This window comes from Acetivibrio mesophilus (assembly GCF_004102745.1).
Taxonomy (GTDB): Bacteria; Bacillota; Clostridia; order Acetivibrionales; family Acetivibrionaceae; genus Hungateiclostridium; species Hungateiclostridium mesophilum.
The window spans coordinates 288,357-346,027 of the sequence record NZ_RLII01000001.1 but is presented as its reverse complement, the minus strand read 5'-3'; the positions used below and the strand labels follow the sequence as shown (position 1 = coordinate 346,027).

Here is a 57,671-nt window from a genome sequence, read left to right as displayed (position 1 = left end):
TCTTTGCCGTCATAAGAAGCTGAAATAAATCCAAATTCTGCTGCGGAGAAATTAAGTTCAGTGACACTGATTGGTACGAATCGTGCTTTAATATTCACATCGCCTGTAATTTTCGAACATGAGAGCATTCTGCTGGCGTAGTCTACAACTATGTCAACAACGTCATTGTCAACGTCTTTGTCAATTATTTCGTCGTTAACCATCCAGCTGCGCAGCATATAATCATCGTCAGTCAAAGCCATTATAGACAATTCATCTTCTGAATATACACTTAATTGAACAGTTCTGCCTGCATCTATTTTTCCCTTAAAACTGCTTTCGTTTCCTTCTCCTAAATAACGGACGGTATATTCAAGAGAACCGTTATTACCTGCAGTGATGGTAGCAGTATGATAAACCGGGTCAGTAACAAAGACACCTTCAACCAAAATATCCCGGGTCAAATATGGTACCGTCAGAACTGAATCTGTTCCTGCTTCGCTGCCATTGATTGTCCAGTGGTCGAATATGTATCCGCGTGCCGGCTGTGCAGTAAATACCAGCTTTGTACCGCCGGATATATTTTCACCACCGGAAAAATCAGTAGCAATGCCGTTCGCAGTAGCTTTTACTTTGTTGCCCGCATCTTTGGGTGATATCTCTAAAGATACTTTGTAAGATCCACGTGTAACAGGAACTTCAACAGCGGTGTTTTCTTTCAAAACAAATGTATAGCTCCCAAGTCCAGTTCCGACACTTTCCCCGTTAACAAGCCATTCACCGGAAGCAGCACTGTAACCGGGCTTTGGAGCAACTGTGATTTCCGTGTCACCGCGAAGAGTTATACTTCCTTCAGCAGTTTTTGTCACATAGCTTCCAGTATCGTCCTGTGTTGTATAGTTCGCCACAAGCCCCTCCGAAAGATCAAGGGTGTAACTGTCTCTTTCGAATACACCAGTTAAAATAGTATCTTTTGAACCCATGGTAATAGTTGCTGAATATTTTCCTGTATCCGGGTCGATAGTTCCTTTAAAATTGGATTTTGTATTACCGGAGAGAATCCATTCTACAAAATGGTATCCCTGTGCAGGTTCGGCAAGGAACGTTAAGGACGCTCCGGGCTGCACAATACTGCCACTTTTAATACCGGAGTATTTCGGAATTACAGTTCCCCCAATACCGGAAGAAGTGTAATAGAGTCGGTTTTGCGCATAACCGAACTTGACTTTCACAACGGTATTGCTGGCAAAGGTTTTGAAAGTAAATAAATTGGAATCCGTCATGTAAGTAGTTGGTGGTACGTTTGGCGTTTCTACTGTCCAGCTTACTACACGATAACCGTTTTGCGGACTTGCCTTAAAAAGTAAATCCGTGCCTCCCGGAATCACTGATGCCTCATGCCATTGGTTGTTGACATTGGTAGTAGCCGCAGTAACAACAGCACCTTTATCCAATTTCAAGCTTGAGGGCATAACAAGTTCTACCGTTCCCACGATTTCGCCGTCCAGTTTTTCCGAGATAATGGTCAAATCATACCTGGTACTCATAATGTATAAATTAGTAGATTCACCAGTAACAGCATAATTTGGTGTATTCTCAGAAGTGACGCTAACCTGATATGTACCCGGCAAAGTATCATTGTTTATTGCTATCTCTTTGCCCAGATTATCACAATAGGTAAATTTCACATTCAGATTGTTTATGGTATCACCAAAAACCAAATTTCCTTCTTTGACCACCACATCGTCCAATTCGACCGGTGATGCATTTCTGTAAACTTTGTAGAACTCTCCTTTAAACCCGATAGTAATAGGACGAGGTTCAACCCGGAAATTGCATGATTCTACCATAACAGAGTTTATATAGACTTCCACCAAAATAGTTCCGGTTCTTGTCGACGCAAAACTCTTGTCGTCAAGTTTGAACGAAGGATCTTCCAGCCAAATCGGATCATTCTTCGGGTTCTTGTAGTAGAATTTGTATTCGGCACCATTCGTTGCAGGTTCCACAACAACTTGATTATCTCCAGCCGAGTAGACATGCAGTAATTCAAATTTGATGGGATCGCCATAATAATACGAATTTTTGTCGAGGTTCAAGAAATATCCGTCAGAATTTCCCACAACGTAATAAACCTTTTCTTCTACATCCAAAGCCTGGAATACACGGCTTCCGGAATAAAATGCGGAAATTCTATAGGCTCCTTTCAGCAAATTAGCACCATATTCATCCTCACCCGTACTTGCCAAATTCAATGTAGCCGTCGAAGTATAATTTTCCGTGTTGGGTTTTAAAACTGCAGTGAAAGTCTGATCATAACCCTTTCCTTCAATACGGAAAGTCACCGTACCGGTCGGCGCGTAAAAATGATTTTTGTGTTTTGATTTCAACGTAATAGAAACCGTTTTAGATTTATCATCAGCAGCAAAAGAAATCACCTGCGCCTGTCGCATTACATATTCAACTGTGAAGACATCCGAATACGTGGTGATGTAATAGGCAGCATTGTTTTCAGTATCATTGTAAACATAATTGACCCTGCAACGATATTCACCGGCATGGCCATAACCGGAATTGCTAAACCGATATTGTTCCGACGTTGCACCTTTGATGTCCGTCCATCCTTCTTCGCCTTTTTTCTGCCATTGGTACTTGGATGTCTTGTTAATGGGTTCGCTAACCGAAACAGAAACAGTGCTTGCCGTATCAGGATATACTTGGAGAGTATAATTTTCTTTTGTGCCAATCAAGTTGCCGTCGGTATCGTATTCCGGTACCAAGCTTCTCTGAACGCCGTTAAGCGTTATTGTCGGCTCATTCTTGCCAAGTTTGGTTCTGGCTTTCATGGGCTTACTCAATATACTGTAAGGTGGTACCACCGAGCGAATTGCCTGAATCTGATAGTAATATTCCGTATAGGGGGCAAGTTCTTCATCCAGATATTCATAATGATATACGGGTTTTCCGTTGTCGTCGTAAGTAACAGAAGTATATTTCGAAGCATCAATATAATCCTCTTCATAACTACCGCTGCCTTCCGGGAAATCGTAATAGCGGTAAATTTGGAAGCCTGCTATACTTTTTCCGGCAGGATAGCTCCAAGAAAGACCTATTGAGTCTGAAGTGGTTTTGGAATAATCCTGTGCAAAGTCATCAGGCAGTTCCGGTGGACGTCTTACGTCTGTGACCAGATAGCTGACTACAGGAACATCCACTCCGTTAATTTCAGTTGTGTAAGCTAAAAGTTTCCAGGCGAAGTAATAGCCGTAGGGCTCGGCTTCAGCCGGTAAATCGAAAATAGTTCCTGAATACGAGCTTCCCACAGAAGTGAATGTCGAGTGCGAGAAATCTCCTCCTACGCTGCCGACGATTCCCCCACTCGTCTCACCCAACTTGTGTTTACCGCCACCACCCAGCTTAAACTCAAGAGATACACTGTTGGTATAGGTTTCTTCATGTTCATCGGTAATGGAAATTTCCTGGGTCGTACTGCCGTTGCCATAATCCACGCCAGACCAGTCACCGGAATAAACAATGGAATTTTTGAAGCTGGTGGAGCTTTTCGGATAAGAGAACGGATCACCCGGTGTCGATGTCAACACGTCATCACCAATAACCGGTAAAGCAGGATAATCCTTTGTCAATTTTTTGTATTTATCTAATGCAATGGTTTTTATAGCAGGTTTATGAGGAAAGTTGACAGTTACGGTTTGCTTATCATATCTTTCAATCTTGCCGGCAGAATTTTTAACTGGATAATAAGCATTGTAATAATACACTTCTACAGGAATTGAGTATAACACCACTGTGTCTTGCCCTGCTAAAGTGGAATAAGTAACCGACTCCTCTTTGGTGGTTCTATTGACCCATTCATAAGAGAATCCATAGCTCAGGCTTACATCAAATTCAAACCATGCTACTTCACTACCCAATCTCCCCGAAACATATGCACCCAAAGTGAAAGACACCGCGTCACTTGAACCGCTTCCGCTGCCCTTGGAGCTGGAATAGGAAGTTTGTGAATCCATCATGCTACCGCTCAAATCATCCCGGTCCAAATCTTTGAAATAAGGTGTAGAAGCAAGCACCGCTAAAACCTTGGGGTCAGAATAAATAACCTCGTGCTGTCCGGTATAACTGAGATAAGTGGTGTCTTCGTCGGTATCGCAGAGAACAACACTGGCACATCTATTCAGAGGAAGACCTAATTGTTGTCCGTTATTTTCTCCTTTTGGATCGTAACGTATACCCGGCTTGTAAAAACAATTGTAGTCATAGGCAAAAAAGCAGCCATCTTGTATATTGTTGGAGTCGTATTTATCCGGATTAATGGAAAGAAAACGTACCATCACCGCTTCCGGCAGGTTTGCATCCGAGGAGTTGTTCGGTTTGCTTTTATTCATCAGATCGTTTACCCACTTAAAAGCAGTTTTGTAATTATTTTTAGGAAACATTGGGGCGTTCAACAGAACAGCTGCTGTTTCACTTCCTGTTCCTGTCATATCTCCTACCACAATGTCATACTCCATGTAAAAACGCGGTTTGTCGAAATCACGACTTTCCATATTATTGCCTTCGAGGTATATAGGGAAGTAAAACCCTTGGGAGTGATCGGCTCGATGACCGTCCATAGAGTAAACCAATTTCAATCCCTGTTCAGTGTATTGGAACAACAGACTGTCCAGATATATGTAAGGAACATCAACTGGACCTCCAAAATAGCCTACAGCCAAGTTGGCTTTCAATAGTGGAAGGCTGTAAAACAGTTCCTTTTTATTGTCTCGGTGGCTGGCTATGAAAGGATATATGTAATTACCTTTTTCATCTTTTTCAAAAAGATTAAAATTCTGTGATGTTAAAAGATCAAATTTGTTTGTTGCATTGCTAAAAGTATAAATAGCCAAATGACGGCTGTTGAAGTGGGTAAAATTCACATTGTCTTTTTGGTCTATATCGCTTTCCTGATTTCCGCCTATGACCAGTTCAGGAACGCCGTCGCCGGTCAAATCTTTCGCCGTAACGGATGCCCGCACAAGTTTTTCGGGAGTCTCTAATGTCACATTGGAATAAAACAGGTTCATCCTGTCACCGTAAAAAACTTTAAAGCTGCTGGTACTTTTGTCAATACCGCTGTCGACATAATTGTTGCGGTCATCCGTAATTTGATAAGGAGTAAGCAAACCGTAGCTTACAGCCAAGTCGTCGACTCCATCGCGGTTGAAATCGCCGGTTGCAAAGGAAACCATATTGAGGTTTTCACCCATTTTGTAGCTCCATGCCAAATCCCATCTTTCAGGTTTAAGGAAATAATTATCCGCATCGTCCGGTTTGTAGGTGTCATCGATTTGGAGGTCATAAACATCTATGCGATGATTTCCACTCTCGGGAACGTATACGGCCACTTCATCCACACCGTCTCCGTCGTAATCCCCAACTGCAATCTGAACATAGTTGTGCATCATGAGACCAAGTCCCTCATAATATGACTCATCTTGACCTAAAATCCCCAGTTTCCCAGGGGCAACGAGCTGTTTTGTTTTCCCCGGATTGCTGTCTTTCAGTTTCGAAAAATACAAATAGGCGCCGGCTTTATTGCCTACATCGTTTATCGCAACGGTTACAAAATTTGCCTTTTTAGCATCCTTGTTGTTATTGAAGTGTCCTGCCACCGTTTTGACAACACCTGATTTATATTCGTCCGGAATCTCAAGTATCTGATTATCTTCATCTTTATTTGCTCCAATAATCACATCAATAGGTCTTAATCCCAACGGTTTGTTGTGTCCGAACAAACTTCCATGTTCCGCATCCTGTACAATCACTTCGTATACAGGGTTTTGTATAAAGGTGTTTCGACCATATGGATTGTCCGTACTGTTGAGGTCCACATCAGCAGGGATATCCGATGTGTCTATACCCAAAGCGTCAAAAGCATCGGATTCGCTTAGATCGATGCCATCATCACCCGCATTGGCTTCCTCGGCTGCAAACGCCGTAATGGTGTTTAGCTGCAGCATGGATAGCAGCATAATAAATACCAATGCACTTGCTAAAATTCGTTTTACTCTTTTCATTGTACTCCTCCTGAATTTTTGATTTATAATTAACCCTTTATGGGAATTCCTTTCAAGAAAAATCTCTCTCCCTCAAAAAGGTATCAACGCATAGGTGGAGACTTGTTCTTTCCGTATTTAGCAGTAAAAATCATTTTTTTTGACGCCTTATGGATATAAAACATATACACACCTCTGATAGTTCTCATAATTTTATTGTAATTCTTCTTTCCTTACGTTTTACTTTTCCAGATAGCGGATACACAGCACTGTAATCACCACTGCCAGACTAAAAGCAATCACACCTACCAGTACATAGCCGCCCGCATCCTCTAAAAGCATGGTTGAACCGTAAAGCCCGGCAACACTGCCCTGTCTCTCGCCAATCAATGCGGCAGCTACCCCTCCAAGGCTAACCGTTGTTATGAGACACAGCATAGTCAGCACAGCAGCCATTCGCCTTTTATGTTTCCTGCGCAGCACCGCCACACGGCATTCCACCATTGCTTTCCGCACTTCAGCATTGCACACAATTAACCCTCCTTGATAATTGAGGAATAAAACTCCTTTTACTTACTTAAATACATAAAATACAAAAACTCCCCACCTAAAAACTAAATTTTTTAATTAATTTATTGGAAAAATAGGCAGCAAAAAAGAGCCGCCTTTTAGCAGCTCCAATGGTCGTTTATATTGCCTTATTTTGATGGTTTGAGTCTCAGCAACTTGGTGATTCCAATACCGGAGGAAACAGTTAAAACAGGAATGAGCAGACCCACTGTCTGCACAGCCCCCCCTATGCTCAGAAGCAGATTGTAGATGGCGTGAAAGGTAATGGCTATACACAAAAGCCCAAAGGTTCCCGCCACTTTCAACCACGGTCTTCTCCATACATACAGAAGCCCATATCCCACAATAGCTCCGCAGACAATATGCATCGCTCCCGCGCCAAATCCGCGCATGAGCAAAAACAGAAGCTGCGATGTGCCGTTTTCAACGAGGTAACAGGCATTTTCAAAGGTTGCAAAACCTGCCGCCACGAAAAAAATTGCACTTCGTGCCTCCCCCTGTTTCGGTTCAAATACCAGCAAGTAAAATAGCAGGGGCAAAAGTTTCATGGTTTCTTCAATCACCGGTGCAAGCTCGACAGTTGCCTGTGTCATGTCCGCTCCGTAACAACTCGCAAAAAAGGTATTAATGTAGGCCGACAAAAGACACATGCCCGTTCCCGCAATGAAAAAGATAAAAACAGGCCGATTGTTCTTATCCCCGCACAACACGGCAATCAGCAAAGGAGCGGCAATGCAAATAAACACATTTTCAATATAAATCATTCTGTCACCACCTTTTTCAGAGAAGGAAGGAAAGTAAAGAACGTTGAGGTCATTAGAAAGTCAAACCAATAATATGGGTTGGAAAGACTGTAGCTTCTCCAGTAGCAGGAAGTAACCCAAAGAGAATACTCCATCAGCATAAACGCTAACACCGACATGTGAAAATATTGGTGGTTGCGCATCCTATTGTTTTGACGGCGGGCCAACATCAGCTCACGCAGAGCAGAATACCCGCATGCCCCCATCAGCACAGCCCACAAGATATTCAGGAAATAGTCACCCCACCTAAAAAAAAAGAGGCACATGATTGTACTAAAGGCAGGGGCCACCCATGGCAAAAGAGGTCGGTATGTACTATCTCCCGGCAAGCGCAAGGTGTTTTGCAACACTATCAAGAATAACACACTTGCCATCCAGCTTAAATCTGATACAGGAGAAATCTTTGGAGTCCCAGAATAAAACGCAATGAACAGCACCCAGTAAATCAGTCCAAGAGCATATGCTCCATAAAAGCAGGTAAGCAAAAACCATACCTGCTCTTTACTCCGTATTGTCAGTACGGCGGAGTAAATGCAGCAGCCTATAAGGACCACCAGCTGTATGGCATTGTCAATGAGTTCTATCATTGTTACAATCCCCCTTGTCCCATTGTCTTCTCGGCTGCAAGAGAAAACAAAGTATAGTCAGACATACACCGAGTGCAAAAGCCAAAAGTCCAATCAATATATAACCAAGGACTCTGCCCTCAGAAAAAATACTTGCCATCATCCCGGTATTGTTATAGTCCTTTTCGGAAAGCCCTGCCATGATCCCGGGCATTGCAACTGCCGTACCCACTATGATAATCAAACAGGCAGCAACAGCCGACCAGCCTATATAACGGTACTTACGCTGTCTTTTTTGCCTTTCCAATTCTTCCACGCGCCTTTGCACAGCTACGAGCCGCTCATCTGTATTTCGCATCGGTAATTCCCTCCCGTTCCAATAGTGGTCGTAGCCTTTTTTTGCCACGTTCCAGCAAATGATCGATTTGTTTTATGCTCTTTCCCATGACCTGTGCCGCCTGTGCATAGCTCATATTCTCAAAATACAGCAAATACAACGCTTCGCAGTAATCGTGATTGAGCTGTTCCATACATTTTCGCAGGATGCGGCTTTGCTCCTCGGATTGTACCACTGTTTCCACAAGAATTTCGCTTTCCGGTTCATTTTCTAAGCCTTCAAGACTAAAGATGCAATGGCGACGGCGCTTTGTCACATGCCGCAGGGCAAGATTCCTAGCAGTTTTATACAGATAGGCCTTGAATCCGTTTTGGGTAAGTCGAGGCTTAGCAATAATCATGCGTGAAAACGCATCAATCATCAAATCCTCAGCCTCATGAATGTCGTGTATGTAACCGTTAATATAAAGTGTTAGAGCATCACCGTAGCGTTCCATGAGAATGCGCAAGGCATTCCCGTCACCACCCAGGTAGGCAGAAAAAAGCTCTTCGTTTGTTGCTTCTTTTGCTATAACAACCCCCCCTGTTCATCTGCACTTGCAACTGGCAAATCCCATTCTGTACACATAACGCCAAAGGCAGAAAAGATAGTTTTTATCCCTAGTCCTTGAGCAGCAATAGTTCCAAATCCTTATATACCTTGATATTGATTATACAAAAACATCCTCTAAATATGATATGATATTATAACATAATTTTATAATGAAGGTATACACTTTATTAAAGCTATATTCATATATAGGACAAAATTAACATGGAGATGTATGATTTATGATATGAGTGAATATGTTAACCAATTTCTCTTGGTTCACCACCACGCCCCATTGGAATCTTAGATATCGTGAATTCTGTGAATTCACCCTCACGGAGCATCATCTCCGAAAAGATTGTTCCCGGAAGAATTGCATTTGTTCTTATTCCCTTAGGTGCCAATTCCACACCGCATGTCTTAGTTTCTGCTTTTACAAAGGTTACATCATAGCCCTTCGCACGCAAATTCAAATATATAATAGCATTTTGCTTAAAAGATTATATAATAAACAAAGCAGATTATCGACTAATCCTTTTATAATAATCAATAATCATAGCCGCACCACCTTTATTCCCTGGTGCATCAAGCATTTTTCTTTGCATCCTTAAAACATTAGCTGATATTCCTTCATCGTTCATAACTGATAAAACAGTGGTTCTTAGTAATTCGCTATTAATCAAACGATAATCCAGTTTCTTTCCCAGCCCCAATTCTTCAATACGCCTTGCATTTGTAGGCTGATCCGACATAAACGGAATTACAACCATCGGCACCCCACACACAATAGCCTCGGAAATGCTGTTCATTCCTCCATGCGTGACAAAAACATCAGCCTGCTTCAATACCGCCAATTGAGGTGTCACATTGTAGATTTTATAGTTTTCTGGGATATGCTTAAGTTTATGGATCGGGAAGCTTTTCCCGACAGACATAATTACATCTACCTGCTTATTCCTAAAAGCTTCTATACATTTACCGAAAAAGGATGCTGCACCCTTTACAACCGTGCCAAGAGAAATATAAATTAACGGATAATTCGTCTTCTTAAAATCAATTTCTTCCTCTCTCCTGTCGTAAACAGATGCCCCGAGAAATTTGTACTGTTCTTCCGGGAAATCCTCAGCATAGGGCTGATACTCATTTAGGGTATACACAAGATTTAATGCAGGAGGATTTTGGACAATTTCATCAAGCCAACAATCCGTTTTCATCGGGATACCTTTTGCGATTTCTTTTGTCCAAAGCTTACCTATCCATTTATATTTGAATATTCCCAACGGTCCTCCAGCACGAATGTATTCCCGCATGAGATTTTCATTAGTGACAGGTGCAGTAAAAATTCTAACTACGGGTTTGCGATGCTTCTCTGCAAGATGTTTTCCCAGAAAGAAAAACTGTTCATAGATGATGAGGTCGTAATGCTCTGCCATTTTATCAGCAACAGCATACGCATTTTTTATCTGTTCTGAAAGCTTCCGATGATTTTCATAGCCCGCAAAATCTGCACCACTTTCATATACACGTTCCTTCCAGTCAAAGGGCATCAGATATGTTACCGCACACCCCTGTTTGATAAGTTCCTGAACAAGTCCAATCGTTGGCATAAAGTGACCATAATACGGCAAGTTGATAAAAAGAATCTTCACATATATCACTCCAAAATTTTTCTCAGCCCGTTGTCTATTCTACAACTTCAATCTAAGGTTATCAACTCCAACATGTCCGCCATATATTACCGCCTTAACAACTCCATCCTTAAATAAAGGTTTATCTAAAATCTTCCTGTTGCAATCTGAATACCTATGGATACAAAAACTACTAGAGTATCTACAATAAATCCAAGAATCATCGGCTTAACCCCAATATCTCTGATATCCTTGAAACTTGTTTTTAATCCAATAGCCGACAAAGCCATTATCATGCAAAACTTCGAAGTTTTTGAAAGCGCAGGTACTAGAATATTAGGTATAATACCTGTACTGCGGAGAGCTACAACACCAAGAAAGAATATAATAAAGTACGGGAAAATCTTCTTGATATTAAGAGATGTACGCCCATGCACTCCCTCTGATTTTACTTCCAACCTTTCTGTTATAATAGAGAATATTAATACATATGGGATTATAAACAGTGTTCTGGTGAGTTTTACTATAACTGCTGTATTTCCTGCCAATTCAGAGAAAGCATAGCCTGCGGCTACAACTGATGATGTATCATTAACAGCAGTACCTACCCACAAACCATAACCTGCATTAGACATACCAAGGGCAATACCAATCCATGGAATCAAAACTACCGTTAGAACATCAAATATGAATGTTGAGGAAATTGCATAGGCCACATCTTCATCTTTTGCTTTGATAACAGGTGCTACAGTAGCCACAGCAGAACCACCGCATATTGCTGTACTAACTGACAACAGATTAGTGAGTTTCCAGTTCATATTAAATATTCTACCTATCAAGTTTCCCGCTCCAAATGCAGTTGCCATAGTGAAGATCATCACAAAAAATGAGTATTTTCCCACATTTAAAACTTCTGAAAAATTCATATTAACTCCCATAAGTATGATACCAATACGAAGAACCATCTTTCCTGTATAACTTACCCCTACTTTGAATTTATCGTATCTATTCAATATTGGATTGAGTGCCATCCCAACTAAAAGAGCCATAACAGTGGCCCCTATAATATCCCCGGGAATTAGACTGCTTAAAAACATTGCAATAATTGCAACACAAGCACTAAGCATCACCCCAGGTACTATGTTTTTTAATTTCTTTAACATAATCCACCTCCAAATTTATTAAAGCCATGACTTGAATATATCACTTTATTTCTATAAAATAAAATTATAATATTTTATATTTATATAAATAAAATTTATATGGAGGTAATAAATGTTAGATCATAGATTACAGACATTCCTTACACTTTGTGAAACTTGCAATTATACAGCAACTGCCGAAAAATTAAACATGACCCAACCCGCCGTTTCACAGCATATCCAATTTTTAGAGAATTATTACCAAGTGACTTTGATTTCAGGAAAGGGAAAGAACTTTGCTCTTACAGAAGAAGGTAAAGCATTGCAGAAATATGCAAAAACACTTACGGCTAATTCAGAACGAATTTTACCCTTATTGCAGCGCATTAAAAACAGAGTTAAACCGTTAAACTTTGGAGCGACATTGACTATTGGAGAATATATGCTTCCGCCTATTTTATATCAAATATTTAAAGAAGACCCAGAAATTAATATTTCAATGTATGTAGAAAATACTCATATTCTTCAGAAGATGCTTTTGGATGGAAAAATAGACTTTGCCTTGCTGGAGGGGCATTTTGACCGAAAGTACTTTGAGTTTAAACTAATATCCAACGAAAAATATCTAGGCGTCTGTTCCCCTGATAACGAAATAGCATCTAAAACTAACGATCTTCAAGAATTGCTCGATCAAAACCTTATTCTGCGCGAACCGGGCAGTGGAACCCGGCATATACTAGAGCAAGCATTGTACAATCAAAATCTTAGTGTCAAAGATTTTAAAAGGACAATAGAGATCGGTAATATGAAAGCTATTAAAGAATTTTGCCATCAAAATATTGGTATCACTTTTATGTACCGCGAAGCCGTAAAAAAAGAAATATCTCAAGGATACCTCAAGGAAATCCCAATACGAGATTTAAATATTAGTCATCCTTTTAGTTTTGTTTATTTAAAAAACTCTCCTGACAAATCTCAAATAGAATATTGGTTTGAAAGAATAGTAAGCTTGAGGAATAGTTGACTCCTTCTATCTTTCTGTTGAAATCCCTTTTATGTCAGTTAGTTTTTTATTGTTGCCAAGGCTATAAAAGTTCCTTATTTAGCACCTTTCCCCAGTGTTCCCTTTCGACAAAAACGAATCATCTGTTATAGATAAATGTTGCCCTCCAGTCCGCGAAACTTCAAACCGCCCACAGAAAGCAGCCAGAACCAGTCATTCCCAAAAAGACCTCATCTATCACTATTTGCTGTTAGGCAGAATTCTGCAATGGCCTGGGCGGTATCCATCTGCTGCTGTTTAGAAGTAATATCCGCATTCCCATCGCCTTTTTGTGGTCCATAACATCCAAAACCTGCATGATTACCCCCCTGCAAAACTATCTCGGTAAAATTCACCGGCAAATTACTTTTATTTTTCTGATAGGATTCCTTGTTCATCACCCCGTCTTTACTCCCGTATATACTTAACACTCTGATGTTACTAGACGAAATATCTGCTGTTGAATACGATGCCAGCAGAACCAATCCTTCAATCTCGCCACTGTTTTTCGAAGCATAGCTTGCGGCCATGCTACCTCCAAGCGAGTGTCCACCTATATACCAATGAAGTATTTTAGTATTTTGGCTAATATACGTATTCGCTGCATTTATGTCAAATACGGCTAAATTGAATGGCATTTTGGGCAGAATACAAAGGATACCCTTTTGCGCAATTTCGATCATCAGTGGCTCGTAGGCTGTATATTCAACCTTGCCTCCCGGATAAAATATCAGTGCAGTATCGGCGTTGCCCGGATCAAACACGAGTGCACCGTTTATATTCGATATATCTATATCTCCATCAATTCTTGCCTTCTGAATTGCAATATCATCAGCATGATAATAGTCTGAGGTATAAAGCAAAAATGCGCAGATAATAATCAGCAAAAACAAAGCAAAACTTATTGTGATTTTCTTTCCAATCTTCATTTTCTTTATTGTATTCATAACCCTACTCCATATAGTATTTTTGAGTATTACAGAGAATCAATAAACACCGTTTCACATAATAGGCATTGATTTTCGCTCTTTATTAATGATCCTTTTTATAGCAACAGGCAACTATGCTAAAAATGTCATATTCGAGAAACGATTGAGGCCATTTCTCAAATTTCTGAAAAACGAAATCACTCAATCCACATTTTTTTATGTTCCTAATAAAATATAGATGCTGGCTCCAGAATTCAAAAAGGACTTTTTAGCAAAGTGTGTTCTTCGATTGCCACGTCTGAATTTATTATGCTTTACATGTGGTTGATGACGATTGCCTTTCAAGCTGCTATATTTGGAGCAAACTTAATTAGCAAATATCCGTAGATCGTAATTGCGGATTTTTCCATCAATATAAACTTTGCCTTGATTATTTTTCAGCTACAACAAGCATCTCAAAATCTTCTGTCGTAAGCTTATCTTCTCTTGAATAGGCCCCAATTTTAGCCCCGAATATTTCAATTCTTTTAAAGCCAAGAGATTTCAAAAGCCAGGTTATCTCGCTTGGCATATAATATCTTTCATTGCACTCAATCTTATGTTCATTTCCATCATCATCAGTAAAGGTGGTGACATTGTAATCCCTCATGGTCATGAAATCAAAGCCGCTACTTTTATATTGTGCACCTTCTTCATCCGTGTCTTTTTCATGAAAAGCATCAATGGAATGAAATATTGGAAACAAACCATTAAGAGTAGTAAATATGAATTTGGCAGAGCTCTTTAATGATTTGGTGACATTTTCCAATATCTCAAAATTCATCTCATCGGTTTCCATCAAAGGGAATCCGCCTTCACAAAGCATAATGGCTACATCAAACTGATTTTTGAAGGGTAGATTTCTAGCATCATGCTTTAAAAACTCAATTTCTAGGTTCAAATTCTCAGCTTTTTCCCGGGCTCTTTTTAGCTGAGATTCTGACAAATCAATTCCTGTGACACAATAACCTCTTTTTGTGAGTTCTATTGCATGTCTGCCGGTCCCGCAGCCAACATCAATAATCTTTAAAGATTTATCATAGTTAAGCTCTTTCTCGATAAAGTCACATTCACCATTAGTCCCCTGAGTAAAAGACTCTTTATCATACTGCTCTCCATAATTCTCAAATAATTTTTCGTACCACTGCTTCATTTTTCAACACCTCCGGTTATTTTTCTTAGCATTTCTCCAAATATTTTCTGCGTTTAATCCTCATTTTCTCCCATCACCTTTTTAGTTATGGGAAAAAGGAATCATAATGGCGTACCAAGGACTATACCAATCCAAAATATTGATTATTTTTTATGAAAACTGGGATTTCCTATCTGGTAAGAACATGCTTACAATATTTGTGCGCTCCACAATTTGGGCAAACAAGCTTACGTTTAGTAAATGTGTGCGGACCCATGACATAAGCTTTCATGTCAGGTACAAAACGCTCACCACATTCAGGGCATTCAAATGCACCGGCTTCACGGTCCAGTATACATGCGATAGCTATTCCGCCTGTTACTACGAAAATTCCTATCACTATCAGTAGCACACGTATCCAGTTTTCCATCTGAATCGTTCCCGCAATTACAAACATAGGTACTGCAGCAATAATAGTCAATCCAGCAACCATTGCAGATAATATTATTTTCTTTTTACTTTCCTGTGCTTCCCTAACTAAATTCACCATATTCTCCTCCGCTTTCTTCCGATACTCTTCTTCGGATACTCGTTCACCTGTTAAAAGCTCATTAAGTGAAATATCCAGTTGTCTGCACAACGGCAATAATAATGAAACTTCGGGGAATCCGTTTCCACGTTCCCATTTTGATATTGTTTTATCGCTAATTCCCAGCAGTTCAGCTAATTGCTTTTGGGTTAAATTTTTGCGTTTTCGCTCCTGCGCAATAAACCTCCCAATTTTAGTCTGGTCCATATAGCCTCCTCCTTCCCAAGTTCCATTATTATATATACGAGTAATTATTCACACCCACGGTCCGTAGAATATGGTGATTTTATGCGGATTCTACGCTTCGTAGAGTAAAAACAAGTTCATTTTTTTGTATAGATACCTTATAAAAAACCAATAGTATCATACCAAATAGCTTACCTCTATTACCTACTATTTCCATTATCATCAAAGTTCTTTTTTAATGCAGACTCTACCGGAAATATAGACCCAATCAACGTTAAGACTTGCACACCTTGAACTATCATTGTCACTATTCCAACAGCCTTTATATCGCCATGAATAAAGGGCAACATCGCTATTATTGTAGGAATAAGCAAAATGAATCCTATCTTAAACCAGAGCCTTCCACAACAATCATGTGCAAATTTCCAAGTATCCTCATTTTTCATTGATCTGCTGGTTCGATACCCATAGATTCCATTTATTTTTTTCGGTATATGCTTATACATCATATAACCCACTAGAATCATAATAACCGGAATCATTAGATTACATAGGAACATTATCGTCCAAAACCACATTGCAAGCAACCTCCTCAACTTATTGCTTTTATTACTCAATCCTACCGTTATTTCGGGTTATATTTATTAATGTGTCTTACTGTGTATACACCTATGCCCTCATCTTAACCCAACTGTTAATATTATTTACTCTCTACTTCGCATCATTTTCCCATCTCATAACAAGTTCAGTTTCATTTGTATTTATATCAATTTGTTCATTCTCAATAATGAACCCTTCTCTTAGATAAAAACTAACGGCTCTTTCATTTTTCTTATAAACCTGTAGAAAAAGCTCTTTATTTTTCTCCTTGATATAATCTAATAAAATCTTTCCTATTCCTTTTGATTGACTGTTTGTCTCAACAAATATTCCGGCTATATAGTTTCCACTTAATCCAACAAAGCCTTTTATAGATTTTTCCTCATAAACAAAAATTGTTGCCTTGGGCATCATTTGTTTAACTTTATCATAGTTACTTTTCCAATAATTTTCATCAATAAAACCATGGGCAGAGATATTGGTCTCTAGCCATAATCTCATAACACTATTTAAATCAGTATCCTTAAATCCTCTAATCATTTTTATCTCCCTTAAAATTCATAATTCCTTTATATACCTATACTAGTTTCATGGAACCTAATTTATAGCCTTAAAATTCGCTACCAGTTAAGCTTTTTACTATACATACCTTCTATCCAATACCCGGTAATTATTATCCATGTTTTTACTCTATTTAATATATTATCACATCTAATCTCCTAACTCCACTCCAACAATGTCATGTCAGAGGGATGAAACACATTCATTACGTTTTTTAAAAGGTCAACCCCAAGCTAGCCACTCTTTCTGATTTTTTCGTTTTGCATTGCACATTCAAATCCGAAATATTCGTTTATTACATCCTTTGAGCCTATTTTATAGACCAGTCCGCCTTTTATCCATACCACCTTATCTGCAAGAGCACCAGCGCAGCGATAATCATGAGTAACTGTAATCATCGCAATATTATCATTTTATGACATCAAAAATTCCCCCGTATGATATATGTATAAATATTATTTAACAAACATATGTTTCATCACCATTATAGGATGATGCAACATCAGCCTAGGCCCTGAATAGCGCATTACTTTAGTGATTCTATCCATCATGTCAGGTTTATAGCATTTAGAAGGACATTGGCTGCAAAAGGTCTTGGTCGCCATTCTAGGGCATTTGTCCGTCCTAAAGCAAGCGTACTTTATCAACTCTTCGCATTCTAAGCAGGGCTTTTTTGTACCATGATTGCCTCTACAATACAGGCAAATCATGGTGGTCACTACTTTTTTCTCATGCTCACGCTTTTTCTCTACATTCTTCATCAGCTAACACGTCCATTCTCTATAGCAAACACCTTCTGCGCTATTCGCATAGTTGATTTTCTATGGGAAACGAGAACTATAGTTTTGTCTTCCCTAGCTTCGTTTAAGGATTTTAAGATAATAGCTTCGTTCAAGCTATCAAGACAGCTTGTGGGCTCATCCAGTAAAATTAAAGGTGCGTTATGAATAAAGGCTCGAGCAAGGCCTATCCTCTGTCTTTCTCCACCAGAAAGCCTATCCCCCAGCTCACCGATTGTTGTATCATACTGCTTCGGCAAGCTCATAATAAAGTCATTTATTGAGGCTTTTTTGCAGGCTTCCATAACTTCTTCCAATGTCGCATCCAGTTTAGCTATCCTGATATTATTAAATATTGTATCATTGAATAATTGAGTGTCTTGGGTTACGAAACTTTCATTATCCCTAAGGGAATCAGTATTAATTTCACGAATATCCACATCGGACATAGAAACTCGGCCCTTTGAAACATCCCAGAAGCGCATCATGAGCTTCAATAATGTAGATTTACCCGAACCTGACTTGCCGCTTATACCGATAATTCTGTTTTTATCTATATCCAATGATAAATTTGAAAGTATCTCCTCTTGGTTATATGCAAAGGTAACATTTTGTACCGAAACATTTTCGAAGCTTACGTCCTTGCCGTCTTCCACTTCTTTTATAATTGGCTCTTCATCCAACAAATCCAATACCCGGTTTGCAGAAGCAAAGGTTTGAACTAGATCGTTTGCCAGTGCCGATAGTGCAATAACAGGACCAAAGGTGCTCATCATAGCAAGGGTCCCTAATACAACACCGTCAATGCCAATTACGCCTCTTTGATACAATGCAGCGGATAATGCCAGCATAATCAATCCGAACAATACAACAATGGTGTTTGTAATGGACAGCATTTTACCCTCTACATTTTTTAATTTCATTTGTGTATCCGACAATGAATCTGTCTGTTGGTTAATTTGCTCATATCGTTTTTCACCGTTGCCGTATTGAATCGTTTCCTTTAGCCCCCTAAGACTATCTAGGTAAAAACTATTCATGTTACCAAACTGCTTCCTATAATTTGCGCCATCTTTAGAACCTATCTTTGAAGATACTACCGGTATTACCAAACCTACAACCAAATACCCCACCAACGCCAACAATGCCATAAGAACGTGGAAGGTTGAAAGATATATAAGGATAATTAAGGATGTCAAAATAGCAATGGCTATCGGAGATATGGTATGGGCATAGAATACTTCCATTAATTCTATGTCTGTTGTAATAACCGCAATGAGATTGCCTTTATCCTTACTCTCCAACTTTGCAGGAGAGAGCTTTCTGAGTGCCTTAAATATCTTATCCCTAAACAGGGCTAAAAGCTTAAAGGCTATATAGTGATTGCAATATTGCTCTATGTAGCGCATCAAACCACGACCAATTGCACATACAATACCTAAGATGATGATTGTTTTCATGGATAAAATAGGCTGACCAATAGCCACCAAGATTGCATAACCGCCCATCATAGTGATAAATATTGCAAACAGAAATCCTATAACTCCTGTGGTAATAGCAGCAGTCAGCACAGGATATAGAGGCCTTACCAGCTTAAACAATCGCGACATTATAGACAAATTGCTTCTTTTCATCATTAACACCCTCCTTAATTGCATACTCTTCCAGCTCCCTTTGAGCATTATAGAGTCTTGCATATTTTCCTCCATTAGCCAATAGCTGACTGTGGGTTCCCGCCTCTTCTATCCTTCCTTCGCTGAGTACATAGATATTGTCCGATGGAACAACGTTGGCCAACCTATGGGAAATTAATATTACTGTTTTTGTGCGGGCCAGCTCTCTAACCACTGCCATTATGTCGTTTTCGCTCTCTACATCGATATTGGAGGTAGCTTCATCAAATATATAAATGGGAGTATCATGTAATAGTGCTCTAGCCAACGCAAGGCGCTGCCGCTGACCTCCGGAGATATTAGACATATTTTCATTTAACATTGTATCCAGTCCTTGCCCTTCGTTCTTTAAGAAGTCTTTTAAATTAACCTTCTCCAGGGCATTCCACATTTCTATGTCGGTGGCATCGCTTTTAACCAATAATAGATTCTCCCGTACTGTACCTCTGAATAGGTAGCTTCCGGCACCTACCAGAGTTATGGTATTCATCAATACCGATTCGTCAATTTGGGATAGCTCTACTCCACCAATCTTTACACTGCCTTTATACCCGGTATTCAACCCGGTTAAAACGGAGGCAATGGTACTCTTGCCGCAACCGCTCTCACCCACTATTGATGTGAAGCTGCCTTTTGGAAAACTAAACTTGACTTTATGTAGGATAACCTTATTCTCATCATAGGAGAATTCCAAGTCCTTACAAACAATATCAGTCCGTCCTTCAGGTATGGATAGCATCCGATTGCTTTTCTCTTCCAAGTCTAGGATTTTAAAAATCTTCTTGCTCGCCGCAATACCATTCATAGCCACGTGGAAATATGAACCCAATATCCGCAGTGGAATAAAGAAATCGGCAGCTAAGAGGGTAATTATAAAACACCCTGCAATGGAAATGGCCCCGGATTGTAATTCCAACCCCGCTATAATGATACCTATGGCGGCACCACCAAAAGCAATCAAATCCATCAATGTAAGGGATGTTAGCTGCATGGTCAGAGTTTTCATGGTTATGACTCTGAAATTCTCGGCATGAACGTTCATCTCATCGTTGATGTGATCATCGGACTTATATATTTTAAGGGTTGTGAGGCCTTGCAAATTTTCCAAAAAGTTATCTCCAAGATTGGTATATATACCCCAATACTTCGATAAAAGTCTCTTTGCAAAGGTCATGGTTCCTGCAATTGTAACAGGAATGAGCGGTACGCAGATTAACAATATAATAGCTGCTTTAAAACTGATAAAAGACAGAACTATAAATAATGTAATGGGTGCTAACAGGCTATAGAAAAGTTGAGGATAATACTTGCCGAAATAAGTTTCCAGTTGGTCAACACCTTCCATAGAAACTTGAACTACTTCGGAGGTGGCAACCTTTTGATTATAGGACGCACCAACGTTTAACAGCTTTTTATAAATCTTACCCCTCAACGTCTTTTTAACGTCACGCGCAGCCAAAAAGCTGGCACGAACAACAAGCCAGTTGGTGGCAAATCTTATACCTATTGATAATAACGCAACTATCAAAAGCAATATGTAATGGGATCTTTCCAACGTTCCCTCCACAGCAGCCTGTAAGAAGTGCCCTATGGTAAAAATCAATCCTATACTGCACAATAAAGTTATCCATTGAAACAGTACATTCAAGTACACATATTTTTTGGATTGTCTCAACATTGAAAGCAGTCTTTTTTCAATCATCATAATTAATCTTCTCCCCCAAATTATTAGTTAGTTGCGACTAACTCAAAGATAAATAAAAAAGAAGCATGGTTATCTTCTTTGAGTTAGTCTCAACTAACCATAATAATAATATAAAAAAAATCTAATGTCAAACTAAAAATATTCATTTATATTTTCTAAAGTTTGTGCTATATGCAACTAAATTTAACATAACTCGTAAGCTTGAGTTGGTTTATTTTTATGGCTATGTAATGTATTATATATTTAGGAGGTATGAAAAGTATGAATAATTCAAAAAATAATATTGCTATTAATCTCCGCCATTTAAGAAATCGTAATGGCTTATCGCAAGAAGAAGTGGCAGAAAAAATCGGAGTTAGCCGTCAATCAGTGGCAAAATGGGAAAATGGAGATTCTCTGCCCGACATCCTTAAATGTGAATCTCTGGCGGATTTATACGGTGTTTCTTTAAATGACCTGGTACGTCATAACCCTGAGGAAGAAGGTCTACCTATCCCACCAAAGGATAAACATATATTTGGTGTAGTTACTTTAGGCGAGAGAGGTCAGATTGTATTGCCTAAGAAAGCCAGGGATACTTTTAATCTTAAACCTGGAGACAGCTTGGTAGTTTTAGGCGATACAGCTCCCGGAAGTGGCGGAATTGCACTTATAGACAGCCAAGCTTTTCTACTAATGTCAGGGCAGGTTATAGATAATTTTCTCAAAGAATAAAGGAGGGTAAATAAATATGAATGCACTATCTGTGAAAGGACTTACTAAACGTTATCCAAACTTTTTATTGCAAGACATAAGCTTTGACCTTCCACAGGGCAAAATAATGGGCTTAATCGGAATAAATGGCGCTGGAAAGAGTACAACACTAAAATCCATCATAAATTTAGTTAATTCAGATAGTGGTAGAATTGAAATGCTAGATAAGGATTTTAGAGAAAATGAAGAAAGCTGTAAGCAAGATATGGGTGTGGTTTTAGGAGGAATTGATTTTTATAACCATAAAAAGCTAACTGATATTACAGCTGTTACAAAACGCTTTTATAAGAACTGGGATGATGAAGCATACCAAAGATATATTAAAGCGTTTTCTTTATCACCTCATAAAAAGGTCAAGGAGCTTTCCTCAGGAATGAAAGTTAAATATATGTTAGCTTTGGCATTATCTCATAAGGCTAAACTATTGATTCTAGATGAGCCCACCAGTGGCCTCGATCCTGTATCCCGGGACGATATATTAGAGCTGTTTCGCCAACTGGTAGACAGTAAAGGATTAAGTATTCTATTCTCTACTCATATTACCTCGGATTTAGAAAAATGTGCTGATTATATTACCTATATTAAAGATGGCAGACTCTTAAAAAGTGCTGAAAAATCAGCCTTTATTGAATCCTTCCAACACTTAAAAGAGCCCGGGGATAAATCTGAGTTGTCTTTGGAAGAGATTATGATTCGGACTGAAAGGAGAAGTTATGATGTTTAATCTTTTATATAAAGAACTGCGGCTGGCCGCACACCCTAATCTATATATATTCACATTGCTTGGTGTCTTAGTAATTGTTCCTGCATATCCTTACGGCATGGTGTTTTTATTCGGTTGTCTTGGCCCATATATCTCCTTCATGTATGGACGAGAAACCAATGATATTTACTATACTTCCTTGCTTCCTGTGAAAAAGAGGGATACGGTAAAAGCCAAATGCCTGCTTATGGTTTTGGCACAGATGACCCAATTATCCATTTCTTTGCCTTTTGCTGTACTAAGGCTTCGTACATTACCAAGCAGCAACCCAGCCGGTATCGAAGCAAATATAGCTTACTATGGTTTTGGATTTATAGTTTATGCAATATTTAATTTGATTTTCCTAACGCAATTTTTCAAAACTGCTCACAAAGTAGGTAAAGCCTTTGTTCTGGCAATTATCCCTGCATCTATTGGAGTGATTATCATGGAGGTACTTGTTCATATTCCAAAATTCCAATGGCTTGATAGCGTTGAACCAGCTATAATGTTGAAGCAACTTCCAATACTGATAGTTGGGATAATAGTCTATATACTTAGTATGTTGGTTGCGTACAGAGTATCAGCAAATAGATTTCAACAGGTTGATTTGTAATCCCTACTTAATTTTCCCTTCCTCGGTCTCAACTTTATTTATAAAGTCCATGTTGTAACGAACAGCACCGTGATCTTCAATTACTGTAGCTCTTGTGATACGAATTGCTAAAATAATGCAGTTTTCATCCTTTTCATTATTTGCGAAGTCATACCATTCAGCAAATGCTTTACGAAGTTTAGACCTTAACTGGGCATTTTTTGGGTCTAGAACCCATCCGAGATTTTCACCGATTCCGTTTCCAGAAAACCACCCGGTGCATAACGCAAATGCCACTTCTTGGTTTTGAGCTATCTGCTGCATTTTAGTCGATTTTGCCCATGTAGTAACATAAAACACACCATCCTCATAAAAAGCGTCTACTTCACGGACATAAGGTCGAGGTTTGCCGTCTTCGTTTGGTTCCATTGCAATAGTCGCAAGAGATATAACATTATCCTTTCCGTTTCCGCATCTTTCCTCAATTATTTTTAGCCCTTCTTCATACCTACTCATTTTTAATTCCTCCTCATATTAGTATAAGCCTAGCATTTCTAAACCTTATGTCATAGGAAGTGTTCTATTGAAGTAATTATTTTTATTACTTCTTCTCTATTTACTGCTATTATTCCTGCTATTTACCTAAGAGATGACTGGCTTTTTTCAAAACACATGAGGTTTCTCATTCAAACTACCGCATTTAGCAAAAAATACTCTAACGGCAACAAAGAACTGCCTATACTTAAAAATAAAGAAATACTGGATTTTTCAAATGCTATTATTCATCAGTATAATACTCCACAGTCGATTTAGACTTGTAAAATGCCTTTTTCCCCTCTTCTTCAAATATTCCTATCTTATCTGAATTTGGATACTTAATTATTTCGGGATAATGTGTTATATCAAACTCTATATATACAAGATTCTCATCACTCATAATATTTGTCAGCATATGTACTCCTTGTGGGGTTGGCGGACAAACTATCACATCACCTTCCTGTACTAAAATTTCAGAATCGCACGTTTTAAGCAATCCCTTCCCTTTTATAATGTAAAATGCTTCTTCATCTCTCAAATGATAATGAAAAGGATAGTTTGACTTATTAGGAGGAATTTCATAAAAAGCAATTTGAAATTTAGACTTTTCACTTGTTTTCGGTACTTCAAATTTACGATATTCATATGAGGGATGTTCATTTTTGTGTTGGACATCTAATTTGTCTTTATTGGTTACTACAATTTCATTCTCCATAATCTTACCCCCTCCATTTTTGATTGTATTTTTAAATGATATAATTACTCCCTGATAGTGATTAATATAAACTACAACCAAATTACCTTAATTGTCATCCAAATGATTAACAGACATATTGCAATTACAGGTATGGGATAAGAGCATTTTTCCCGTAGATATGTTTCAATCGTCAAAAAATCATTTGAATCTACTAATATAATAATTCCTTGCTTTTCGCCTTTGGGGCCCCCAGGCATTCCAATATTTAGCTTTACAATCTATCGCGAATCGACCCTCTATTTCCTCACGCGTACTACGGCAAGTGTCTGTGCTAAGCAACTCAACAATAATCTCACTGTATAGAGCTGCAATTGTTCGATATTTTGCTGCCGTGCGGTCTTTATCACATTTACATACGTCAAAGGAGACTTGATACTCTGGGAAAAGACGTCTTGCTGTATATATTTTTTCTAATTTTACAGAAGAATAATCAGCCATGAGTAATTTAAGGTCGCTTTTCAGTTCTGCGCCAATATCTTCGGCTTGACCAACCTCTAAATATTCGAATTGATCCGTTTCTGCAGCCTTCCCTTTCATTGCCCATACTCCAGGTTTCCCTAGATAATCCCCAATACAGTTTATTTCGCTTTCGCAGAAAAAACCGTTTTCATCTTTCTTTAATCTTGCAAGTTGGATGCACACTCCTTCTAACCACCTTCTTCAAGACACCCAAATTAGACCTGCTCAGGTAGCATTGTACGCGCGATACATATCATGATATAAACTCATATATTATACCTTCGCCTTAGGATTTTCGATTTATAAGAATTAATTATACCACAAAAATATCACATTTCTAATATTCTTGAATACAAAGAACACAGTTAATTCATAAATATTATCTCCAATCAATAATTCCGTAAAGAATTTAATAAAATATGCCCTTGCAACATATCTAGCACAAGGCAGGAAGTATTATGCAGCACTCTGAGCAAATTTTTTCAAGATAGTTTACATCCATTATAGCTTTGTATCTCTATATCCGTTCTCAGAAACATGTCGATGATAATCGTGGCAATATCGGTAAGCGGGAACCCTTGTTTTCACAAAGCAATATGATTTTACTTGTTGAAATTTCTTTAGGACATATTTTAACAAGCTTGTCTATGACTTCAAGAATTTCATCTACAGACTTGCCTTTTTCTTTCATGTACTGAAGAAGTTCAGCAAAATCTCTCTCTTTTCCTGTATAATAGTATTGGTATATATTTTTTATTTGCTTAGATACCTGGGCAAATGCAGTGCTATTTGGCAATGCTCCAGGTTTTTTCTTTAATGTCCTTATATAGTGATAGATATCAATGTTCCATTCATTAAAACCAAACCTTCTTTGATGTTCGGCTATTTTTTCTCCTCCCGACATTAAAATAATTTTGGCAGGATATATTTTTGCCATGACAATTTTGCCTACATACTGGTCTGGTACTGAATAATGGCAACTTTCAAACATAACAGTTGAATATTTGTCAACCCTTAAATTTTCAAGTTTTGAACATTCAAACATAGGTACGTCAGGTAATAAATATGGCCTTTCCTCCTCTAAAAGTTCCTTAGCTGTTTTGTTATTTTTCAACGGTTGTGGCTTATCATTAAGCCTGTTACATACATTCTCAAGGTAACAATTGGCATCTTCAAGACTATAAAAGTATCTTTTACTGCAAAAGCTTTTCTTCTTATGTATTCCACACTTCTTTCTACATGTCCCTTTTCATTACCACGGTATGCATTACAAAATCGAAATTTAAATCCATAGTATATGGAAAGCTGTAGAAGGGCATCGGTGGGCTGCCTCTCATTGTGTCCTACAAAACTCTTTACAGCTACCTTCATGTTATCATAGACCATTGTCATGTGATTGCCATGAATAGATTTGAAAAAGTATGCATGGGCCTCTTGAAAAAATTCACTTTTCTGTTTCGCAAAAAGTCTTGCATACCTGTAATTGCCGTAAGCAGTAGTAAACACTGCCATCGGATATTTTCGCTCTACTCCAGCGATACATAATTTTACTTCACCCCAATCGAATTCACATATATCGCCTGGAGTGTTATTGTCAATAAAAATTCCCCAAAAAGGGGAAAGATTTTTCCCCACTTTAAAAAAGATAAAAAAAACTCTATGTAACAGAGAAAAAACTTTTTCAAGAATCCAGTTTACAACGAGCCTCCCCCATATGATTACATGCCAGTGAGGCCAGCCCACCATACCCCGTAGGTATTCCTTTTAAGCAGGGCTGATGGGTATGATAAACTGGCCTGCCTTAGCAGGCTATCATATGGGACCCCTCTCATTATAAACCGCACTTAAAAAACTTTTTTCACGCTTTTAGTATACTGCATACCTAATTGTTTGGATAAAATAAATATGTTTTTGTCAAAGAACAGTAACTTGCTAATTTTATTCATTTTCTTGCACTTTGGAGGATATAGCTTTAAGACTTTCCTTGCTTTGCTTCATTCGATAGCTTTCACCTTTTATGACTACAAAGTGACAATGATGAATAAATCTATCTAATATCGCTGTTGCTAAAACTGGGTCGTAGAATATTCTACCCCACTCATCAAAAACTTTGTTTGAAGTTATTATTATAGAGCCTTTCTCATATCTTCTCGATACGATTTCATAAAAGTCATCTACACTGTTCTGATTAAGTTTTTTTAGTCCTAATTCGTCTAGTATCAGTAAATCTGGATTTGTGTAGTACTTCAGCCTTTGACTAAAAGAATTGTCGGCTCTCGATAAATATAAGTCTTCAAGCATATGGTTTATTGTTGTAAATAATACATTGTATCCTTGTGATATAGCTTTTACTCCAAGTGCTATACCTAAATGAGTTTTTCCAGTACCCGGCGGTCCTATGAAGGCTACATTTTCTTTCTTGCGGACAAATTCACAGGTTGCCAAATTGTATATAAATCTTTTGTTTATAGAGGGCTGTTGATTAAACTGATACTCCTCTAGTGTCTTTATTTGAGGAAATTTTGCCTTTTGCATCCTCTTTTTATTACCATTATCTTTACGGTTCGAAAATTCATCACTTAATAGCAACTCTAAGAATTCCATGTAAGACATCTGCTCTTTAATAGCTTGCTCATTTCTTGCCTCCACTGTTTTTATGAACCCTGATAGCTTTAGCTGCCTTAATCTTGAAAACATTAAATCATTCATTTTTTTTACCTCATTTCAATTTAGAAGTTTTGAATACTCTGATAATGGCCGTGATAAGAAGGTTTCTTCTGAGTTAATATATGTTTGGTTTGTTTCTATAGGCAGCGAATCAATTCCCTGTTCACAAATTCGTTTTACTGTTTTATATTTCAGTGCATTATACATATATGCCCTATGGCAGGCATTATCAATAGTAGCATTGTCATAATTTTTCTTTAAGGAAATTATTCCTGCAATAACTCGATAGTTATATTTTGGGTCTACCTGCTCTAAGAATTTCTCAAAAAATATAGCTGCATGTTTTCCAATCTCACTCATTTTTTCTCTATATCTTGACTTTATCTCATTAGCCGTGATATTTTTATAATCAGGATAATGATTTTTATCTGTGAAGAATTTGCCCTTTTCATTCTTTTCTACGGGATGAAGGGCTATTTCTTTATCCTTATATATTGCTTTAAGCAAATTATCTATGATAACAATATCAACCTTTTCACCAATGTATGCATACGGTACAGAATAGTAGTTACCCCCATATGAGATATGACAGTTTGGCATTACAGTTGCCGAAGTTATTTCAGATATGTTGTATTCTTCCGTAGGAAGAGGGAGAAGTTTTTCTTTTTCATACGAATTGAATTCTTCTGATGGAACTTTTTTTGTTGTACCGTGTATTCTAACATTAGCTATAGTCTCAAGCCACTCCATTAAAAACGCTTTGGCCTCATCAATATCTTTAAATTCTCGTGCTTTAAAGCAGTTATCCTTCACATATTTTATATTTGATTCTACCTTTCCCTTATCTGTAGGTGTTGCTACCCTACATGGTTCCGGAGAAAATCCATAATGAGAAGCAAATGCTGCATAATTCCTTTGAACAACAGGCTCATAAAAATCAGCTTCCAATACAGCTGCTTTAAGATTATCGATCTTTACATTCTGTGGTACTCCTCCAAAATATCTAAAAGCTTTTTTATGACAATCTATGAATGTTGAAATACTCTGATCAAATACAATTTGAACATACATATATCTGGAATAGCTGAGTTCCATTACAAAAACCCAAGCCTTTTTGTACTTGCCGTCCGGAAGTTTAATAGTGCCAATATATCCAAAGTCTACTTGAGCCTCTTCACCAGGAAGACTGTGTAGTACCATATATGCTTTAGGTGGAGATTTTTTAATTTTAGCAACATATTTTTTTACAGTGTCATAACTACCCTGAAATTCAAATTCTCGTACTAAATCCTGATATATTCTTATTGCTTTTAAGTCTTTAGTTACTTGTATCTGAATATATTCCTTATATGGATCAAGTATTGAGCAAGTTTCTTTTCTTTCAACAATTCCTTTCTCATTAAGTTCATTAAGAACCCGTCTTACAGTCTTTCTGTCAATTTCAAGTATTTTTGCAATTTGTGTCTTGTTATATCCTTTTTTTGATAAAGTTTGAATTGTTGTATGCATCGCTACCCCCAACATTATTATCGACTCCCACTTATATAATTAACATTATGTTAATCTACAAGTGGAAGTTTGTGAATAGGTGGGGCATTTTCTTTCCCGAAACCGGGTAATTTAATTTTACCACTGACACTGGAGAATAGTTTTCCCTAATAAAAGCTTCCTTAGATTGAAATGACATCTTAGATATGGTCTGACAAACTGTAGTGTAGCCAATATCGAACCCTTCATTTTTAAGAGCTTCAAAGATATCAATTTTCTTCATAACTTGTTTGGATTGACCTTTCAGTCTCTTGGACTGATTCTCATTAAGATAATATTTAATACGTTCCAAGACTTCATCAGTTACTTTGAGAGGTTTTCTTTTACTAGTATCATACTTTGGTGGCTGAACAATGGACTCAATAAGCTCAGTAGGTTGTACATCTCCGGAATGCATTAATTGCTGCCTTTGTTGCTCATACTGCCTTATGTACTTACGTACAGTTTTTCTGTCCACGCCAACTTCCTTTGCAATTGCTCTTATTGATATATCTTCTCTAAATCTCATTAAAATAATTTCTTGCTTCTGATGCAACTTAATCACCTTCATTCAACTCCTTATGCAAATAAGTGCTATTTACATAAGGTATTTTAGTTTTAGAATGGGGGAATTTTCAATTGAAATATTGGGTACTTTTAGAATAATACAAACATAATGCAGCATATCCAAAGGCCGAGGTGCAGCGTTGCATAATACATCAACTTCGAAACTCTTTTAAATATGTGTCATATAAGGATGTTAAAGCTTTTAGCAATGACTTTAAGGAAGTATACCGTGCTATTAACAAAGAAGTAGCACTAGAGAAGTTTTGTGAACTTAAGAACAAGTGGGGAAAGGAATATCCTTATGCGATAAGAAGCTGGGAAAATAACTGGGATGTGATAAGCCCATTCTACAAATTTTCAGAGGAAATAAGAAAAATAATTTATACCACCAATACCATTGAAGGACTGCATCGGCAGTTCCGTAAAGTTACAAAAACAATGTTCCCAAGCGATAGTTCACTTGAAAAGATGTTGTATTTAGCATCGATGAATGTGACAAAAAAGTGGACTCAACGCTATAAGAATTGGGATCAAGTACTCAGCCAATTAATGATCCAGTATCCAGGTAGATTGGAAAGCTATATATAGAAGCATTCACCCCCACCGCCCTCAAGGGCTCGTCCTCATTGCCGGACGGGCTAGACCCCACAAATTGAAAAGTGGGCAGAAAAATGGACGGAATATACCATTATAAACAATTATCGCCAGATTAAATCAAGTTTATGTATAAAACTTAACAAAACTGGCAGTAATATATAACACAAAGGTGGTTCGCAGTTATTTTCTGTAAACCTTAAAAACTTGAAATTACTTGCCTAGAAGGATTGCATAAAACTCCATACACGGAATTATTTATACTCCCCTTTTATCCAGTCACTTATATCAGGACTTCCGGTAATGTAAACTCTATCCCTTGCTCTAGTTATTGCAACATATAACAAAGATCTTTCTAATTTTATGAATTCCTCTCTTTGACGCCCAAATTCCATTTTTTCTATTTGTGACTTTAAAGGAATAAGACTTTTATTGACTCCGACAACAAAAATAACTTTAAACTCAAAACCTTTTATACTATGCATTGTCCCATAATATATATTATTCTTATGAATTGAATTTAAGTCTTCAAGATGTGTTGATTTGACTCCATGTTTATCCAATAATCGAATGATGGATTTTAAATAATCATTGGTTCTTGAAACCAACGCTATTTCATTATATTCTATTCCCGAATCAACAATTTTTCTTATTTCCTCTGCGACAAATTTAGCTTCATCTTCCTTTGTTGTATAAGCATTAATGAACGGTTTATCACCTCTAATAATTGCGTTTGCTCTTTTATTACTAATTAATGTCTCATCAAAATCTTTGAATTCAATATTACTGATTATTTGATCAGCTAATTGAGTAATTTCAAAGGTATTTCTATAATTGGTTAATAGCTGCCGTGTCCTATTTCCAAGTATATTGATACCGCATTTTGAAAAATTAACATCTGTTGGATATATTTTTTGCCGAATATCCCCAACAATAAAAATATCATTTTCTTTCTCTTTAATGATGCTTCTTATTAGTCTATATTCAGGCATTCCAAAGTCTTGTGCTTCATCAATAATAACAGCTCTATATTTATTTTCAAAATTTTTCTTTATTATATTGGTTAAATCTCTAAATACCATCCACCATTCTTGCTTGTCCATTTGATGCAATAATTCGAAGTATTCTGAAATAATTGACCAGACTTCTTTTCTCTGATTTCTTCCTAATTTTTTATATGCGCCATTTCTACTCACCTTTAAATAACTTTCAATATCAGTTATTTGGTTGTATTTTAGTACAATATCAATCTCGTGTATTATATCTTGTACTGTGTAGTTCCTATTATATCCTGCTTTGTCGATCGCATAACCTATCAAAGTCTTTCTATCCTCGTCATCTATAATATCAAAAGATACATTAATCCTTTTCATATATTTTGCAATCCATGAATAAAGATGAACAACCTCAATTCTTTTCAGTACTTCCAAATCACACATATTTTTTAGATTATACTCTACTGACTTAGCTAATTTTTTAGAAAACGTTGTGTAAAGTATTAAATCATCTTCAGAATTGTACACATGTTCTGCAAGATATTTCGCTCTATGCATTGCTACAACCGTTTTTCCTGTACCAGCAGCACCTTTAATTTGAAAGCTCCCACTATAGTTTCCTTCAACAATTTTTTGCTGCTTTGGATGTATAAAAACTCTCCAGAAATCAATAGGATTATCCAATATCGAACTAATTTCTTCTTCATTTGATAATACTTTTATATATGGCCTATTCACTTTCTTATTAATAACTTCAAATATAGAAGGTTTTTCCTTTGCATCTTCGATATCAAAACATTCCTTTATTTCATTAATAGGCAGACCTTCAACACAAAACTCAAGAATCTCAAAAATATCGTCCGAAACATATCCTCTTACATATTTAACCAGTTCTTCAGCCGAATGTACTACTTTTAAGACTGGAATTATCATCTTCGGTATTCCAATTGAAATTAACTCGTCTTCTGAATACCTATCAGTAATAGAAGTTTTATTTTGCTCAGTCGATTCTACACTTTCATTAAAACTACGCAAACGATCAACTATATCCATATCTACCACTTGTAATGCGGAAGAATAATGGTTAACATCAAAAACTTTGTTTTTAGCCCAATTCATTGCTTCATCATGATTATCAATATGTACAAATAAGTATAAATTCCCCTCTGGTGGATGTAACACAATCGCTCGGTATTTTTGGTCTATTCTAACAGTCCTTACTTTATCATCTCTCATAGCATTAATTTTTTCATAATTAATTGACTCTGCTTCAGGGTTTTCCCTAAATTTCTCAAAGAAGTTATGTGCCTTTTTTTGAACTGACTTCGGTAAGTTCCCTAGTGCCCGTAAATAAGAGCGTGTAATTGCAATATTTATATTCAAGTCAACTCACCCTCTTTCTTTCGTGAAATTCTATCTGCTATTTCATATGGAGATACGTCTTTTATATAATGTGTTTCCCAGCCATTAGCTTCAAAAAGCATCTTTTCTTCCTGTTGATAATCTTCGAATAATCCAATCCTTTCTTTTTGAAAAGCTAATTCGCATTGAGGCCTATCTAGATTATTTAATTCTAGCTCATAACCTTCGATTGGTTCCTCAATATTAAGTTTTTTGCAATATGTAAATATATCTTCTCTTTCAACTTCAATTGAAGCTGCTACTTCATTGAAGTATTCTTTTGAAAGTCCTTCTGCTTGTTCTAAAACTTTAAAAAACTTTAATGCTAAGCCTCTTTTTAAAATATCATGATAAACTTGATTAGAATAGTTTCTAAGACATCCGTAACAACTGGTTTCTTCGCCACACTCACAAAGACCACTAACTCTCTTTTTTGCTTCTATCAATACTTTATCCAAGTACTTTCCAATACGCTTAACATGACCTGCTCCACCTGGAACTTGGTCAAAGAGTATAAAAGCTGGCATTGTTGAAGACGATGTATAATTCAAACAACCATCAATCTCCCTGCGGTCAATTCCTAAATAACCCGCAGCACCTTCAATGACAGCATATAGAATAGACATATAATAGGATTCGTTCATACCACTTATTAAATCCGGTAATTTTATTTCAATAATATCAGTAGTAATTTCATGACCCAAATCAAATCTATTTAAATATTTGTTACCACATTTATTCCCATATTTGTCTTTATGAACATGTTCACCCTTTATTATAGTTGTAGTAGCGTAACCACACCATGAACATAATCTAAAGCCTATATTATTTTTCCCCTGATTAACTACAAAAAGATTTCCTCTTGGAGAATATGTGTAATTAATATCGTATCCTTTATATCTTACTTTATCTTCATAGTTTTTTTCATTTTTGTCATACTGGTGAAAAAATACTTTGCTACTATAAGTAGATTCTGGTTTGATCAAGGTTGGCTTTTCAGGTTTGTTATTATTTGTGGAAAATCCAAAAATAGGTTTAATAAATTTACGAAACTTAATCGGAGCTCCACATCCTTCTTTTTGACATATTCTTTTTTCATCATTAACATCAGTTGTTTTTAAATCGAAATCACATGGTTCCTTGTATATGCTATGACAATTTTCACATATGGCATATAAATATGTAGGCCACCCTTTAGTTCTTGATTTATTAATTGCATAAGATTCCCACATTGCGCCATTAGCAATAACCTTACTGCCTGGTGCAAACTCAGATATAGCTATCTTCAAATCTCTATTCAAATTAACATTTTTTGAAGCTTCACCAGTATGTAATGTATCAAGATCAACAGAATCAATAGGAAAACCATATCTTGGTAATACATTATTTGATGCAAGGAAGTCAATAACGTGCTTTTCCAAAAAAGTTTTAAGCATTCTTGAGATATTGTCCACACTATATCCTTTTTTATAGTTCTCACTCTTTATTCTTTCGATTTCCTCAACATCCTGAAGCCACTTGTTTTTAGAAATCAAAAAATTCCCATCTTGTTTTAAGAATCTTTCGTCAACCCACTCCCAATTATCTATGCCAAAAGTCTTTTGTAACTCTTTATTAAATATGTTCTTTAGCGATATTCTTATAGTTTCCGGTCTACTATCCAATAATTCTTTTAGCTTTTCATCTATTGGCATATATTCCTTTCTGTATGCAAACATTGACTGTACATCTTTAAAATAAGTATCGTTTTGCCTAAAAACCCATGAAAAAACAACTGAACACAAATGTCTAAAAGCTATTTTATCATTACTCCTTTCAATATAAGGAGCTTTTATGGAACCTTCAATAATTTTTGTGGGATATTGAAAATAATATAAGTCATGAGATCGTCTTTTTGCATAAGTAAGAATATAAGCAGTAGAAGCTGTCCTTCTTCCTGCACGTCCTGCACGCTGAACATAATTTGCTGTTTCAGGAGGTATATTTCTTAAAAACACAGCCTCTAAACTTCCAACATCAACCCCCATTTCAAAAGTAGTTGAACAACTTAGTATATTTATATTTCCTTTCTCAAACTCCGTTTGGATTTTAGATGCATGTTTTGAAATCAGCTGTGCAGTATGCTCTTTAATTCTCATTGGTATCCTTTTAATATTGTTATATATTTCTGTATAGTAATTATGCCTTGAATGCTCTGGATTAAAATCACTTAAATTACCGTCGCAACGGTAGGAAGGACATACACCACTTATATTAACTGATGCCTTTTTACCACATTTATTACACCTGTAAATTTTTTGCTCTCTCTTGAAAATCCATTTATCATGACTTAATTGATAGACATTTCCCTCCTTAGGAAAATAAAAAGATTTGTATATTCCTGAATTTACCATGCTGTTCGTAAAATTGTCATCATTGAATATCTTCTCTAAAAAGATATTTGCATTTTCTTTAGCTTCTTGAATATTACATCCACGCCTGATAAAAATTTTAGTTAAATAATCAACTCTCATATTATTATAGCCTTCTTTTGGCTTAATACTCATGATCCCAGATGAAGCATTAGCTTCAGCAAATCTAAAAAACATTCGCTTCGTCCTTTGTCCAAAAATAGCATGATTATCCCTTAAATCCTCTGGAAAATCTAAAGCTCTATAAGTTCTTAATCCATGAAAAATCTGTTTAACAATATTCCAAACTTCATTACTGTTAAGACCACAAAGAGATATTTTTTCAGGCCACCAAAATGGCTTATCCAATTCAAAGGAAATCATCCCTACACCTTCTAAACCTATATCTTTTTCAAAAGACATAAGCTCATACATTATATATGCAGCTACAGTTTGTTCAATATAGTCATCTGTCATATCAATAAGTAAATTTTTTTGCGATTCAATATCTTTGCATATTCTAGTATGCAATCTTCCGAAATTTACATTTGCATCTCGTAGTCCAATTATTGCATCATAAATGATTTTTCTCCATAGATAGTGATTATATCTAATATCCATATAAGTCGCAAAATAAGCTGCTTCTTTTCTGCTATCCGAAAAAGCCAGTAATTTACGATTATTAATTTCATCTATAACTTTTTCTTTTTTTACATTAAATAAATCAATATTACAGAATAGACTGTCTGCTTTCTCTTCACTTCTATTTTCTATTTTCTTTTCCTTTTCTTCAATAGGTATATTTTGATATAGTGTTCTTCCCAACATTTCTGTAGTAGGAGCATCAGCATTAATAAGCCTTTTTACTATTGCTCTTCCATAACTACCACAGCTCTGACAAGTATTAATTGCTCCTTTATGGTGAACTTTATATACTTTTATGCGCTTTGAGTCTTTACAACATGATTTATCAGCTCTACTATTATCAGCCTGAGCTCTTCCACATTTTATGCAAAGCAAATATTCCTCCGTATTGTAAATCTCGGGATCTTTTTCAGTGTTTTCTTCATCAATTACGGAATCTTCATCAATCTCTACAGCCTCATATGAATCAGTAAACATAAAATATTCAAGTGGCTCTATAGACCCATTTGAAAAACCCGAAGATTGGTTTATATACCCATCTTCTAATTTACCAATAATATATTCTTGCCCACATTTAATACAGTTTGCCAACTCAAATACTTTTACTTTTTCTTCTCCTATAACTTCTGTTTCCTTTCGATTAAGAAACACCTTTTTCTCTGGATAAAATCTAACAAAAGTCCCTTCTATAGCCTTAGCAAATGTATGGTACCTTGCTGGTAACAATACCTCTGAATTATCTTCTTTCTTCGCTTTTGAAGCCAACTCCACCATTGCAAGAAAAGATTTAACCTCTACCTCGTTACACCGTCCAAAAACTCTTTGAACAACCTCCTTTATAAGTAAAGTTTCGCTTTCTATTGTAACTTTTAACATATAAACGTAATAATCCTGCATCAGAAAATCAAAAATTACTTCTTCAGTATTATCTTTTATAACACTTTTAGGATACACTCTCCTCTTACTTACTTCTTCTGCAAATTGTATTCCTGAATACTCATTTGATAGCTTTAAGAATTCTTGATACCATTCTAAATTTGGTCTAACCAGCTTGTTTTCTTCACTTACTGTTGGCGTTTTTTCCCTTTCCGAAGTAATCAAACAATCTTCTGTAAAATCTTCATCAAACAAGTCTTTAGCATATTTAACCACTTCTTTTATTTCTTCTTTTCCCCCTCCTAATGTAGCACTCGTTGCAATAAATTTTAGTTGACCATGTTTTCCATCAACAACCCTATCTTTTAGTCGTGCAATAAGATATGAAATTTCGCTACCCAAAGCCCCCGAGTATACATGTGCTTCATCTAGAACAATATACTTCCAGTGATTTTTGTATACTCCGTCAAAGAACACGTTGTCCTCAGGTCTAAGTAACAAATACTCAAGCATAGCATAATTAGTTAAAAGAATATGCGGAGGTTTTTCACGCATTTCTTTCCTTGACAATATTTCATTTTTCAATATTTCTTGATTAGGATTCATTTCTCTGAATTTATCCCTTGCCTTATCCCTTTCTTCTTCTGTTTCTCCGATATATCTTCCAAAAGTTATATCGGGATAATCTTTGAGGAGGCTTCTTAAACGTTTCAGCTGATCATTTGCTAATGCGTTCATCGGATAAAGTATGAGTGCTCTAACACCGGGTGTTAATTCCCCTTTACTCCTCTGCTCTACTAAATAATTTAATATCGGGATTAAGAAACACTCTGTTTTTCCGCTTCCAGTACCAGTAGCAACAATCAAATTTTTATTATCAACAACAGCTTTTTTTATTGCTTCTTCCTGATGTAAATGAAGTGAATATCCACCAATGGCTGACGCCAAGTTTTTAAAGTCCCTGTGCAAGACTCCATTATTAATAAGTTCTTGTAAAGTAGAACCAGTTTTATATCTTGCAGTCGATTCTAAATAAGGGCCTTTCACTAAATCTTTCTTGTTTTGCTCAATTGCCTTGTCTGCTACTTCTCTAAGCTCCTTATCTTTAAAGAGGAACATTGATTTTAAATATTTAGTGTATTCTTCCCTGATGTTATTTGTTGTTTCTACCGGATTAATACCCACACTGACTCCTCCTTCATATAAAAATTAGTTTAAAATATGCCCTGTATCTATTAAACATATCCCTTCTTTTGCCAAAATAGCACTTTATCATTAATTCAAAATATTTACTATCTGAAATTGTATTGAGCTGACTTACCACGAGAAATGCTGCTTTAATTACTTCTTTATAACTGTAAGATATTTCTTTTTGCATAAGATAACTAAACTCCCTAAATATCTCTTGATTGATATTCATGGTATCGGACCAAGTCTCCGGTACTTTAGGATAAATAAAACTATTCTCATCAATAATACTATCCACTAAATCATCTATAGTATGGCCAAGAACCTTATATGAAGATATCTCACTTTCATATTCATAAATTCTAAACATTCTTGCTTTTGTATAATTACGTTTAAGCAAATAATTGTTTTTATGCTCTGTTAGCCACTCCCAAAAGTTTTTGATAATATTAACTTCTGTTTCTATAATGCTATATATGGATTTAAAGTCCCTAGCCATGCCTAATAACTCACTGTCAAAGCTGGCTTTACATGCTGTTATTAAGTTATTGGGCAATTCCCCTCTTCCATTTTCTACTAGACACAATGCATTAATCAGATCAACTTCAGACAATAATTCAATTACATTATCAGAAAGAGATTTTGCTCTTCTAATTGACAAAAATAAAGTAATCAAATATGAGATGTCTTCCGTGTTAAATTCTTCCTTATAAGAACATATCTCTTCTATAATTTGATTTAAATTATGGAATTGTAAAAGGCCTTTTATTATTTCTTTATTAATGCATATCAACTTGTCAATATTTTCTCTTTTCTCTAAATCAATAAAATATTTTATTTGCAGCATAGCACAAAATAATTCGTATAAGCAAATTGTTTTAAAATCAATTCTTTTTGTCAATTCTATTATTTCATCATCTTTTTCCTTAAGTACACACCATATTATTCTACAGAATATATGCTCTTGTTTGCTGCCTTTAGGCCCTAATTTATTGATAATACTATTATTAATTTGACTAATATCAAAAAACTTCTTTTCTGTAATGGCATTATCAAAGAAAGATACTTCTCTTTTATAATCTACAATTGGAACATAGGCGCCAAATTTACACTTTCTCAGATCTATGTTGATCTCAGTACTATCATCTTCCAAATCAAATTCAAGCGGCTTATCCGATGGTACAGTATAATTATAAAGTCTAATAATTCTATTTGTGTTTCTTTGGGATTCTTTCCAGCATAATAACATATGATTTTCATTTTCTGTTTTTTTAAAACCTAACATATCAATTTTCTGAGTTACCTTTATTAACTTCTGACTGTACAATATTTCGTCCGTGGAATTACTAATATTTAAAACTATCAACATATTATCAAAATTTATTAACCTATCAACATATGATTTTAGCCGCCATGTATACTCATCACCAAATTTAACTTTTCGAGTATCAGTAAAAGAATTGTCATCATTAATGTTGACAACACACAATTGATAAGCTAAATATTCATAGCGATAATCAAAATTTGAGATTTGAATTCTTATATCCTTACTGCAAAATACGGTCTTAGTTATATCTATTAATTTACCATCACTTTTTTGATTAATTACTTCCTCTAAACCCGTTATTTCAATTCTAATGGGCTTTACTATTTTGTTAATATGTACTTCCCAATTGAACAGTTTAAAAATAAATCTTGCTACAGCTGTACCAGTTGGTTCAATTATATATTTATCACAATCTTCATAAAGTTTTGTCTCATAATGATTAGCACTAATCTCAATTTCATTATTTTTTGATATCAAAATACGTCTATGCATATTGTCTTTTTGTGAATACGACATTTTATACTCGTTAGTTATGTTTAAATCTTTATATGTAAGAAATACTTCTCGATATATACTTTTGTCTTTATATTTAATAGATAAATTATATATACCTTTTTTCAACAAATGATCAAGATTTAAACTCAATGTATTATCATTTAACTTTTCTAAGTTGGTCTTAATTTCGTACTGTCTTTTGCAACCTAAATCGCTTAACCTTATTTCAAAGTATTTTTCCTGTATATAAGGGGCTCTAAACTGGATAACTCCAAAACTCTCATAAACATTTAAGCTTTCCTCTGCAAGAAAATTACCTTTTTCTTCAAAAAGAAGTTTATACGCCTTTCTTTGAATGACAGGTCTGTCCTCAATATCAATTATTGCTTGGGTGTCCAAATACATTTTGCTGTTTGGATAATCTTCCAATGATACCTCATAAAATAAATACTCTTTCCAGTCAGAAATCTCGAATTTTTCAATAATATTTTCTTCATAAGGAAATATTATGTTTTTCTTTAAAGCAACAATACATCCATCCCTTTTAACTGTATCTCTTTGAAGTAACAAGTTGTTTTTATCAAATAAAACATAATCTTTTTCATTCAAAAATGTCCACTTTCCCGAGACTTTATCATTAAATATATATTCTACCTCAATTTTCCTAAATTCAATTAATTCCATATCCTCGTCTAAAATTAAATAGGTTCCACCGCTTTGTCTTATAATTCTGGCTGGAATATACCTACTATCACCATTAATTATTACTTTCCAGCCGCAATTTTCATCAATATAAGTTCTGCTTTTTTGCTTAGGCAGTTTTAACATAATTTTATCATTTGCCATATCTATCTTAACTTTGGGACTGCCAATATAAAACTCTTCTTTTTTATTATCAATTTGCTTTTTATCATTTTGATACCACTCTCTAAACGTATCAAAAAAGCGATTTGGCAATTCAATTTGCGAATCAGGCTCTCCAGCATTATCTAATCCCGACTTCATTAACTCAACAATCTTATCATAAGAATCCTCAATAATATCATCTTCTTTGATAAAGAAACATCCTGGTTTATCTAATCTATACTCATTAAATTCTAAAAATTCGGTAACATTATAAAGATCGTTGCCTCTATATCCTCTAAAGCAAAAACTATATAATGCTGAAAATATTCTTTTTAAAGATACTTCCGGAAGATAGATTTGAGAGAATATCTCTGATAGATTTGACTTTTGCATATATTGTCGTTTATTCGTATCTATATCATATCGCTCTTTTACAATTTTCAAAGCATTCATAACAGGATTAACATCTCTTTGATAATTATAGTTTTTTTCGCCTCCAAAAAACTCAGGCCAAAAACCATTGCTATCATCATCATTGTACCTATATACAGCTGTATATATTAACAACATTGTAGTTGCTAAAGGATATGTTTTTGTAACTTTACTAGCATTTTGATTACTCAAAAGAGTTATGTATTCAGCATGTATCTTTGAATACGTTTCAGCACTCATATTAAGCCATTTAAATGCCTCTTCTAAACATAAATAGATTCTTTTGTTTAAACTCATTTGTAAACACATGCGTTTTTCTATTCTTTCTAATGATTCATAAACACTGCAACACTCCCAATTCACTTTTAACAGCCCCTTTACACCTAATGTCTTTGTATCCAACTCGCAGAACATTCTAGCATGTAAGTGCAGCTTTCCATTCATTATCTATTATACTACTTTTATTTACCATAATACAATACAACAAGTATACTGTTTTATTATTTATATAGTCCTTTCGTATTTACTTATTAGTGAGTGCACAGTTCCTAATGCCTTGTGCTTCATAAACACCAATAATAGCAAGACTCAATGGGTTATCTTCCCTAAAACCAGAGCATTGTCAAAGTTTTCCAAAACTTCATAAGCTATTTTTCTAATTTCATAACGGGGGAATTCCATATTGACTCCCGTGTTGATAGTATCGTCCTCTTCAATTGTCAGTATTTGTGTATGCCTTTGCAATATTACGCTTTGCCTTCGAACCCGTAGAATCTATTGTTCATATTGCAGGTCTAATGTAGTAAAACTTCTCATAACTATGCTCTACAATATCAGCCATTCAAATTATTCTGCAAAATTTTCATGTTTTCTATTTGATTCTTTTCTTTCATATCTATTCTTTTACATCCTTTTAACAAAAGCTCCCCACCACTGGAAATTCATCCAACGATGGGGAGTCTTTTTAATTGAAATCATTTTTTATTTTCTCTTCACCGGAATCCAGATTGCACTCTGATAGTCCGAATCCTTCGTATTACCTACTGAAGAATACCACTCAATGTTGAACTTTCCGGCAAGCTCATACTCAATGTTTCCCGGAAGCCACTCTTTCCAAATCTGAGTGTTTACAGTCTGCATAGCTTCAGGCATGGCTCCAACACATTTAAACTTCGCCCATGTGGTTTCAGGAATCTCGAAGACCTTCATACCCACTGGAACAACTCCTCCCATGTACCTTCCGGCAATCATATAGCAGAATTTTCCACTTTCGCCAACATCGTCAATGCACACTCCGAATTCTCCGATTCTGTTATCAAATACAGCCTGCTCAATCTCATTTGCCGGAGCATTTCCTGCAAGCAGGTTTGATACGTACTTTTTGAACACCTCATCCCAGTACTTAGGTATCTCCAAGTAGCATGTATCAACCGAAAACTCCCTTGAAAAGCCAATAACCTTAAATGCCGCCATTTTATCAACTGTGTAGTCCATACTGCTCCCTCCTTGAATTACAATACTAATTCTCAGCGGAAGAAAGGTTTTAACTAAAGTTCTGTCTTTGCGAACTTCAGAAGGTGATGCATCATGGAAACGGGTAAATGCTTTTGTAAAGCTCTCCGGTGTTTCATAGCCATACTTAAGTGCGATATCAATCACCTTATGGTCTGTGTGGACCAGCTCCGTTGCCGCTAAATATAGACGACGGTTCCTGATGTATTCTCCAATGGAGTAACCTGTCATGATTTGAAACCCGCGCTGAAGGTACATGGGCGATATATGGACATGCTCTGCTACCTCTTCAGGGCCCTTGATAGTAAGCAGTTCATCTTCCATATACCTGATAGCTTCCTTTATCGTTGTTATCCATTCCATCTGCATCATTCCTTTCTCACTCACCGATACTTTAATTCTATCAAGAGTGCTTTATGATTTCCTGTCATTCAGAATAACGATTTGTCATATTACTCTTTCTTATTCGGCCTTCATCCCCTTTGCAGTTTTTGCTCCATGTCCCACCTCTTTTTCTATAACCGCTTCCAAAACACCTGCATACAACGAAAGCAAACTCACGCTTATCAGAACTCCGCCAATAATATCAGTAAACCAATGAACACCTGAAATCAGCCTTCCAAAAACGGTAACCAGAATAAGCACTATACACAGCACCTGCAAGATAAGTCTCAATGGACGATTATTAATATATCGTTTCAAAAGCATCATTGCACTTCCCATAATAACACATACCATCATTGTATGAGATGATGGGAAAGAGGCCTCCGGATGCTCACAGCCCGGCATAATGATAGGCCTGTAATTTACAATCGCAATTTCAAATAATATATACAGCCCTATAACAATAATGTATAGTACGCCAAGGGCAAGAATACTTCTATCCACTTTCAGCAGACTTCTTCTATTTATCATTTGCCCAAAACCAATAAATGCAAATAGAAATGCCATAAGAATTGCAACAACACCAAGCCAATCAGTAATGTTATACCATAGCATGTCTACTTCAAAAAACTCAAAAATTGCTTTATTAATATGAGATAGCCCTATATCAGTACCTTCAGGGCCGATAGATGCAACATCTACAGCTCGGATAAGGATTACCAGCAGTATGGATAATAATCCCGTCACCCCTGCAACTTGAAATTTAGTTTTGTTTTTCATGAGAATCATCCTTTCAGAATTAAAGTTGCCTGCAAGCATCTTTTATTCTAAAAACATGTGAATGATACCTCAAGAAACGGCCTATAACAAGGGTGATACGGTTCGTATCATTTGCTTTTAACCAGCAAAAATCCTTTAATTATCAATATACTCAGATAAAGAACTCCTGCATATGGTTGCCTTGCCAACACGAATAGACTATTTCCAATAATTAGCAAAATCACTCCACTAGCCAATCTGTGTCTGCTCCAGACCGGTTTATCAAAGTTGCTGATTATGATTGCAGAAAAACCATTTAATACCGTAATTGACACCACTATGACAAACGAAACCTTAAGCCATTTACTGATATTCGTTAATGACATAAGACTAACCGATATAATCTCATTTGCTTCCTGCTGTCCGAAAACAGGAATAAAGAATAGCAGCACCATTAGGCAATCTAAAACTCCACAGATAAGCTCCGTATGCCTTTTATTCGTTTCCTTAATATCTTCTTCCGCAAGAGAAACCATCTCTTCGCCACATATCAACTCATCAATTGTTACATTAAAATGCTTTGAAATCGCCTTTAGTGAATCAATATTAGGATAGCCTCTTCCGGATTCCCACTTGGAAATTGCTGCACGAGAAACATAAAGCTGCTCTGCCAATTCTTCCTGCGTCATATTACGACTTATCCTGAGTTTTTGCAATTTTTCGTTGAACTCCATTAGAATGCCTCCTCTTTCCCTATTATCCAATCCACCAACCTAACGACTTCTATCATTTAGTATTTAAGTTGCTCATCTATGTTAAGTCATCAAAACACTCTTACTAAAACTTAATTACCTTTGGCTCCTCGGTGAATGAAAAGAAAGTAGCTGTCGCATCCTCAAAGTAGAGAACCTCTGTATTGTCGTCCTCTGCCGAATACATAGCTTGAAGCTCCGGATAGTTATCGAGCATATGCTTTTTTGCCTCTACTCTGTCATCTCTGATAAGCTTGCCTGCTACTCTAAGCCACTTCCCATCGGCAAAGGCGCAGAGCTCTGCTTTTGGATTTGCCTGAAGCTGCTTTGATACCTCTTTTACCTTACCTGTCTGGATATAAAGCTTGCCTTCAAAAATATCCACTGTTCCAAATGGCCTAACTCTAGGCTGGTCTCCTTCTACTGTAGCCAAATAATATGTTCCACAATTCTTTAAAAACTCATAAACTTCTTGCATTTTTTTCTCCTCCTTTTTATCTAATAAAACGTGCTTACATTTATAAACTTATAGATAACAATATATATTCCGTCATTTGAAGCTATACAAACTCACTTCTAAAACTAATTCTAATAATACTTTATTTTTATGTCAAATATTATTACTCATATTTATCAACAAATGTATTTTGATTTCGCCATTTACTGTATATGCATCTTTCCGCTAACTACATCGTCTTTTACTCATTCAGACAAAATCTATCAAATTATTTCTATTGACAAATAAACCGGTTTAAGTTATTATAATATATATAGCGAAGGCGCTGTTGGTATAGCCAACAACGCCTTAATTTATTTTAAGCGAAACTGTCCATAGTCAAAGCTTAATGCGCACAAAGGCGTGTGTTTTATTGATACCTCAATAAAATACACGCCTTCAATTTTTTCTCAAGGAGGAATGTTCTATGAATGTAACAATGATAGTTGATACCCTTTGGGTAGTACTCGCAGCAGTACTTGTTTTCTTTATGAACCTCGGTTTCGCAGCAGTCGAATCAGGTATGGCCAGATCAAAAAATACAGTTAACATCCTGTCAAAGAACTTTATTGTTTTTGCAGTATCCTCAATTGGCTTCATGCTACTTGGTTGGGGACTGATGTTCGGCGGAGACAACCCGATTATCGGTACGCAGAATCTGTTTATCTTGGGCAATTCTAATCTCGACTTCTACGCAGATACGCTGACGTCGGACGTACCGTTCTGGGGAAAATTCTTTTTCCAGCTGGTCTTCTGCGGTACTGCGGCAACCATTGTATCCGGTGCGGTAGCAGAGCGTGTAAAGTATATATCCTTTATAGTGTTTTCTTTCGTACTGACCATTTTTATTTACCCTGTCGTAGGTCACTGGATATGGGGTGGCGGCTGGTTAGCTAATCTTGGTTTCCTGGACTTTGCGGGCGATACCGTCGTCCACTCTGTCGGTGGTTGGGCAGCTCTGTCTGGAGCTATTATACTCGGACCCCGTTACGGAAAATATGATAAAAACGGAAAACCAAAGGCAATCCCAGGCCATAGCTTGGCTCTGGCAGTTATCGGTCTTTTCATCCTGTGGCTTGGATGGTTCGGCTTCAATCCCGGCTCCACTATGAGCTTTCAAAATCCGGCGGATGTCGTGCATATCTTGGTAACCACCAATACAGCCGCCGTTGCAGCTGTACTTACTGCCACCGCAACGTCGTGGATCTACATTGGAAAACCGGATCTCGGTATGACCATCAACGGCTGTCTAGCCGGGCTTGTCGGTATAACCGGTAGTTGTGCTTATGTAAGTGTTACAAGTTCGTTAATCATAGGTGCAATCGCAGGTGTTATCGTTGTATTCGCCGTACTCTTCTTTGACCGGATAAAGGTTGATGACCCTGTCGGCGCCACCTCCGTACATTTAGTCTGCGGTATTTTCGGTACTCTATGCATAGGACTTTTTGCCCAGGAAGGCGTAACCAGTCTTTCAACTGTCAACGGATTATTCTTCGGCGGCGGTCTTTCATTGCTCGGTTCAGAGGTTATCGGCATTATTGCCGTTGGGGTATTCGTATTCGCCTCGTCCGCTCTTGTGTGGTTCATTCTTAAGAAGACAATGGGTATCCGCGTCACGCTTGAAGAGGAAGTCCAAGGTCTTGATATCGGTGAACATGGAAACTCCGCTTATCCCGATTTTGCTATTGTAGCTCCTATTACTGCTTCAGATAACGGCAACGGAGATAAGGTAACGGCAATAAGCCCTGTTGAAACATCGAAGCCTTCTTCTACCACGGTATCTCCGGATGCTGCAATCCCAGTAGTCAACCGGGCTCACCCTGGAGCAAAGATGACAAAAGTCACCGTTGTCACGAACCAGGATAAATATACACAGCTTCAGACTGCCCTTGATAGAATCGGCATTACAGGTCTGACGGTAACAAATGTCCTCGGTTATGGCATGCAGAAAGGGCATATGGAGTATTACCGCGGTTTGCCGGTGAAAACCAGACTCCTTCCTAAGGTTCAAGTAGATATAGTTGTGTGCAAAATACCCGTAGACACAGTAGTCGACACAGTAAGGAAGTCGCTGTACACTGGCAACATGGGCGACGGAAAGATCTTCATTTACGATGTTGAAAATGTTATAAAAATTCGAACCGGCGAAGAAGGATATGATGCGCTGCAGGACGAGGAATAAGAATAGAAAGTAATACAAATCTATTCTTTAGGAGGGAACATATTAGGCTCGAAGCCTATATGTTCCCTCCTCGTTCCAATACTATAATCTGATCAGCGTTTCGTACGGTAGAAAGTCTGTGAGAAATTACAAAGGTAGTTCGGTTTTTCATTAGACTGTCCATACCACGTTCAATAATCTAGTTAATATGAATAACCCCTATATATGAAAGCAATAAATAGTGCTTTTCTGTCCGAAGCAGGAATAGGTAGTCCCCAGGCTCCTTAGGTAGAATTACGCAATTCTCGTCATCTATCAAAAGCTGCTGAAATTCGTTGCCGGAAATTTCCCTTCCAACAGACTGGGATGTCAGTTTCAAAACACGACAATCATAAAGCTCTGTTTCTGTTGAACATACTACTTCTACATTTTCTCCTGCCGCAAAAGATGCAGTCCAAGGGTAACTGTTTGAAAGATAGAAGTCCTTAATATCATTCGGTAATTCAGAAGAATGTATTACTTTCGCAACCATTCGAGATGGTCTTAAAAATACAGCATTTACATTCCCATTCCCATCAGTTCTGCCCTTAAGCTCTACTCCTTCCGAATCAATTTGATCCCAATAAAAAGGCGATATCATAGGTGAGTATGTGAAAGCAAAGGAGTTGTATATGCTCTTATTTGTGTTTTTAAAATACGCAGGTATATAGCTCATATTCCTATCTATCGATTTTTGAGATAGGGATACCTTATGTCCGTCAGAAAAAACTGCAATTACATCCTCCGGCATATCCGGGTTCTTTGCAATTAGCATGTAGCCGTTAGCATTATTGATAGTCCCTATATCTTTCTCATCTAAATTAAAATAGGCATATGCACTTTTCCTGACTTCGACCGTTTCGACTTTATTTCCAAATATAGCTTCAACCCTATTAACCGATAAAGATTTATTGTTGTCTTGCTCTACCTCTTTTCCGGCGAGGCCGAAGAATATTTTATAGCCGCCTAGTTCGGTAAAATTCATTGTCCAACAATTGCTATGCCGGGTTAATTGTGAAACACTACCATCTGGGCTTACAAAATACAGGTTGGGATAATGCTCCCCGTCCGTCATCCTATCTGCCAGAACTAGCATATAATCATTATCAAAGGGTGTTTGTTCATATATAACAATTGGCTCATCAGTCTGGGCATAAAAGTCTCTAAGAGCTTTGAGGGCTGCAGTTTCCTCCCCTAAGCTTACGCGAGCACTCTCATTTGAATTGGGGGAAGGAAGTTTATCTTCCGGGCTTGAACCCTGGCTTGTGCCATCCTTATTTATAATTTCCGCTAAAAAATCGTTTTTCTGTTCTGATTTATCATTTTCTTTAGCCTTCGGATTTAGCATCAATCCAATCCCGACTGCTGTCGCAATAATGATTGAAGCAGCAACTACCCAAAACGCGGGCTTTTTATTATTTAATACGTTTTTAATTCTCCGTTTTACATTACCCTCACCAAAGGCAAGAGGACTTCCATTTAAAATATGCCGTCCGGCAGCAAGTGACAATAATGAATTGGCATACGGCTTCCTAATATCTTTATCCATTTCCTTCAGTACTCTTTCGTCACAGGAAAGCTCCATATCCATACTCATTAGCATGAATGCAACCCACACAAGAGGATTAAACCAATGTATGCACAATATTATGAAAGCCATTATTTTAATCATATGATCTTTTCGCTGAATATGGATCTGTTCATGCCTCAAAATATAGCTTCTTTCGTCAGCATTCAGTCCTAAAGGTAGATATATTTTAGGTCTGATTAATCCGAGCACGAACGGTGTTTTCAAATTATTGACTTCAAAGATATTCTTCTCAATCAATTTTACATTTCTAAGCCGCCTTTTTAAGATTAAAACAGATATTAGGCTATAAACAAGCAATACTACTATGCCTAAAGCCCAAAGATACACTCCTAATTCCACACAAATTTGCAAAGGATTTACACCAACCTCAACTGTCGGTGCTGGAAGCGGTTGACTTACAAAGGAATCAACTGTTTCTACCCCACTATCAATCTGCGGACTCTGCGGAATTTGCTGATAGATAATATTATGGGGAATTGGAGCAGAATTTGCATTCCGTGGCATAAGACTAAATATGCTTTCAAAGGAAAATGGAATTAAAAGGCGAAAAGCAACCACACCCCATAAGGCATAGGAAATGAATTTTGGAGCTTTTTTAAGCGGCAGCCTGATAAGTAATACAAAAAGGATTACATAGCTTGCCGTAAGGCTCATATTTAAAACGGTAAGAAATAATTCACTCATTACTGTACCTCCCGAGTCTATACTATATCGACCTCATATTATTAGTCTATATTCTATAGACCCAGTTGTCAATGATAATTTTTAAGATGGATATGGTCAGCATCTATACTCCTTCTCCATTAAACTCCGGTATAAAGCTTTCTAAAGCTGTCTCCCCCTCTTGTATAAATCCGTTCTCCAATCCGATTTCTATTGCATAACCAATAAGCTCTTCATATTCTTCTTCAGTTATCTTTCTGTTAAGCTCCGGGTATGCCCTATTCTTTGTTATTGGAGTGTATTGATTCATTATACTAATGAATATCCTATCTCCATAGGTCTCATATAAATATTTTATTATTGCTTTAGAATCCTCAAGATAACCCGGTAATGTCAGATGCCTTACTATCACACCCCTTTGCATTATGCCCCGGTCATCAAAGTTTGCTTCTTTTACCTGCCTAACCATTTCTTCTATTGCGCCTGCTGCAACCAAAAAATAATCCTTGCAATTAGAGTACTTCTCTGCCGGCTCGGCCGACATATATTTTAAATCCGTCAAATATATATCAATATATCCTTCAAGCAGTTTTAAGGCTTCTACTTTCTCATATCCACTGCAATTATATACAATAGGAAGAGTGAGTCCTTTTTGGCGTGAAATGTTCAAAGCCTCAATAATATGTAGAACATAGTGACTGGGAGTAACCAGATTGATATTATTAGCTCCCTTTGCCTCAAGCTCCAGGAAAATTTCTGCAAGTCTTTCTATTGTAATTATCTTTCCTGCCAGACTTTTTGCTATATTACTATTCTGACAATATACACAGCCTAACGCACAGCCGGAGAAAAACACAGTACCGGAGCCTTCTTCACCTGATATGCACGGCTCCTCCCACATATGTAGTGCCGCTCTTGCCACCACCAACTCATCGGTAACTTTGCAATATCCTTTTTTACCGGCAGTTCTGTCCACATGACATTCCCTAGGGCAAAGAATGCAATCTTTTAAAATCATTGAATCCATTTATAATCCTCACTTCATAGACTCATTAGTATAACTATGTAGCTGTCTTTACTTTACTTTTATTATAACACCTCGGTTCAACGAAGAGGTAGATATGTTCACACTTCCGTTCCTTATAAATGTAATCCATGACCGGTTGGATAGAATCCTTTTGCTACTAGTAGTATTTAATAGCCTATTTCATCATCTTCATCAATTCATACATATCTTTTTTTATTAATGGTGACATACTGTCTTTATACTTTGATAAATCTATTCTTTCGACTTCGGCCTTAATTGTATCACAAAGCTCCGGTCTGTATAAAACAACCTCACGTAATGCTCCAAGGCACTGTCTTACAACCGTCGGTTTTTCATCATTAAGCAGTGTGAGCATTGAACTCATCGCGCCTGCAAGCTTTCCGTTTTCATCCCATCTTGCCTGTGAACAAGCTAAAAGAAATCCACGCGTTCTGACATATGAGCTTTTAGACGTAAGTAAACCAATAAACTCATCAAAATAAACATAATACTCATCTGATGCTGCTGACTTTGCACAGATTTCCTTTGTAAGAGCAAAAGCCTTTTTATCATCCCTATCCTGTAACAATGCAATAATATCGCTCATTAATCCACCACCTTTTGAAATGTTAAAGTACGTCCCTTCTCTGTAATAGAGTACACTGCTTTATCAGCAAATTTATCCCCTTTTACAATATCACAATGAAGATAGCCTTCTTTATGGAGCTGAATGACTTTCCTATTAAAACTTATAGAACCAATTCCAATCACCATGGTAAATCATCCTTTTACTCATGCCTCCATCTACAGTAATTGTTTCACCTGTTATAAAATCCTGCTGGCACAAGAATAGAACCATATCAGATATATCCTTTGGTGTTCCTACTTTCCCTGCCGGAATTGCAGCGCAATCTTCTCGACTAAATTCCTGTTGTTCATTTACATTGATCCAGCCGGGTGCAATGCAATTAACAAGCACATCTGGCCCCAGCGATATTGCGAGGGCATGTGTCAAAGCAACAATTCCACCTTTCGTACTGGCATACGCTTCTGAATCAGGCTCCGATTGAAATGCTCTTGTTGATGCAATATTGATAATCCTACCTTTATTTTTTATTAATTCATCCTTGCACAAACGACTTAATTCATAAGGAGCTTTTAATCCGATAGATAAGGTATAATCAAACTCCTCATAAGATAAAGAAGATAAAATTCCTTTATTGCCACGACAAGCATTATTTACCAGAACATCTATTCGCTGTAACTTTTCCATTGCAAATTCAACGAACCTTTTCAACGTTAATTGATGGGCCACATTCCCATGAAAATAAAACAGATTCGGATACTCTTTTGCAAAATCAATAGATTTCTTTTCATCTATATCAATAAAACATACCTTATCACCGGCTTGAATGAAATCGATGCAGATCTGTTTTCCTATACCATGTGCGCCTCCAGTAACAAGAATTCCTCTATCCATAATATCCTCCCTTTAATCTACAACATAATATAATAATAACATTATATAGGTTGCTTATGCCCAAGTTTTATTTTTCACATTCAAAAAAATCATAATACGAGAAGCCAAGAAGCCTATTCGCGCCATCAAACCCCTTTGGAGCAAGTTCAATTGCAACTATGCATTCATCGGCTTTTATTTGTCTCACTATATAATTGCTCATTTCCCAAACTCTCCATTCTTCTTCATTTTCTTGCTCCATTTTGCAATTTCCTTTCCCCATTGCTGTTTCTTACGTAAATACCCCTCTTTGTCGTCAGAAAATTTTGCTTCCCGCTTAAGTTTCAAATAACTATCCCAGCGCTCGTATGTTAGCTCGCCACTCTCAATCGCTGCTATGACTGCACAGCCCGGCTCGGTCTGATGACGGCAATCTTTAAACTTACACTGGCCAAAATAGCTCTCAACATCGCTGAACGTTTCACCAAGTCCAATGCTTACATCCCACATGCCAAGTTCTCGCATACCAGGTGTGTCGATAATCATAGCTCCATTTGGCAGCATAATAAGTTGGCGATGAGTAGTTGTGTGGCGTCCTTTCGAATCATCTTCACGAATACCGCTTACCGCCATTTTTTCCTCTCCTGCAAATGCATTGACAAGGCTTGATTTACCAACGCCAGATGAACCAAGAAAGACAATTGTTTTACGTGGCTTCAGGTAATCCTTCAGCGTATCCAGCCCAAAATCAGTTATTGTGCTTACCGCATGTACTTCAATCCCTGCTGCAACCTTTTGCAACTCCAACATGTGTTCAGAATAATCCTCTACCAAGTCGGCTTTTGTCAGTATGACCATCGGCACAGCCCCAGACTGCCATGCCAGAGTAACGTAACGTTCCATACGCTTAAGATTGAAGTCATGGTTAAGCGACTGCATAATAAATACATAGTCAAAGTTTGCAGCAACTGCTTGCTCTCCCCTCCCGGGTGTGGGATCACGCCTAGAAAAGAATGATTTTCTTTTAAGAGTTTTTACAATCTGGCTGTCACCACTCGGGTTGTAATCTATGAGTACAAAATCACCTACAGTTGGGAAATCTTCCAACCCATCAAAGTAATATATGCTTGTTTTTAGTCTGCCAAATGTGTATCCATATTCACAAATAAGCTCATACCTTTCCTTGTGTACTGCCGTAATGCGGGCAGGAGTACCACTAACACCTTCCGGCACCATTGTTGGAATAAATCCGTAATCTATTAAATTCAACTTTATCCCCTCCAGTATTGATGTATTTTTAAGAGCGTAAGATACATATAAAAAAGGCATAAAAATACCGCAGAAAGTAGCCCTTGCATGATACTATAAACTGCGGTTTGTAAATAAAGTATGCAAAAAGCACACCTATTCGATGTGCTGTAATATTTACAGTAGTATTGACGAAAGGTTACTTTTATAAAGGCATAGCAAAAATAAGGTGTCATACACCAATCCATAGCGCAAAAAATAAAATCACAAGTTTTTTGCCACGCCGATATTTAGTTTTAAGACATAATCACCTCATATAAGACTATCATAAAACTTCCCCTTTCTTTCCTGCTTTTAGCAGTTATTGATAAATATATAATACCATATCCAAACCCGAGTTTTCAACATGTTATCATACAATATCCAATTTTCCTATTATACAACTACTTTTTCAACACAAAAATTTTAGTAAATGTCCAAACTAACCACTCTCATCCCTCAGAAATCGTTTTCCTGCCAGAGAGAAAGCTATTGAAACTGAAGAAAACATCTATTATACTGATGATGGTAAGTTATAAAACAAGTAAATCAAAAATCCCGATGACTAGCAAGCAATGTTTGAAAGGCAGCGGTACAGAAATATTCTGCTAAATCATCATTTCTACAACGCAAAGACAATAGGAGCTCAAAATCGCAAGTACTATCTTTAAGGCAAATGGAGGTTATCATGAAAAAGCAAAGCATTATAATACTACTTTTATTAGTCTCTTTTCTTTTAAACTCTTGTACATACTTTAATAATACTACAGGATCTTCGGATACCTCTAAGAGTCATGTACTCATTGAAGACAAGCATCTTGAAGAGGCAATTCGGAATCAATTGAATTTAGGCAAAGGTATAGAATTAACAAAAAGTCATCTAGAAAGTCTAACCGCACTCGAAGCACCTTCGTCCAAAATTAAGAGTATTGAAGGCCTTCAATATGCAATTAACCTTGAGGAGCTTGATGTTACAAGTAATGAGATCGAGAACCTGCAGCCTTTGTCCGACCTAGAAAAATTACAGGTTTTGTTTTTAGGCAACAATAATATTAAGGATTTATCTCCTCTTTCTAACTGTATCAGTTTAAAAAGACTTTATATTCATTTAAATCAGGTAGATAGCCTAAAACCTTTGCATGGATTAGTAAATATGGAAACTCTCGTGATGGGAAATAATAACATACCAACCCTTGAGGGTATTGAAAATATGAAAAACCTGACAAGTCTATATGCAAACCACAACAAGCTTACTGAAATAAATTCAGTTTCACAGTTGCTTTCGCTAAAAACAGTGTATTTACACAATAATAAAATTAAAGACATCTCTCCTATCCAAAACTTAACAAATATCGAATCACTTCAATTGGAAAACAATCAAATCAAGGATATCTCTTTTCTTAGCGGACTGACACAGATAAACAACATTAATCTGGAAAATAATCAAATAGACGATATTTCAGTATTTGTAAAGCTGGCAGAAAACGGAGCATTCAATTTTAAATATAAAGGTTTGGATTATGATATCAATATAACCGGAAATCCGATTAAAACTGAAAAAGATACTACGATAAAGAAATTAGAACAGCTGGCCATCAGGGTGAAATATTAGCAGTCAATAATCAGGGCCTTCGGCAATACCACCCGTGCCCAGGCTACCGCTTATTTGACCGGAAAGTCAAAATATGTATCAGGATAGGGCTCCTCCTTTAACTTGTAATGCCACCACTCCCCGGAATAAAGTTTAAACCCGGCATCTACCATGGCATCTCGCAAAACGTTTCGATTTTTTTCCTGTTCGGGAGTAATTAAAGGGGTTCCATGGTTTGAAATTTCACCAAAGAAATCAAAACCGCTACCCATATCCAGTTCTTCGCCTGTAGATATCTCAACTAATGTCAGGTCAACCGTGCTTCCTCTTGAATGTCCGGATTTTTCCGCAATATAACCCAACTCAAACAAAACAGACTTGTCCAATTCAGGATAATATTTTTGCTTCATTTTTGTATCATCCAGCTCCTGTGCCCAGCGCATAAAATGGTTAACAGCCCTTTGAGGGCGATAAGCATCAAAAATTTTTATGTAATATCCTTGCTCATATAATGTATCTGCCGCTATTTTAAGTGCTTCGGCTGCTTCCTTGGTAAGTATGGCCTTCGGTGCTTCATACCCGTCAATCACTGCACCCGTAAAATTATCATTGCTAAAATACCGAACTTCAAGCTGTGCAGTTGGGATTACATCAGTTACATATACAAAACCGTCAGGAAGTGAATATTTACTTAAGTCAGGCTCGGTAGAGGACTTAATAACCGTGGTCGACTCCGGTACCGTTACAGATGTAGATGGCGTGGCAGATGTAGGTACTTGGCTGGATGTCGCTACCATATCGTATGTAGTTTCCGGCCTCACATTAGAAACACATGATGTTAATAGAATCAATGCTGTGAGAATTACTATGCAAAATTTTATGATTAGTAAATTATTGTTTCTGTCTTTTTCACAAATTTCCTTTGTTGATGTTGGCACATTACCACTCCTTTTTCCACATTCAACGATACTTAGGAACAGTGTTTTAATAATTATTTCATATCCTCTCTTTACTGTCAATTTTTAACCATAATCTATTCTTTCAACCTTCTATCACTCATCTACCACTTCCATTGTGGCATCTTTTAATCGGTAGTAAAAATAATCATCGCCATCTTCTCTATATCTTTCAAACATACCTTGTACCACGATTTTGGCATTTTCTTCCGGGTATTCATCTGGATAAACATGACTACCGTCCCCCCACATAAACTCTATACCTTGGGCACAACAGGCCAATGCATCCTGTATAAGGCAGCAGTGGTAGTATTTTGCCCTGTCCGCAAAAGCAGTATTGCGCAGGCAATGGTAATCGTTAAAACCAACAGCATATTGTTGGTGACCCTTAAAACTGTTGCAATTGCCATAGCCCCAAACGCGACATGAGAAAGCCCATCTCCAATAAAGGAAAGGCGTCTGAGTACCAGCGTTACACCAAACAAGGATGAGCAAAGGGCTATTAATACACCTGCAATGAGTGCATAGCGCACAAAGGGGTAATGCATGTACAGTGTAAGCTTATCAAGGATGGCACTCATGATTCCCCACCTCCTTCAGCACTGTTGAACATTAGCCAAGCTCCACTTTCCACATATTCTTCTTTTGTACCAAAGAATACAGTTTTGCCAATATGCAAAATATGACTTGCATGTTCAATTGCTGTGGTTACATCGTGGGATATCATTATAACTGTGATACCCTCACGGTGGTTTAGTTCGTCAATCAGGCGATATAATTCATAAGTCACCTTAGGATCAAGCCCGGCAAATGGTTCATCAAGAAGCAATATTTTTTGAGTCGCACACAAGGCGCGGGCCAACAGGACACGTTGTTGCTGACCTCCGGAAAGTTCACGATAACAGCGTCTTGATAAATCACCAATCCCCATCCTTTCCATCATTTTTTGCGCAAGCTGCTTTTCTTTGCTGTTGTAGAAGGGCCGAAGTCCGCATCTTCCAAGGCATCCTGAGATAACGACTTCTCTTACAGATGCCGGAAAGTCTTTTTGTACTACGGTTTGCTGTGGCAGGTATCCTATATCATTCAGGCGAAGTCCATCGCCTGTCATAACCTTACCGTTGATGGGAGGCTGTAATCCGAGAATAGTTTTCATGAGAGTGCTTTTACCGGAGCCATTTTCACCTACGATACATAGGTAATCACCTGTATCTACTGAAAAGTTAAGGCCATGCAAAAGAATACGTAAGGCACAAATGCAAATACACTCGTTATTATTGCTATAGAAACCTGCCTAAGTATATTTTCAGTAGATGCTAAATGAATGCATGTTGCACAGGTTCCATTGGGTCCCTCATGGTCATGCTCATGATTTGCACGTGTTAATATAAAGGCTGCTGATAAGAAGGAGGCAATGATGATGCAAGTACAAATCATCAAGGCAATGTTCTTTACCATTGAATTCTTAGCACTTTGCTTAGATGATTTGTGATGGATATAATGCATCGTAATTCCTCCTTTCAACAAAGACTTGACCCTTTGATAAAGCCTTTATCGTATCTAATTATATCCTCCAATTACTTTTTATGCAAGTCTTACTTATAGGACAAATATATGCATCGCAAACTGAAATTAACTCTATTTATAATTAATAAACATTTGCCCTAAAGATTAGTTATTCGATGCCAAGCGAAGCTTTCCAATCAGTTTCTTTAAAGCCTACCAGAACAAAGTCGTCACCGATAAGAATCGGGCGCTTCACAAGCATACCGTCTGATGCCAGTAAGCTATACTGTTCATCCTCACTCATGGTCGGAAGCTTGTCCCTAAGCCCCAGTTCCTTATACAAAAGTCCGCTGGTATTGAAGAATTTCTTCAGTGGTAAACCGCTCTTTTTATGCCAGTCTATTAATTCCTCCATTGCAGGATTATTTTCTTTAATATTCCTCTTTTCAAAGCCTATACCGTTTGCCTCCAGCCACTTCTTGGCCTTCTGGCAAGTAGTGCATTTCGGATAACATACAAATATCATAATGTGCCTCCATTCTCACTGTAACTTTTAACCATCTTGCTGTTTACTCACTCCATTTGTTTTAATACTTTTGCCACAGGGTCAAGCCAATCGCTGTCAATAAGCTCTATCATACCGTTGTCACATGCAGCTGAAATTTTCGGTTCAATCGGTATTTTCGCAAGAACTTTCAAATTATGTTTTTCAGCTATTTCTTCAATGTGACTGTCACCAAAAATCTGATAGTCTTTACCGTTATCAGGACATTTGAAATAGGACATATTCTCTA

Annotated in this window: 51 protein-coding genes and 2 pseudogenes (2 of these 53 cut by a window edge); 7 read left to right on the top strand and 46 right to left on the bottom strand. The window is 37.0% G+C overall.

Annotated elements, in window-relative coordinates:
* The 9 genes from EFD62_RS01720 to EFD62_RS01680 all read right to left on the bottom strand — a co-directional run.
* Nucleotides 1–6,053, bottom strand: partial view of an S-layer homology domain-containing protein gene (locus EFD62_RS01720; RefSeq protein ID WP_128705649.1) — the 5' portion only. The gene continues 2,596 nt to the left of window position 1, outside the view; the window shows 6,053 of its 8,649 coding nt (coding positions 1–6,053); the start codon lies at nucleotides 6,051–6,053; its stop codon lies off the left edge, out of view.
* Between the two features lie 219 nt (nucleotides 6,054–6,272).
* Nucleotides 6,273–6,521: a hypothetical protein gene (locus EFD62_RS01715; protein WP_144445239.1), complete on the bottom strand. Its 249-nt coding sequence runs from the start codon at nucleotides 6,519–6,521 to the stop codon at nucleotides 6,273–6,275.
* A gap of 209 nt (nucleotides 6,522–6,730) precedes the next feature.
* Nucleotides 6,731–7,366 carry a PrsW family glutamic-type intramembrane protease gene (locus tag EFD62_RS01710; RefSeq protein ID WP_128705647.1) on the bottom strand — a complete coding sequence of 212 codons (636 nt, stop codon included), beginning with the start codon at nucleotides 7,364–7,366 and terminating at the stop codon, nucleotides 6,731–6,733.
* Nucleotides 7,363–7,992 carry a histidine kinase gene (locus tag EFD62_RS01705; protein ID WP_128705646.1) on the bottom strand — a complete coding sequence of 210 codons (630 nt, stop codon included), beginning with the start codon at nucleotides 7,990–7,992 and terminating at the stop codon, nucleotides 7,363–7,365. Before EFD62_RS01705 ends, EFD62_RS01710 begins: the two co-directional genes overlap by 4 nt.
* Nucleotides 7,976–8,329 carry a DUF4179 domain-containing protein gene (locus EFD62_RS01700; RefSeq protein ID WP_069194590.1) on the bottom strand — a complete coding sequence of 118 codons (354 nt, stop codon included), beginning with the start codon at nucleotides 8,327–8,329 and terminating at the stop codon, nucleotides 7,976–7,978. Before EFD62_RS01700 ends, EFD62_RS01705 begins: the two co-directional genes overlap by 17 nt.
* Complete coding sequence (locus EFD62_RS01695) at nucleotides 8,313–8,816, bottom strand: RNA polymerase sigma factor (RefSeq protein WP_268919907.1); 504 nt, start codon at nucleotides 8,814–8,816, stop codon at nucleotides 8,313–8,315. Before EFD62_RS01695 ends, EFD62_RS01700 begins: the two co-directional genes overlap by 17 nt.
* 340 nt (nucleotides 8,817–9,156) lie before the next feature.
* Nucleotides 9,157–9,369 carry an SDR family oxidoreductase gene (locus EFD62_RS01690; protein WP_069194592.1) on the bottom strand — a complete coding sequence of 71 codons (213 nt, stop codon included), beginning with the start codon at nucleotides 9,367–9,369 and terminating at the stop codon, nucleotides 9,157–9,159.
* Nucleotides 9,370–9,417: 48 nt separating this feature from the next.
* Nucleotides 9,418–10,545 carry a nucleotide disphospho-sugar-binding domain-containing protein gene (locus EFD62_RS01685; protein ID WP_069194593.1) on the bottom strand — a complete coding sequence of 376 codons (1,128 nt, stop codon included), beginning with the start codon at nucleotides 10,543–10,545 and terminating at the stop codon, nucleotides 9,418–9,420.
* A 125-nt stretch (nucleotides 10,546–10,670) separates the two neighbouring features.
* Nucleotides 10,671–11,687, bottom strand: coding sequence for a YeiH family protein (locus tag EFD62_RS01680; RefSeq protein WP_128705645.1), 1,017 nt, complete (start codon nucleotides 11,685–11,687; stop codon nucleotides 10,671–10,673).
* 112 nt (nucleotides 11,688–11,799) lie between these two features.
* Between EFD62_RS01680 and EFD62_RS01675 the strand changes: the two genes are divergently transcribed.
* On the top strand, nucleotides 11,800–12,690 hold the full coding sequence (locus EFD62_RS01675; RefSeq protein WP_069194595.1) for a LysR family transcriptional regulator: 891 nt from the start codon (nucleotides 11,800–11,802) through the stop codon (nucleotides 12,688–12,690).
* 209 nt (nucleotides 12,691–12,899) lie between these two features.
* Here the strand turns inward: EFD62_RS01675 and EFD62_RS01670 are convergent, their stop codons facing one another.
* From EFD62_RS01670 to EFD62_RS01635, 9 genes are all read right to left on the bottom strand, one after another.
* Nucleotides 12,900–13,655: an alpha/beta hydrolase gene (locus EFD62_RS01670; RefSeq protein ID WP_069194596.1), complete on the bottom strand. Its 756-nt coding sequence runs from the start codon at nucleotides 13,653–13,655 to the stop codon at nucleotides 12,900–12,902.
* Nucleotides 13,656–14,067: 412 nt separating this feature from the next.
* On the bottom strand, nucleotides 14,068–14,829 hold the full coding sequence (locus tag EFD62_RS01665) for a class I SAM-dependent methyltransferase (RefSeq protein WP_069194597.1): 762 nt from the start codon (nucleotides 14,827–14,829) through the stop codon (nucleotides 14,068–14,070).
* Between the two features lie 169 nt (nucleotides 14,830–14,998).
* Nucleotides 14,999–15,604 carry a helix-turn-helix domain-containing protein gene (locus EFD62_RS01660; RefSeq protein WP_128705644.1) on the bottom strand — a complete coding sequence of 202 codons (606 nt, stop codon included), beginning with the start codon at nucleotides 15,602–15,604 and terminating at the stop codon, nucleotides 14,999–15,001.
* A 179-nt stretch (nucleotides 15,605–15,783) separates the two neighbouring features.
* Nucleotides 15,784–16,161, bottom strand: coding sequence for an SdpI family protein (locus EFD62_RS01655; protein ID WP_170176833.1), 378 nt, complete (start codon nucleotides 16,159–16,161; stop codon nucleotides 15,784–15,786).
* Between the two features lie 133 nt (nucleotides 16,162–16,294).
* The gene (locus EFD62_RS01650) at nucleotides 16,295–16,723 is read right to left on the bottom strand and encodes an N-acetyltransferase (RefSeq protein WP_069194600.1); all 429 of its coding nucleotides are present in this window, start codon (nucleotides 16,721–16,723) and stop codon (nucleotides 16,295–16,297) included.
* Between the two features lie 254 nt (nucleotides 16,724–16,977).
* Complete coding sequence (locus tag EFD62_RS17440; RefSeq protein ID WP_155522881.1) at nucleotides 16,978–17,142, bottom strand: hypothetical protein; 165 nt, start codon at nucleotides 17,140–17,142, stop codon at nucleotides 16,978–16,980.
* Nucleotides 17,143–17,199: 57 nt separating this feature from the next.
* Nucleotides 17,200–17,505, bottom strand: coding sequence for a nitrous oxide-stimulated promoter family protein (locus EFD62_RS01645; RefSeq protein ID WP_069194601.1), 306 nt, complete (start codon nucleotides 17,503–17,505; stop codon nucleotides 17,200–17,202).
* Nucleotides 17,505–19,160, bottom strand: a complete 1,656-nt coding sequence (locus EFD62_RS01640; RefSeq protein WP_206659744.1) for an amino acid ABC transporter ATP-binding/permease protein — start codon at nucleotides 19,158–19,160, stop codon at nucleotides 17,505–17,507. Before EFD62_RS01640 ends, EFD62_RS01645 begins: the two co-directional genes overlap by 1 nt.
* Nucleotides 19,117–20,901: an ABC transporter ATP-binding protein/permease gene (locus EFD62_RS01635; RefSeq protein ID WP_194087083.1), complete on the bottom strand. Its 1,785-nt coding sequence runs from the start codon at nucleotides 20,899–20,901 to the stop codon at nucleotides 19,117–19,119. The genes EFD62_RS01640 and EFD62_RS01635 overlap by 44 nt, the downstream gene beginning before the upstream one ends.
* A 261-nt stretch (nucleotides 20,902–21,162) precedes the next feature.
* Here EFD62_RS01635 and EFD62_RS01630 point away from each other — a divergent pair, with 261 nt between their 5' ends.
* From EFD62_RS01630 to EFD62_RS01620, 3 genes are read left to right on the top strand one after another with little or no spacing between them, the layout of a single operon-like run.
* Entirely contained in the window at nucleotides 21,163–21,615 is a 453-nt protein-coding gene (locus EFD62_RS01630) for a helix-turn-helix domain-containing protein (RefSeq protein WP_069194603.1), read from the top strand.
* A gap of 16 nt (nucleotides 21,616–21,631) precedes the next feature.
* Entirely contained in the window at nucleotides 21,632–22,378 is a 747-nt protein-coding gene (locus EFD62_RS01625; protein ID WP_069194604.1) for an ABC transporter ATP-binding protein, read from the top strand.
* Complete coding sequence (locus EFD62_RS01620; RefSeq protein ID WP_069194605.1) at nucleotides 22,368–23,012, top strand: ABC-2 transporter permease; 645 nt, start codon at nucleotides 22,368–22,370, stop codon at nucleotides 23,010–23,012. The genes EFD62_RS01625 and EFD62_RS01620 overlap by 11 nt, the downstream gene beginning before the upstream one ends.
* A 3-nt stretch (nucleotides 23,013–23,015) precedes the next feature.
* Here the strand turns inward: EFD62_RS01620 and EFD62_RS01615 are convergent, their stop codons facing one another.
* The 8 genes from EFD62_RS01615 to EFD62_RS01580 all read right to left on the bottom strand — a co-directional run bounded on the left by EFD62_RS01615 (nucleotide 23,016) and on the right by EFD62_RS01580 (nucleotide 29,503).
* Nucleotides 23,016–23,507, bottom strand: coding sequence for a pyridoxamine 5-phosphate oxidase (locus EFD62_RS01615; RefSeq protein ID WP_069194606.1), 492 nt, complete (start codon nucleotides 23,505–23,507; stop codon nucleotides 23,016–23,018).
* Nucleotides 23,508–23,769: 262 nt separating this feature from the next.
* Nucleotides 23,770–24,243 carry a cupin domain-containing protein gene (locus tag EFD62_RS01610; RefSeq protein ID WP_069194607.1) on the bottom strand — a complete coding sequence of 158 codons (474 nt, stop codon included), beginning with the start codon at nucleotides 24,241–24,243 and terminating at the stop codon, nucleotides 23,770–23,772.
* Nucleotides 24,244–24,423: 180 nt separating this feature from the next.
* Entirely contained in the window at nucleotides 24,424–24,927 is a 504-nt protein-coding gene (locus EFD62_RS01605) for a hypothetical protein (protein ID WP_069194608.1), read from the bottom strand.
* A 346-nt stretch (nucleotides 24,928–25,273) separates the two neighbouring features.
* On the bottom strand, nucleotides 25,274–25,858 hold the full coding sequence (locus tag EFD62_RS01600; protein ID WP_128705643.1) for a Mu transposase domain-containing protein: 585 nt from the start codon (nucleotides 25,856–25,858) through the stop codon (nucleotides 25,274–25,276).
* Entirely contained in the window at nucleotides 25,855–26,490 is a 636-nt protein-coding gene (locus EFD62_RS01595) for a DDE-type integrase/transposase/recombinase (protein ID WP_128705642.1), read from the bottom strand. The genes EFD62_RS01600 and EFD62_RS01595 overlap by 4 nt, the downstream gene beginning before the upstream one ends.
* A 192-nt stretch (nucleotides 26,491–26,682) precedes the next feature.
* On the bottom strand, nucleotides 26,683–27,453 hold the full coding sequence (gene istB / locus EFD62_RS01590; protein WP_128705641.1) for an IS21-like element helper ATPase IstB: 771 nt from the start codon (nucleotides 27,451–27,453) through the stop codon (nucleotides 26,683–26,685).
* Between the two features lie 15 nt (nucleotides 27,454–27,468).
* Complete coding sequence (istA, locus tag EFD62_RS01585; RefSeq protein ID WP_128705640.1) at nucleotides 27,469–28,920, bottom strand: IS21 family transposase; 1,452 nt, start codon at nucleotides 28,918–28,920, stop codon at nucleotides 27,469–27,471.
* A gap of 55 nt (nucleotides 28,921–28,975) precedes the next feature.
* Nucleotides 28,976–29,503: a helix-turn-helix domain-containing protein gene (locus tag EFD62_RS01580; protein WP_235832525.1), complete on the bottom strand. Its 528-nt coding sequence runs from the start codon at nucleotides 29,501–29,503 to the stop codon at nucleotides 28,976–28,978.
* Nucleotides 29,504–29,616: 113 nt separating this feature from the next.
* On the opposite strand from EFD62_RS01580, the pseudogene EFD62_RS01575 reads away from it, so the two are divergent.
* Nucleotides 29,617–30,093 (top strand): annotated as a pseudogene (locus tag EFD62_RS01575) (transposase); the annotation flags it as partial.
* A 260-nt stretch (nucleotides 30,094–30,353) separates the two neighbouring features.
* On the opposite strand, the gene EFD62_RS01570 reads toward EFD62_RS01575, so the two are convergent.
* From EFD62_RS01570 to EFD62_RS01540, 8 genes are all read right to left on the bottom strand, one after another.
* The gene (locus tag EFD62_RS01570) at nucleotides 30,354–32,477 is read right to left on the bottom strand and encodes a 3'-5' exonuclease (RefSeq protein ID WP_069194611.1); all 2,124 of its coding nucleotides are present in this window, start codon (nucleotides 32,475–32,477) and stop codon (nucleotides 30,354–30,356) included.
* On the bottom strand, nucleotides 32,474–37,591 hold the full coding sequence (locus EFD62_RS01565; protein ID WP_069194612.1) for a DEAD/DEAH box helicase: 5,118 nt from the start codon (nucleotides 37,589–37,591) through the stop codon (nucleotides 32,474–32,476). Before EFD62_RS01565 ends, EFD62_RS01570 begins: the two co-directional genes overlap by 4 nt.
* Before the next feature lie 13 nt (nucleotides 37,592–37,604).
* Nucleotides 37,605–41,096: a hypothetical protein gene (locus tag EFD62_RS01560; RefSeq protein ID WP_128705639.1), complete on the bottom strand. Its 3,492-nt coding sequence runs from the start codon at nucleotides 41,094–41,096 to the stop codon at nucleotides 37,605–37,607.
* A 186-nt stretch (nucleotides 41,097–41,282) separates the two neighbouring features.
* On the bottom strand, nucleotides 41,283–41,438 hold the full coding sequence (locus EFD62_RS17435) for a hypothetical protein (protein ID WP_155522880.1): 156 nt from the start codon (nucleotides 41,436–41,438) through the stop codon (nucleotides 41,283–41,285).
* A 237-nt stretch (nucleotides 41,439–41,675) separates the two neighbouring features.
* Complete coding sequence (locus tag EFD62_RS01555; protein WP_235832524.1) at nucleotides 41,676–42,593, bottom strand: AraC family transcriptional regulator; 918 nt, start codon at nucleotides 42,591–42,593, stop codon at nucleotides 41,676–41,678.
* 75 nt (nucleotides 42,594–42,668) lie between these two features.
* Nucleotides 42,669–43,370, bottom strand: a complete 702-nt coding sequence (locus EFD62_RS01550; RefSeq protein WP_069194614.1) for a phosphatase PAP2 family protein — start codon at nucleotides 43,368–43,370, stop codon at nucleotides 42,669–42,671.
* A 107-nt stretch (nucleotides 43,371–43,477) separates the two neighbouring features.
* The gene (locus EFD62_RS01545) at nucleotides 43,478–44,083 is read right to left on the bottom strand and encodes a helix-turn-helix domain-containing protein (protein ID WP_069194615.1); all 606 of its coding nucleotides are present in this window, start codon (nucleotides 44,081–44,083) and stop codon (nucleotides 43,478–43,480) included.
* Between the two features lie 103 nt (nucleotides 44,084–44,186).
* Entirely contained in the window at nucleotides 44,187–44,579 is a 393-nt protein-coding gene (locus tag EFD62_RS01540; RefSeq protein ID WP_069194616.1) for a pyridoxamine 5'-phosphate oxidase family protein, read from the bottom strand.
* 445 nt (nucleotides 44,580–45,024) lie between these two features.
* Here EFD62_RS01540 and EFD62_RS01535 point away from each other — a divergent pair, with 445 nt between their 5' ends.
* Nucleotides 45,025–46,779, top strand: coding sequence for an ammonium transporter (locus EFD62_RS01535; RefSeq protein WP_069194617.1), 1,755 nt, complete (start codon nucleotides 45,025–45,027; stop codon nucleotides 46,777–46,779).
* A 178-nt stretch (nucleotides 46,780–46,957) separates the two neighbouring features.
* On the opposite strand, the gene EFD62_RS01530 is transcribed toward EFD62_RS01535, so the two are convergent.
* The 6 genes from EFD62_RS01530 to rsgA all read right to left on the bottom strand — a co-directional run bounded on the left by EFD62_RS01530 (nucleotide 46,958) and on the right by rsgA (nucleotide 52,806).
* Entirely contained in the window at nucleotides 46,958–49,072 is a 2,115-nt protein-coding gene (locus tag EFD62_RS01530; RefSeq protein ID WP_083225150.1) for a M56 family metallopeptidase, read from the bottom strand.
* 103 nt (nucleotides 49,073–49,175) lie between these two features.
* Nucleotides 49,176–50,078 (bottom strand): radical SAM protein, encoded by a 903-nt coding sequence (locus EFD62_RS01525; RefSeq protein ID WP_069194618.1) that lies wholly within the window; start codon nucleotides 50,076–50,078, stop codon nucleotides 49,176–49,178.
* Nucleotides 50,079–50,253: 175 nt separating this feature from the next.
* Complete coding sequence (locus EFD62_RS01520; protein WP_069194619.1) at nucleotides 50,254–50,685, bottom strand: hypothetical protein; 432 nt, start codon at nucleotides 50,683–50,685, stop codon at nucleotides 50,254–50,256.
* A 135-nt stretch (nucleotides 50,686–50,820) separates the two neighbouring features.
* Complete coding sequence (locus tag EFD62_RS01510) at nucleotides 50,821–51,558, bottom strand: SDR family oxidoreductase (RefSeq protein WP_069194620.1); 738 nt, start codon at nucleotides 51,556–51,558, stop codon at nucleotides 50,821–50,823.
* 67 nt (nucleotides 51,559–51,625) lie between these two features.
* Nucleotides 51,626–51,760 (bottom strand): hypothetical protein, encoded by a 135-nt coding sequence (locus EFD62_RS18205; protein WP_268919906.1) that lies wholly within the window; start codon nucleotides 51,758–51,760, stop codon nucleotides 51,626–51,628.
* A complete protein-coding gene (gene rsgA, locus EFD62_RS01500) occupies nucleotides 51,757–52,806 on the bottom strand; it encodes a ribosome small subunit-dependent GTPase A (protein ID WP_069194621.1) in 1,050 nt (349 codons plus the stop codon). The genes EFD62_RS18205 and rsgA overlap by 4 nt, the downstream gene beginning before the upstream one ends.
* 706 nt (nucleotides 52,807–53,512) lie before the next feature.
* On the opposite strand from rsgA, the gene EFD62_RS01495 reads away from it, so the two are divergent.
* A complete protein-coding gene (locus EFD62_RS01495) occupies nucleotides 53,513–54,436 on the top strand; it encodes a leucine-rich repeat domain-containing protein (RefSeq protein WP_069194622.1) in 924 nt (307 codons plus the stop codon).
* 50 nt (nucleotides 54,437–54,486) lie between these two features.
* On the opposite strand, the gene EFD62_RS01490 is transcribed toward EFD62_RS01495, so the two are convergent.
* The 6 genes and pseudogenes from EFD62_RS01490 to EFD62_RS01465 form a co-directional block, all read right to left on the bottom strand.
* A complete protein-coding gene (locus tag EFD62_RS01490) occupies nucleotides 54,487–55,353 on the bottom strand; it encodes a M15 family metallopeptidase (protein ID WP_206659743.1) in 867 nt (288 codons plus the stop codon).
* A gap of 114 nt (nucleotides 55,354–55,467) precedes the next feature.
* Nucleotides 55,468–55,623 carry a hypothetical protein gene (locus tag EFD62_RS01485; RefSeq protein ID WP_176720922.1) on the bottom strand — a complete coding sequence of 52 codons (156 nt, stop codon included), beginning with the start codon at nucleotides 55,621–55,623 and terminating at the stop codon, nucleotides 55,468–55,470.
* Between the two features lie 56 nt (nucleotides 55,624–55,679).
* Nucleotides 55,680–55,952: pseudogene (locus EFD62_RS01480) on the bottom strand (metal ABC transporter permease); the annotation flags it as partial.
* On the bottom strand, nucleotides 55,949–56,608 hold the full coding sequence (locus EFD62_RS01475; RefSeq protein ID WP_235832523.1) for a metal ABC transporter ATP-binding protein: 660 nt from the start codon (nucleotides 56,606–56,608) through the stop codon (nucleotides 55,949–55,951). The gene EFD62_RS01475 and the pseudogene EFD62_RS01480, both read right to left, overlap by 4 nt.
* 438 nt (nucleotides 56,609–57,046) lie before the next feature.
* Entirely contained in the window at nucleotides 57,047–57,403 is a 357-nt protein-coding gene (locus tag EFD62_RS01470) for an arsenate reductase family protein (RefSeq protein ID WP_128705637.1), read from the bottom strand.
* A gap of 47 nt (nucleotides 57,404–57,450) precedes the next feature.
* Nucleotides 57,451–57,671 carry the 3' portion of an Mrp/NBP35 family ATP-binding protein gene (locus EFD62_RS01465; RefSeq protein WP_128705636.1) on the bottom strand. Its footprint extends 613 nt past the window's final position, so the window shows 221 of its 834 coding nt (coding positions 614–834); its start codon lies beyond the right edge, outside the window; it ends in the stop codon at nucleotides 57,451–57,453.

What these genes read in the sequence shown, in the direction of transcription:
- EFD62_RS01710 (WP_128705647.1), bottom strand. Translation starts at nt 7,366, where the DNA reads ATGATTTATATTGAAAATGTGTTTATTTGCATTGCCGCTCCTTTGCTG.
- EFD62_RS01705 (WP_128705646.1), bottom strand. Translation starts at nt 7,992, where the DNA reads ATGATAGAACTCATTGACAATGCCATACAGCTGGTGGTCCTTATAGGC.
- EFD62_RS01700 (WP_069194590.1), bottom strand. Translation starts at nt 8,329, where the DNA reads ATGCGAAATACAGATGAGCGGCTCGTAGCTGTGCAAAGGCGCGTGGAA.
- EFD62_RS01680 (WP_128705645.1), bottom strand. Translation starts at nt 11,687, where the DNA reads ATGTTAAAGAAATTAAAAAACATAGTACCTGGGGTGATGCTTAGTGCT.
- EFD62_RS01675 (WP_069194595.1), top strand. Translation starts at nt 11,800, where the DNA reads ATGTTAGATCATAGATTACAGACATTCCTTACACTTTGTGAAACTTGC.
- EFD62_RS01670 (WP_069194596.1), bottom strand. Translation starts at nt 13,655, where the DNA reads ATGAATACAATAAAGAAAATGAAGATTGGAAAGAAAATCACAATAAGT.
- EFD62_RS01665 (WP_069194597.1), bottom strand. Translation starts at nt 14,829, where the DNA reads ATGAAGCAGTGGTACGAAAAATTATTTGAGAATTATGGAGAGCAGTAT.
- EFD62_RS01660 (WP_128705644.1), bottom strand. Translation starts at nt 15,604, where the DNA reads ATGGACCAGACTAAAATTGGGAGGTTTATTGCGCAGGAGCGAAAACGC.
- EFD62_RS01655 (WP_170176833.1), bottom strand. Translation starts at nt 16,161, where the DNA reads ATGTGGTTTTGGACGATAATGTTCCTATGTAATCTAATGATTCCGGTT.
- EFD62_RS01650 (WP_069194600.1), bottom strand. Translation starts at nt 16,723, where the DNA reads ATGATTAGAGGATTTAAGGATACTGATTTAAATAGTGTTATGAGATTA.
- EFD62_RS17440 (WP_155522881.1), bottom strand. Translation starts at nt 17,142, where the DNA reads ATGATTACAGTTACTCATGATTATCGCTGCGCTGGTGCTCTTGCAGAT.
- EFD62_RS01645 (WP_069194601.1), bottom strand. Translation starts at nt 17,505, where the DNA reads ATGAAGAATGTAGAGAAAAAGCGTGAGCATGAGAAAAAAGTAGTGACC.
- EFD62_RS01640 (WP_206659744.1), bottom strand. Translation starts at nt 19,160, where the DNA reads ATGATGAAAAGAAGCAATTTGTCTATAATGTCGCGATTGTTTAAGCTG.
- EFD62_RS01635 (WP_194087083.1), bottom strand. Translation starts at nt 20,901, where the DNA reads ATGATGATTGAAAAAAGACTGCTTTCAATGTTGAGACAATCCAAAAAA.
- EFD62_RS01630 (WP_069194603.1), top strand. Translation starts at nt 21,163, where the DNA reads ATGAATAATTCAAAAAATAATATTGCTATTAATCTCCGCCATTTAAGA.
- EFD62_RS01625 (WP_069194604.1), top strand. Translation starts at nt 21,632, where the DNA reads ATGAATGCACTATCTGTGAAAGGACTTACTAAACGTTATCCAAACTTT.
- EFD62_RS01620 (WP_069194605.1), top strand. Translation starts at nt 22,368, where the DNA reads ATGATGTTTAATCTTTTATATAAAGAACTGCGGCTGGCCGCACACCCT.
- EFD62_RS01615 (WP_069194606.1), bottom strand. Translation starts at nt 23,507, where the DNA reads ATGAGTAGGTATGAAGAAGGGCTAAAAATAATTGAGGAAAGATGCGGA.
- EFD62_RS01610 (WP_069194607.1), bottom strand. Translation starts at nt 24,243, where the DNA reads ATGGAGAATGAAATTGTAGTAACCAATAAAGACAAATTAGATGTCCAA.
- EFD62_RS01595 (WP_128705642.1), bottom strand. Translation starts at nt 26,490, where the DNA reads ATGGTGGGCTGGCCTCACTGGCATGTAATCATATGGGGGAGGCTCGTT.
- istB (WP_128705641.1), bottom strand. Translation starts at nt 27,453, where the DNA reads ATGAATGATTTAATGTTTTCAAGATTAAGGCAGCTAAAGCTATCAGGG.
- istA (WP_128705640.1), bottom strand. Translation starts at nt 28,920, where the DNA reads ATGCATACAACAATTCAAACTTTATCAAAAAAAGGATATAACAAGACA.
- EFD62_RS01550 (WP_069194614.1), bottom strand. Translation starts at nt 43,370, where the DNA reads ATGAAAAACAAAACTAAATTTCAAGTTGCAGGGGTGACGGGATTATTA.
- EFD62_RS01545 (WP_069194615.1), bottom strand. Translation starts at nt 44,083, where the DNA reads ATGGAGTTCAACGAAAAATTGCAAAAACTCAGGATAAGTCGTAATATG.
- EFD62_RS01540 (WP_069194616.1), bottom strand. Translation starts at nt 44,579, where the DNA reads ATGCAAGAAGTTTATGAGTTTTTAAAGAATTGTGGAACATATTATTTG.
- EFD62_RS01535 (WP_069194617.1), top strand. Translation starts at nt 45,025, where the DNA reads ATGAATGTAACAATGATAGTTGATACCCTTTGGGTAGTACTCGCAGCA.
- EFD62_RS01530 (WP_083225150.1), bottom strand. Translation starts at nt 49,072, where the DNA reads ATGAGTGAATTATTTCTTACCGTTTTAAATATGAGCCTTACGGCAAGC.
- EFD62_RS01525 (WP_069194618.1), bottom strand. Translation starts at nt 50,078, where the DNA reads ATGGATTCAATGATTTTAAAAGATTGCATTCTTTGCCCTAGGGAATGT.
- EFD62_RS01520 (WP_069194619.1), bottom strand. Translation starts at nt 50,685, where the DNA reads ATGAGCGATATTATTGCATTGTTACAGGATAGGGATGATAAAAAGGCT.
- EFD62_RS01510 (WP_069194620.1), bottom strand. Translation starts at nt 51,558, where the DNA reads ATGGATAGAGGAATTCTTGTTACTGGAGGCGCACATGGTATAGGAAAA.
- EFD62_RS18205 (WP_268919906.1), bottom strand. Translation starts at nt 51,760, where the DNA reads ATGAGCAATTATATAGTGAGACAAATAAAAGCCGATGAATGCATAGTT.
- EFD62_RS01495 (WP_069194622.1), top strand. Translation starts at nt 53,513, where the DNA reads ATGAAAAAGCAAAGCATTATAATACTACTTTTATTAGTCTCTTTTCTT.
- EFD62_RS01485 (WP_176720922.1), bottom strand. Translation starts at nt 55,623, where the DNA reads ATGTGGGGGGACGGTAGTCATGTTTATCCAGATGAATACCCGGAAGAA.
- EFD62_RS01470 (WP_128705637.1), bottom strand. Translation starts at nt 57,403, where the DNA reads ATGATATTTGTATGTTATCCGAAATGCACTACTTGCCAGAAGGCCAAG.